The organism is Amycolatopsis sp., assembly GCF_025464955.1.
Lineage (GTDB): Bacteria > Actinomycetota > Actinomycetes > Mycobacteriales > Pseudonocardiaceae > Amycolatopsis.
In genome coordinates, this window is sequence record NZ_JAODNM010000015.1 from 1 (window position 1) to 57671 (window position 57671).

The window sequence follows — 57671 nt, forward strand, 5'->3', positions numbered from 1 at the left end:
GTGAGTGACACCCGCGATATGCAGTTGGACGTGAAGGCCACCTTCAGGACGTAATGCGCCGTGAAGGTGGCCTTCACGTCCAATCCGTGATCACGTACAGCGATAATGCGGATCACCTGAAAGGGTATCGAATAGTAGTTCGAATAGCGGTAGAATAAAGGGGTGTCCAGCTCGGTGATCCGGTTTCCCTCGCTTGCCGAGATTCGGCGTGCGAATCCGGTGGAAGCTGCGGTGATCGCCCGTCAACTGGCGCGGATTTACAATGAGTGTGACGCGCTGTTTGGTGTGCTGGCGGCGAAGGTGGAGACCGAGGGTGTGAAGGTTGTCTACCAGTATCTGAACACGGCACTGTGGTTGGATGATGTCACTCAGATCGGCTCGGCGGCGGCGAAGCGGATCGTGATCCGGGGTAAGGCCGTGAACTCCTCCAGTAACCTGGATGGCACGGAGATCCCCGCGATCGCGCCACTGGCTGGTGCTGCGGCACGCGTAGGTGAGATCACTCCGGCGCATGTGGATGAGATCGTGAACGCCATGATCAAGATGCCCGCGACTGTGTCTGATTGGGATCGGGCGGGTGCGGAGAAGATCCTGGTCGACCTTGCCCGGCAGGCGACACCGCTCGAGGTCCGCAAGGCGGGTGACCGGTTGTTGAACACGTTCGATCCGGATGGGCCGGAGCCGAAGGATCCGCCGGAGAGACCGAAGCGGGAGCTGGCGTTCCAAGAGCACCGCGACGGCACCGCCAGCTTCAAAGGCAAGCTGGACAATCTGGCCTACGCCCAACTCCGCGCAGCCCTCGATCCGCTGGCGAAGCCGCACTCCACCGAGGAAGGCCGCGACACCCGCAGCCAATGGGAACGCCACGCCGACGCGCTGGTCGACCTGGTCCGCCTCGCGATGACCGTCGACGAGATCCCGACTCATGGTGGTGATCGGGTCCATGTGGCGGTCACCGTGGACTACGAAACGCTGAAGTCCGGGATCGGGACCGCGATGCTCGACTATGGCGGCGTGATCACGGCGGCGGAAGCGCGGATGTTGGCGTGTGACTGCAAGCTCATTCCCGCTGTTCTCGGCATGGATAGTGAGCCGATGGACTTGGGTCGATCGAAGCGCATCATCACCACCGGTCAACGCTGCCGACTCGTCATGCGAGACCGCGGATGCGCCTTCCCCGGTTGCAATAAACACGCTAAACACACCGAGGGTCACCATATTGTTTTTTGGGCGGATGGTGGCCAAACGAATTTTGAAAATCTCACCCTACTGTGCTGGCGTCACCATAGATTGGTGCATTGTGGTGGTTGGGAAGTTCGGATGGGCGGTGACGGGAGACCGGACTTCATCCCGCCCGATTATCTCGATCCGCTTCGAAAACCCAGGCGCAACACCCTACACGCCACATAGAATATCCCGTACCAGGGCTCGTGAGTGCCGCGACCGGATCATCCGGCCGTGACACTGACGAGCCCTGACTGCATTCCCGGCACAACCGCCGCAACTCGCCGTCGACTTGCGAACGCCGCAGCGGTACTGAATCGGCCGACCCCTGTACGAATGGGACCGGGCGCAGCGAGCCTCGGCAGTCACCGCGTGACGGGAGTGGCGCTCGGATCCGCACCGTAGTCCCTCGCAGCCCCGGTCCTTGCTTCAGTCGACGGGAGCGCACGCACGACGGTGACGGTGCTTCCCGAATCGCAACTCGCCGTCGACTTGCGAACGCCCGTCTGCCGCAGTCCTGCTGCAGCAAGGCCAACGAATCCATCAAGATCACCAATCTCCACCATCGGAGGATCCAGGTTCAACGCACTAAGGTGGCCCTGAGGGGACCTGCACGCACCCCGGTGACGGAGACATCGGACTCAGCTGTCTCCCGGCTTCTGTAGACCGGAGCCGGATCACACCAACGCCACTACCCATCCGCTTCAAGTTCCAGGCATGTGCGTTGAACGCACCGCGAGGGTCGCCATGTCGTCATCGCGGCGAGCGTCCGGGGACATCGGCGGCTCCAGAGGATCGTCGACCCCTCCCGTCAGCGGGTAGAGACCGTCTGGGGTGTGAGCGTCACGGAAACCTCGGTAGCAGTCACGGTGGCGATCCTGGCCACGACTTCGACCAGTGATCACGACTGGGGTTGGACTCACCGCATCTCGATGTACTTGGTCGATCTGCCGAGTCCGCTTGGCGGCCGATCGCTCATTGATCCGTCGCGTTAGGGCGGAGCTGAACCGGCGGCGTCTTCAGCTGCGTGAAGTACGCGGACGGCGTCCGCCACGGTGTTGTCGGCCAGGTTGCCGTAGCCGAGGACGAGCGCCGGTTCTCCGGTCGCGAAGCGGTAGGTATCGAGATCGGCGACGTGCAGGCCGTTCGCGGCCGCGCGCCGGACGACGGCCGCGGCGTCGGTGCCGTCGGCCAGGTGCAGCAACAGATGCAGACCGGCGGCGGCACCCGAGACGCGGGTCGGCCCGAGCGTGGTGACGAGGATGTCCCGCCGGGACCGATACCTGAGGCGGGCCGCTCGCAAGTGCCGGTCGTAGGCGCCGTCCTCGACGAAAATGGCAAAGGTGAGTTGGTCCAGCACGGGCGGCGCCGACGCGGCCGGGTTGGCGTCCCGCACTCGTTGTGTCCATTGTGGAGGTATCACGGCCCAGCCGATACCGAGCGCGGGGCTCAGGGTCTTGCCCACCGAACCGAGTAGCACCACCCGAGCCGGGTCCATGCCCTGCACGGTGCTCACCGGACGCCGGTCGTACCGGAACTCGGCGTCGTAGTCGTCTTCGAGGACCAACCCGTCGACGTCGCGTGCCCAGGCGAGCAGGCCGGCGCGGCGTGGCGCCGAAAGCACCGTGCCGGAAGGAAATTGATGCGCCGGCGTCACGATCACGGCCCGGACCCCGACCGGAATCCGTTCGACGCACAACCCGTCGTTGTCCACGGCGACCCCGACAACGGTCAAGCCGGCGCTTTCGGCTGCTCGCCGCAGGCGCGGCCAGCCGGGATCCTCGACCGCTATCCGGGTGATGCCTGCTGCTCGCAGCGCGCGGCACACCCGGGTGACGCCGTCGGTGACACCGGTGCAGATCAGCACGTCCTCGGCGGCAGCGGCCCGGCAACGCCGGAGGTAGGCGGCCAGTACGGTCCGCAGCCGGGGATGACCGCCGGGAACGGGCAGCCCGAGATCGCTGTGCGGGACCACGGACAGCACGCCGCGCAGCGCGTCCAGCCAGCGCTGCCGGGGGAACGCCCGCAGGTCCGGCAACCCCGGGGCGAGGTCGTAGCGCGGTAGCGCCGGCGCGGACGCGGGCGGCCCGGCGGGTGACTCGGGTTCGGCCGACCACCGCACCCGGGTCGCCGATCCGGTGCGCGCGCCCAGGTATCCCTCGGCCACCAGCTGCGCATAAGCCTGGGTGACGACCCAGCGCGAGCAGTCGAGGTCCTCGGCCAGCTGGCGGCTGGGCGGCAGGGCGGCGCCGTCGCTCAGCACGCCGTCCCGGATTGCCGTACGCAGCGCTCTGGCCAGCCGCTCGTGTCGTGGACCGGCACCGGAGAGGTCCAGCAACACCTCCCAGGCCAAATTGGTCTGTGATCTACCCATATGAATGGACTGTAGTACCGGTCCGATCCACTTCTAGGCTCGACGGCATGAAGAGAAACTCTGCTGGGACGGCTGCTCGAGGGCAAGCGGGACAAGGTCTTCCTGGCTACGAAGGTGTCCGCGGCCATCACCGACCTGCCCGCGGCACGGGCCGCCCAGCGTCCGGACGGCACGATGGACTGGGACGCCGTCGAACGGTCTTTCGAGGGAGCGGGCGCCGAGGTGATCCACCGCGGCCTCGACGACAGCCTCCGCCGGCTGCGCACCGACCACGTGGACCTGCTCTACGTGCACGTGGACGACCGCTCGACGCCGCTGGAGGAAACGCTGCAGGCGCTGGACGAGGTCGTCCGCGCCGGAAAGGTTCGCCATATCGGCTGGAGCAACGTCCGCACCTGGCGCCTCGAGCGCATCCGCGCGGTGGCCGCGTACAACGGCTGGACGTCTCCGGTCGCGGTCCAGTTGCAGCACTCGTACCTTCGCCCCGCCGCGGGCACGGACAGCGCGTCGGTGGTGAGCGGCGAACTGCTGAACTTCCTGCGCGAGCACGAAGACCTCACGCTGGCCGCGTATTCGTCGATCCTGCGGGGAATCTACGACGACCCGGTCCGGCGCGCCGCCCACCCGGTCTGGCGGATGTATGCGGGGCCGGACGCCGACGCCCGCTTGGCCGCCGTCGCGAAAGTGGCCGCCGAGATGCCTGCCACGGGGAACCAGATCGCGCTCGCCTGGCTCCTGCGACAGAGCTCACCCCCGGTGATCCCGTTGATCGGGCCGCGCACCTGGGAGCACTACGAAGCGATCGCACCGGCGTTCGACCTGGAACTCACGGCCGAACACCTGTCACTGCTGGACAACGCCGGCGTATAGCGCGACACCCAGCAGGCGCCGCCCGGATCAGGCTGCGGGGGCGGGGCGGCGGATCGCCTGGCGGCGGAGCCGGTTGAACAGCTTGGCGTTGTTCATCGCGAACACGGCCACGGTTTCGCCGTCGCGCTGGAACGTCGCGACGAACGTGCGTGCCTCCGTGCTGCCCTCGACGAACACCACCTCGTCGCTCGGCGCGGGGTGTCCGGCGATCTGGATGGTGACCGAGTACTGATCGGACCAGACATACCCACTCGGGACGTAGTGGCGGACGGTGTGCCCGGCGAGCAGGTTCGCGACGGCGACCCCGGCCTGTTCCGAGGCGTTCGTCCAGTGCTCGTGACGTACGTGCCGGCCGGTCGACACCGACGCGTACCGGGCGACGTCGCCCACCGCGACCACTGTGGACGGGCCCGCGACCAGGCCGCTGTCGGTGTGGACACCGTTGCCCACAGTCAGGCCTGACCCGGCCAGCCACTCGGTGGCCGGGATCATGCCGATGCCGATGAGCACGACGTCCGCGGGGATCTCGTCGCCGTTGGCCAGCCGGACGCCGGTCACCCGAACTCCATGCGGGCCGTCGGCGACGGTGTTGAGTCCGTCCACAGTGGCTCCGCAGAGCAGCCGCGTGCCGTGGTCGCCGTGCAGACGGGCGCAGGCCGCGCCGAGTTCGGCGCCCAGTATCGGGGCGAGCGGGGTTTCGAGGGCTTCGAGCACGGTGACGTCGAGCCCGAGTGTTCGGCACGTCGACGCGACTTCCGCGCCGATGAACCCGGCACCGACGATGACGACGCGGGGCGACCCGGAGGTGAGTTCGTCCCGCAGCCGGAGCGCGTCGTCGACCGTGCGCAGGGTGTGGACCCCGGCGACACCTTCGGTGCCCGGCAGCGGCCTGGCCCTGCCGCCCGTCGCGATCACGACGCCGTCGGCGAGCAGTTCCGAGCCGTCCGAGAGCAGGACGCGGCCATTCGCCGGGTCGAGGTGCTCGGCGCGTACGCCCAACCGGTAGTCGACGTCGAGTTCGCGGTCGTCGTCGGGTTCGAGCAGGTCCAGCGCTTCGCGGTCGGCTGTTCCGGCGAGGAACGCTTTCGACAGCGGCGGCCGGTCGTAGGGCCGGTGGGCTTCCTCGCCCACCAGCACCACTCGGCCGTCGTAGCCCTGCGACCGCAGCTCCTGGGCGGTGCGCAAACCGCCCAGTGACGCGCCGACGATCGCGACGGTTCTCACGCGGCGTCCTCGTTGGCGTTGCGCTCTTCGGTGGCGGTCTGGACGTAGATGACACCGTCGTCGACGAGCACGGTGTACGTGCGTACCGGCTTCTTCGCGGGCAGGCACGAAGGCAGGCCGGTGCGCAGGTCGAACAGCGCGGCGTGCAGGGGGCATTCGACGAAGCAGCCTTCGAGGAAACCGTCCGCGAGGGAGGCGTCCTGGTGGCTGCACGTGTCGTCGATCGCGTAGAGCTCACCGTCGGCGTTGAAGACCGCGATGGCGTCTACGCCGGAGCCTTCGGCGATTCGGACGGATTCTCCCGGGGGCAGTTCGTCCACCGTGCACGCGCGCAACATGATTGTTCATCCTCCGGGAAAGGCGTCTGGAGTGTGCTACCGAGCGGTACTAGGTTGTTGCGTATTGAGGAACGCTCTGTACTATGCGCAACAAGTCTGATATCCATGGCCCCACTCGTCAAGGCCCTTTTCAGGCGCAATTTTGTGGTGGGATATGGGAAAACGCACAGTAGTCACCTGTACCCCGATCAGGAACAGGGCTACAGGTGACTACCGACTCTGGGTGGTTACTCGGCGACGTGCTTGTGTTGGTGCTCGTGCCTGTAAAAAGGTAGATCGATCGGGGCGAGCGGGGTGTTACCGAGGATGAGGTCGGCGGCCTTCTCCGCGGTCATCATCACCGGGGCGTAGATGTTGCCGTTGGTGATGTACGGCATCACCGAGGCGTCCACGACGCGCAGGCCCTCGAGCCCGTGGACACGCATGGTCGCCGGATCGACGACCGACATCTCGTCGGTGCCCATCTTCGCGGTGCAGGACGGATGCAGCGCGGTCTCGGCATCGCGGGCGACCCAGTCGAGGATCTCCTGGTCGGTCTCGATACCGGGCCCCGGCGAAAGTTCGCCGCCGTTGAACTCGGCCAGCGCGGGCTGGTTGAGGATGTGCCGGGCCGTCCGGATCGCCTCGACCCACTCCTTCTTGTCCTGTTTGGTGGAGAGGTAGTTGAACCGGAGTGCCGGATGCTTCTTCGGATCGGTCGAGGTGATCTTGACGCTGCCCCGGGTGTCGGCGTACATCGGTCCGATGTGGACCTGGTAGCCGTGGCCCGCGGTGGGAGCGGACCCGTCGTAGCGGATCGCGACCGGCAGGAAGTGGAACATCAGGTTGGGGTAGTCGACCTCTTCGTTGCTGCGGACGAACCCGCCGCCCTCGAAATGGTTGGTCGCGGCCGGCCCGGACCGCAGGAACAGCCACTGCGCGCCGATGAACGGCCGCTTCCACTTCTTCAGCGACGGCGCCATGGACACCGGTTTGAGGCACTTGTACTGGATGTAGACCTCGAGGTGGTCCTGCAGGTTCTCGCCGACGCCCGGCAGGTCCTTGACGACGTCGATCCCGAGTGCTTTGAGCTCGCCGGCGTTCCCGACCCCGGACAGCTGCAGCAGTTGCGGAGTGTTGATCGCCCCGCCGCAGAGGATGATCTCCTTGCCGTACACCTCGCCCGGCGCCTTGCGGCCTTGCGCGTACTCGACGCCGATGGCGCGGTTGCCGTCGAACAACACCTGGGAGACGAACGCGCGCGTCTGGACGGTCAGGTTCGGCCGGTCCATCACCGGGTGCAGATACGCGCCCGCCGCCGAGAGGCGCCGCCCCTTGCGCACGTTGCGGTCGAAGGGGGCGAACCCTTCTTGCCGGAACCCGTTGACGTCGTCGGTGCGCGGGTAGCCGGCCTGCACGGTCGCGTCGAAGAACGCGGAGAACAGCGGGTTGGTCGCCGGGCCCCGTTCCAGTTCGAGCGGCCCGTCGTGCCCGCGGTACTGCCCGTCCTTGGCGTCGGCGAGGCAGTCCTCCATGCGCTTGAAGTAGGGCAGGCAGTGCGCGTAGTCCCAGTTCGCCATCCCGGGGTCGGCGCCCCACCGCTGGTAGTCCATCGGGTTGCCCCGCTGGAAGATCATCCCGTTGATGCTGCTCGACCCACCCAGCACCTTGCCGCGGGCGTGGTAGACGCGGCGGCGGTTCATGAACGGCTCGGGCTCGCTGCGGTAGAGCCAGTCGTAGAACTTGCTGCCGATCGGGAAGGTCAGCGCCGCGGGCATGTGGATGAACACGTCCCACGGATAGTCCGGGCGCCCGGCTTCGAGCACCAGCACCTTGTTGGCGGGGTCGGCCGAGAGCCGGTTCGCCAGCGCACAGCCCGCGGAACCGCCGCCGACGATGATGAAGTCGTACTGGGGGGAATTCACTGGACCTCCTCCTGGCTCGCCAGTTCGGGGGCGTCTGTGGTGTCCGGGATGTCTCCGGCAGGCGCGCTGTGCGCGGCGGCCCACTTGTGGCGGCGCACCGTCAGCATCACCCCGCCGACCACGACGATGAGCGCGGTGACGAGCACGCCGCCCCATTGGAAGTACCAGTGGTCGCTGCCGTAGACCTCGGCCCGCGGCCAGGCCAGGTTGACCGTCATCGCGGCGCCGTAGACCACGGCGATCACGTTGACGATGGTGCCCCAGCGGCCGAGCTTGAAGTACTGGCCGTGCTCCGGACGCGGCCACTGCCCGCGCAGGCGGCGTAGCAGCAGTGGCCCGGTGACCATCAGGTACGGGATGTAGAACAGGATGATCGCGGTCGAGGTCAGTACGAAGAACGCGCGCTGGTTTCCGAGGTTGACCAGCAGCACGCCGATCGTCAGCGCGCCGGTGACCAGCGCGGGCACTACCGGGGTCTTCGACCGCGGCGACACCTTGGACATCGCCTTCGTGAACGGCAGCCTGCCGTCGCGGGCCATCGAGAACGCCATCCGGATCGCGGCGGTCTGCACGGCCAAGCAGCACACGGTGATCGAGATCGCGGAGCAGACCAGGAACGCGTCTCCGAGTCCGTTGCCCAGCGTGCTCTTGATCAGGTACGGCATGCCCGACGTGCTGAGCTCGTCGGCGTTGATGTTGCCGACGGCCATCATGCCGACCAGCATCAGCGCCCCGCCGACGAGGAACGACACCGTCAGCGCCCGCAGGATCGCGCGCGGCGCGTGCTTGCGGGGGTTGGTGGTCTCCTCGGCGAGCGAGCCCGCGGTGTCGAAGCCGTAGAAGACGTACGCGCTCATCAGGGACGCGACCATGAACGCGCCGAGGTAGCCGATCGAGTGGCCGGCGCCGGTGCCGTGGGTCTGGAACACCACCCCCGGTCCGCGTTTGATGTGGATGGCCAGCGCGATGATGAGCAGCACGACCGCACCGAGCTCCACCGCGACGCCGAAGTTGTTGATCTTGGCCATCAGCTTGACGCCGATGACGTTGATGATCGTGGCGAACACGACCAGCACGATCGCCAGGATGATCGCGTTCTGCGCGCCGCCCGGAGTGGAGGTGAGACCCGCGTCGGATGGGCTGCCGACGAGCTGGAACGCGGTCGAGACCTGCGGCAGGATGATCTGGTAAGCCACCGCGACCGCGCCCGCGGTGACGATCGCGCCGATGATCATGATCCAGCCGGCCATCCACGAGGTGGCGGGTTTCGCGATTTGCTTCGCCCATTGGTAAACCGAGCCGGCCAGCGGGAACTGCCCGGCGAGTTCGGCGAAGCACAGGGCGACGGCGAGCTGACCGAGGAAGACGATCGGCCAGGTCCAGATGAAGGCGGGGCCGCCGGAGCCGAAGCCGAAGAAGAACAGCTGGAACACCCCGGTCAGGATCGAGATGTAGCTGAAGCCGGCGGCGAAGCTGGAGAACGATCCGAGTGACCGTTCGAGTTCCTGGTGGTAGCCGAACTTCGCGAGTTCGGAACTGTCGGCTGCGTTGTCTGCGGTGTCTGTCGTGCCCGATTGAACTGTCATCACTGGTCCTCGGATGGGGGCGTCCGGGTGGGGTTGGGGATCGTGGTGCGCCTGGTCGGCGGGTGAGTCGACCAGGCCCGCTCAGCTGTCGGAACAGCTCAGCCCTTGAACCAGCGCTGTGGCGCCGGGTCGATGTTCTGGTAGATGTGCTTGGTCTCCCGGTATTCGGCCAGTCCCGACGGACCGAGTTCGCGGCCGTTCCCGGACTTGCCGTAACCGCCCCATTCCGCCTGCGGGAGGTAGGGGTGGTAGTCGTTGATCCACACGGTCCCGTGGCGCAGCGCCCCCGCGACCCGCTGCGCCTTCGAGGCGTCGGACGTCCACACCGCGCCGGCAAGCCCGTAGTCGGTGTCGTTGGCCAGCCGGATGGCGTCGGCCTCATCGGTGAACCGTTCAACGGTGACGACCGGGCCGAACACCTCCTCCTGGACGATCGACATCTCGCGCGTGCAGTCGCTGAACACCGTCGGTCGCAGGAAGTACCCGTCCTGCAGGTCCGGATCGGTGGGCCGCGAACCGCCCGCGCGCAGCACCGCGCCCTCGGCGAGCGCGGCGGCGATATGGCGTTCGACCTTCGCCCGGTGTGCCTCGGACACCAGCGGCCCGGTCTCCGATTCGGGGTCGAGCCCGTTGCCGACGCGGATGCGGTCGGCGCGGGCGGCGAGCTCGGCGACGAACCGGTCGTGGATGCCGTCCTGGACGATCAGCCTCGAACCGGCCGAGCAGACTTGCCCGGAGTGGACGAACGCCGCGGCGAGCGCGTAGTCGACGGCGGTGTCGAAGTCGACGTCGTCGAACACGACGTTGGGGTTCTTGCCGCCGAGTTCCAGCGCGATCCGCTTCACCCCGGGCGCGGCGGCGGCCATGATCTTCTCGCCGGTCGCGAGCCCGCCGGTGAAGGAAACGAGGTCGACATCCGGGTGGGCGACCATGGCCGCGCCGACCTGGCCGGTGCCGAGCAGCAGGTTGACCACCCCGGCCGGGATCGCGGCCTCTTCGATCAGCGCGACCAGCTTGATGGTGGTCAGCGGGGTGACCTCGCTGGGCTTGAGCAGCATGGTGTTGCCCGCGGCCAGTGCGGGAGCGACCTTCCAGCTCATCTGGAGCAGCGGGTAGTTCCACGGCGCGATCAGCGCGCAGACCCCGACCGGCTCGTGCACGATCCGGCTCACGACGTCCGCCCGGCCCGCGTCGACGAGACGTCCCGCGTCGGAATCGGCGATGCCGGCGTAGTAACGGAAGACGGCCGTGACGTCGTCGATGTCGATGCGTCCTTCGCCGAGCGTCTTGCCGGTGTCGAGGCTTTCGGTGCGCGCCAGGTCCTCTCGGTCGCGGACGAGCAGGTCGGCGATGCGGTGCAATGCTCTGCCGCGGTCGGCGGCGGACGTACGCCGCCACGGGCCGTGGTCGAATGCTTCGCGGGCGGCGGCCACCGCGGCGTCGACTTCGGCCTGGCCGGCGACGGAGACCGCGACCAGCACTTCGGCGTTGTACGGGTTGAGTACCTCCGAGGTCGCCCGATCGGACGCCGCCGACCAGATTCCGCCGAGATAAAGATCCTTCATGCTGCCTTCCCGAGTAGATCGCGGAGCCGGACTACCGGATTCGTGTGACAACCGGCACAGCAAGTGCGTACATTTGTACGCGAAGCATGTACACATGTCCATAAGAGATTCACCGGGAGTTGGGCCAGGTTCAGCTTGTTAACACCACTGTGACCTGCGAGTTTCACCAGCGACGCGTGAATCTCCAACACGGGCACCACTGCGGGGAGGGGCGACGATGACCTCGAAAAGCGCGACGGCGGGGCCGAAACGGCTGCGCGGACCGAACGATCCCGATCGCCGGGCGAAGATCGCGAAGGCGGCGATCGAGGTGGTCGCGGAGCGGGGTGTCGGCGGGCTGACGCACCGGGCGGTGGCTGCCGCTGCGGACGTCCCACTCGGCTCGACGACCTACCATTTCGCGACCCTGGACGACCTGCTGGAGGTCGCGCTGCACGAGGCGGCCGAGGCCAACGTCCGGCAGCTGACCGAGTGGGAACGCGGGCTCGGCGAGGGTGTCGACTTCAGCGCCGCGCTCGCCGACCTGGTGATGGGCTACCTCGACGACCAGAATCCCCGCACGATCGTCGAGTACGACCTCTACGTCGCCGCGCTGCACCGCCCCCGGCTGCGGGCGGCCAGCGCGGCCTGGGACAACGCGCTGACGCAGCTGTTCGGGTCGCGGACCGACGCGCTCACCGGCCGGGTGCTCGCCGCGTTGTTCTGCGGGCTGGTCATGCAGGTGGTGCTGGCCGACCCGCCGCCGAAACGCCACGAGATCGACGCCCTGTTCCGCCGGGCGATCGAGGGTCCGCCGGGCTGAGCACCGCCCGTTCTCGGCCGTTCGTGTCGACTGAAAATCGATGTCTTGACAGGCACTCGACGTCCAGTCATTGTGTTCCTGATAGAGCAACATGGCGCGTAATGCGCAACAAAACTCCCCTCTTCACAAACCGAGCTCACCAGATCCGTATCCGCGGAGAGGAGCAAGCCTGTGCCCCAGCAGGTTCGCGGTGTGGTCGCCCTCAAACAGGGCGCGCCCGTCGAAGTCGTCGACATCGTGGTGCCGGACCCCGGTCCCGGCGAGGCGGTGGTCCGGGTGCAGGCCTGCGGCGTCTGCCATACCGACCTGCACTACCGCGAGGGTGGGATCAACGACGAGTTCCCGTTCCTGCTCGGGCACGAGGCCGCCGGCGTGGTGGAGTCCGTCGGTGAAGGCGTCACCGGCCTGGCCGAGGGTGATTTCGTGATCCTCAACTGGCGTGCGGTGTGTGGCGAGTGCCGGGCCTGCCGACGCGGCCGTCCGCAGTACTGCTTCGACGCCCACAACGCCACGCGGCCGATGACACTGCTCGACGGCACCCCGCTCTCACCCGCTTTGGGCATCGGCGCGTTCGCCGAGAAGACGCTCGTTGCTGCAGGCCAGTGCACGAAGGTCGACCCGAGCGTGCCGCCGGAGGTGGCCGGGCTGCTCGGCTGCGGGGTGATGGCCGGTATCGGCGCGGCGATCAACACCGGTCAGGTAGGGCGCGGGGACTCCGTCGCGGTGTTCGGCTGCGGCGGAGTCGGCAGCGCAGCGGTGGCCGGGGCGAAACTGGCCGGCGCGCGCGAGGTCATCGCCGTCGATCTCGACGACGCCAAGCTGGCCAAGGCGCGGGAGCTCGGGGCCACCCATGTCGTCAACGCCCGGGAGACCGACCCGGTCGAGGCGATCCGCGCGCTCACCGGCGGAAACGGGGCAGACGTCGTCATTGACGCGGTTGGCCGGCCGGAGACCTTCGAGCAGGCGTTCTACGCGCGGGACCTGGCCGGCACAGTGGTGCTCGTCGGCGTGCCCACCCCGGAGATGCGCCTCGAACTGCCGCTGGTCGACGTGTTTTCGCGCGGGGGCGCGGTCAAGTCTTCGTGGTACGGCGACTGCCTGCCCACCCGCGACTTCCCGATGCTGGTGGATCTCTACCTGCAGGGCAGGTTGCCGCTTGGCGAGTTCGTCACCGAGACGATCGGTGTCGGCGACGTCGAGGCCGCGTTCGAGAAGATGCACCACGGTGACATCCTGCGCTCGGTAGTCCTCTTCTAACTGCTCGAAAGCCCACCACAGAAGGGAAACGCCGGTGACCGCCACCGACCTGCCGCCGAGCCTGATGGCCACCCTGCCCGGCCACTTCTACACCGACCCGGCGATTTTCGCCCTCGAGCAGTCGCAGATCTTCGAAGCCGGCTGGTTCTGCGCGGTGCGCGCCGCCGACCTGCCGAACCCCGGTTCGTTCGAGACCGTGCAGGTCGGCCGGGAGAGTGTCCTGATCGCGCGCGGCCGCGACGGCGCACTCAACGCGTTCCTCAACGTCTGCCGCCACCGCGGCGCGCGAGTGTGCACCGAGGACAGCGGCTCGGTCAAGCGGTCCTTCCAATGTCCTTACCACGCCTGGACATACGGCCTCGATGGCAAGCTTATCGCCGCGCCGAACCTGACCGGGATGCCGGATATCGACCGCGTCGAGTACGGCCTGACCAAGGTGGCACTCAAGGAGTACCTCGGTTATGCCTGGGTCTGCCTCGAGGACGAGCCACCGTCCTTTGAGGACACCGTCGTCGCGGACGTGACGAACAGGCTCGGCGGCTCGACCGAGATCGACGCCTACCGGGTCGACGAGCTGGCGCTGGGCAGGCGCATCGAGTACGACGTGAAGGCGAACTGGAAACAGATCATCGAGAACTTCATGGAGTGCTACCACTGCGCGACCATCCACCCCGAGCTGACCGAGGTGCTGCCGGAGTTCGCCAACGGGTTCGCCGCCCAGTACTACGTCGGCCACGGCGCCGAATTCGGCGAGGGCGTCCAGGGGTTCACGGTGGACGGCAGCGCCGGGGTGGACCGGCTGCCGGGCGTGGGGGAGCACCAGGATCGCCGCTACTACGCGATCACCATCCGCCCGCAGGTGTTCGTCAACCTGGTGCCCGACCACGTGATCGTGCACCGCATGTTCCCGCTCGCGCCCGATCGCACGATTGTGCGCTGCGACTGGCTCTACCTGCCCGAGGTGATCGAGTCGGGCAAGGACCTGACGCGGTCGATCGAGCTGTTCCACCGGGTAAACCTGCAGGATTTCGAGGCGTGCGAGCGCTGTCAGCTGGCGATGGACTCGCGGGCGTACGCGCGTGGTGGCGTACTCGTCCCCAGCGAGCACCACATCGGCGAGTTCCACGACTGGGTCCGGGGCAAGATCGCCACCCCGGGAGGGACTCTTTAGTGGTCGGCCGCGTGGTTCCCTCAAGGCCACGACATGGCGACCCTCGCGGTGCGGGCGTGGCGACGGCGCCGCTCAGTAGTGCGACGTCAGCGTCCACTGCGCGCTGTCGAGCGAGACGTGGAACGTGGTCGCCACCCTGGTGATCGCGGCGTCGCGAGGCTGGCGACCGCCGCGACGACCAGGGCGATGAACATCAGGGCGGGGACCAGCAGCCGCACCTCGGAGCGCTCTAGGGTGTGCTCCGTCACCGCTTCGGCCCTTCTCGGTCCTGGCTTTCGAGCTCTGCCAGGTGCGCCAGCGCCGGAAGCGCCGCCACCAGGGCCTCGACCTCGTCGTCGGCGAGTTCGTCGATCAGCCGCGCGAACGCATCGACGCCCGCCTGGCGCCGTGTCTGAACGTACGACGCGCCGGCCTCGGTCAGCCACACCAGCGTGACCCGCTTGTCGGACGCGTCGCCCCTCCGCTCGACCAGTCCGGACTCCTCCATCACCCGGACCAGGACGGTCATCGCGGGCTGGGTAACACCCTCGATCACGGCCAGATCGGTGATGCGTCGCGGGCCGGACCTGTGCAGGGTGGCCAGGGTGGCGGCGGACGTGATGCTCATACCGCGCGGAAGGCGTCTCACAGCCATGGTGGCCAGCCCGTAGAGGGCCGACCCGATCGCAGCGGAAGTGCTACGAGTGGCGTCTTGACGGCTCATAGGTGAAGCATACAATATTTATATGAATGCTTTATGTATCTCTCGCCCCGAACACCGCGCCCCAGCCCCGCACTCGGCGCGGGAGGCGATCCGTCGCCGGGATCGAGCGATCTGAGCGTGAATTCGAAGTCGGACGTGTCCGGCCGAACACAGGAGGTTTCCATGGCCAAGGGCTACTGGGTCAGTGTCTACCCCGCCATTTCCGACCCTGAGCGGCTGACTGCCTACAACAAGCTGGCCGGTCCGGCCGTCCGAGCTGCGGGCGGGCGGACCCTGGCCCGCGGCGGCGGCCGAGTCGTCGCCCACGAAGCCGGAATCACGCAACGCGTCGTTCTGATCGAGTTCGGCAGCTTCGAACAGGCCGTCTCGGCATACGAGAGCGAGGCTTACCAGAAGGCGCTGGTGGCCCTCCCTGACGGCGTCGAGCGCGACTTCCGCATCATCGAAGGCATCGACTGACCGACGGGCTCAGCCATCGCTGAGCGTCTGTCACCTGATACGCACACGGTGCTGAACGACTCACGAGACGAGTTCGGAAGGCAGTTTCGGTAGGGCAGTGAGGTTGTGAAGGCCTAGTTGAGTGCGCCTTACGCCGTGAAGGTGGCCTTCACGTCAGGACACCCTCAAGTTCCAGGCTGTGGCGTTCAACGCCATCAGGGTGGCCCCGAGGGAACGCCGCGGGCCGTCAGATAAGCGCGCGGATGGCGCGTTCGAAGCCGAGCACGTGCGCCAAGGTGAGTTCGGCGGCTTTCTCGGCGTCGCCTTCGATGATCGCGGTGAGCAGGGGCACGTGTTCGTTCACGTGCCCCGCCATCCCTGGCAGCCGAGGCACGAACACACACCAGATCCGGGTGGCGAGGTTGTCGTACCGGATCAGGGTGTCGACCAGGAACGGGTTGTGCACGCAGTCGTAGATCGCGCGGTGGACGCTGAGGTCGGTCTTGAGGAGTTCGGCGTTGTCCGCGAGTCCTTCGGCGGCGTCGAGCTGTGCGCGCAGCGCTTCGAGGGCGACACGGTCGGCGAGGGTCGCTCGTTCCGCGGCTGCGGCCGTGGCCATCGGCTCAAGAATGCGACGGACTTCGGAGATGTGTGCAAGGTCGGAGATGTTGACGTCGGTGGCGAACGTGCCGCGCCGGGGGAACGCGACGACCAGGTGTTCGGCTTCGAGCCGTTTGAGCGCCTCGCGGACCGGAGTGCGGCCGGCGCCCAACGTCGCGCAGAGCCAGTCCTCGTTGATCGGGTCGCCGGGTTTGATGTCCAGCATGACCAGGCGGTCGCGGATGAAGAGGTAGGCGCGCTCGGCCAGTGACGGGCTGGTGCCGGGCATCTGCGTGTTGACCTGTGTGCTCACCGAAACTACTCTACAACGACGACTGATATACCAATAGTCGACCAGCGCGGAAAGCAGGCCTTCCGATGACCAGTACCCCGCCCGGGGCCCACCTGCCGGAGCATCCCGACTTCCTGTGGGACAACCCCGACCCGAAGTCCGCCTACGACGTCGTGATCGTCGGCGGCGGCGGGCATGGGCTCGCCACGGCGTACTACCTCGCGAAAGTCCACGGCATCACCAACGTCGCGGTGCTCGAGAAGGGGTGGCTGGCCGGCGGCAACATGGCTCGCAACACCACGATCATCCGCTCCAACTACCTCTGGGACGAAAGCTCGGGCATCTACGAGCACTCCCTGAAACTGTGGGAGGGCCTTGAGGAAGACCTCGGCTACCCGATCCTGTTCGACCAGCGTGGCGTGCTGAACCTCGCGCACAGCCTGCAGGACGTCCGCGACAGCGTCCGCCGCGTCAACGCCAACCGCCTCAACGGGATCGACGCCGAATGGGTCGACGCCGAGCAGGTCAAGGAGATCTGCCCGATCGTCAACATCTCGCCGGACGTCCGCTACCCGGTGCTCGGCGCGACCTTTCAGCCGCGCGCGGGGATCGCCAAGCACGACTACGTCGCCTGGGGCTACGCGCGCCGGGCTGCCGAACTCGGCGTCGACCTGATCCAGAACTGCCAGGTCACCGGGATCGAGACCGCGCACGGCCGGGTCACCGGGGTCCAGACGACCCGCGGTCACATCGCCGCGGGAAAGGTGGCGCTGTGTGCGGCCGGGCATTCCTCGGTGCTGGCCGCCATGGTGGGCCTCGAGCTGCCGGTCGTGTCACATCCCTTGCAGGCGCTGGTGTCCGAGCTGCTCGAACCGATCCACCCGACCGTCGTCATGTCCAACGCGGTGCACGTCTACGTGTCCCAGGCGCATAAGGGCGAGCTTGTGATGGGCGCCGGGATCGACGCCTACAACGGCTATGGCCAGCGCGGTTCGTTCCACATCATCGAGCAGCAGATGTCCGCCGCACTGGAGTTGTTTCCCGTCTTCGCCAGGGCGCATTTGCTGCGCACGTGGGCAGGCATCGTCGACGTCAGCCCGGACGCGTCGCCGATCGTCGGGCTCACCCCCGTTGACGGGCTGTACCTCAACTGCGGATGGGGCACCGGCGGGTTTAAGGCGACCCCAGGCGTCGGAGACTGCTTCGCGCACACCGTCGCGAAGAACAAGCCGCACCCGTTCACCGAGCCGTTCACGCTGGAACGCTTCACCACCGGCGCCCTCGTCGACGAGCACGGCGCCGCCGCCGTCGCGCACTAGGAGCTCGTGAGCGTTCCGGCCGGTCTAACCGGCCGGAACGCTCACGAGTCCGATGCCCAAGCCTGCCTAGGAGTTCCCGATGCAACTGATTCCCTGCCCGTGGTGCGGGCCCCGCGAAGAAGCCGAGTTCCACTACGGCGGCCAGGCGCACGTCGCCTATCCGGACGACCCGGCCGCGATGTCCGACGCGGCGTGGGCGAAGTTCGTCTTCTTCCGCGACAACCCGAGCGGGCCGTTCGCTGAGCGCTGGACCCACTCGGCGGGATGCCGCCGCTGGTTCAACGCCGTGCGCGACACCAGTACCCATGACCTCCTCGCGGTCTACCGCGTCGACGAGCCAAAGCCGGTGATCTCGTGAACGCGCCTTTCCGACTGGCCCAGGGCGGCCGTCTTGATCGGGATACTCCGCTGCGATTCACCTTCGACGGGCGTGAGCTGACCGGGTTCGCCGGTGACACGCTCGCGTCCGCGTTGCTGGCCAACGGCGTGCACCAAGTCGCTACCAGCATCAAGTTCGGCCGTCCGCGCGGCATCATGGCGGCGGGCGTCGAGGACGCGAACGCGCTGGTCCAGATCGAGGAACCGTTCCCAGAGCCGATGATGAGCGCGACGACCGTCGAACTTTACGACGACTTGGTCGCGCGTGGCCTGCCCGGGCAGGGGCGGCTCGCCGACCGGCCGGACACCGCGCGTTACGACGCGAAGCACGTCCACTGCGACGTGCTGGTCGTCGGCGCGGGACCGGCGGGGCTCACCGCCGCGCTCGCCGCCGCCCGGAGCGGTGCCCGCGTCGTCCTCGTCGACGACCAGCCAGAGGCTGGCGGTTCGCTGCTGGGGTCGAACGAGTACCTGGACCTCGGGCCTTCGCTCGACCTGGCCCGCGACGTCGTCCGTGAGCTGCGGGAACTGCCGGACGTGCTCGTGCTCCACCGCACCACCGCGTTTGGTGCCTACGACGACGGGTTCGTGCTCGCACTGGAACGCCGCACCGACCATCTCGGCGCGATGGCCCAGGAAGGGCTTGCGCGGCAACGAGTCTGGCGGATCCGGGCGAAGCAGACCGTCGTCGCTACCGGTGCGCACGAACGTCCGGTGGTGTTCGCCGACAACGACCGGCCGGGCATCATGCTTGCCGGCAGCGCGCGGACTTACCTGCACCGCTACGGCGTGCTGCCCGGTCGCCGGGCGGTTGTGTTCACCACCAACGACAGCGCGTACGTCGCCGCGATCGACCTGGCCGACGCTGGGGTCGACGTCGCCGCGATCATCGACGCCCGGCCGCGGGTGCCTCACGATCGCGCGGCCGAGTGTGCCGCGCGCGGCATCGAGATCCGGCCCGGGCACGTGGTCAGCGGGACCGACGGCGAGGCGCGGGTGTCCGCCGTCCACGTCGCCCCGGTCGGGGAGTCCACAACGGACACGATCGAGTGCGACGTGCTGCTGGTGTCGGGTGGCTGGAACCCGGTGGTGCACCTGTTCAGCCAAGCCCGCGGCAAACTGCGGTACTCCTCGGAGCTCGGAGCGTTCGTTCCGGCGGAGGCGCTGCCGACGTTGCGGGTCGCCGGTTCCGCCGCTGGCGAGCTTGATTTTTCCGACTGCGTGCGGCAAGGACGCGACGCAGGCCATGCTGCGGCAGCAGCGGTCGGGTTCACCCCGACGTCCGGATGTGTGCTGCCGCTGTCCGACGCCCGTCCGCAGGAGGTCCCGGCAGCCACTTTGTGGACGGTGCCGACGGCGGCTCCTACAGGGTCCCCAGAATTGTCTACTGAGGACACCCGGTTCGTCGATCTGCAGCGGGACGCGACCGTGTCCGACATCCTGCGAGCCACGGGTTCGGGCCTGCGGTCGCTGGAGCATGTCAAGCGGTACACCACGATCGGGACCGCGCACGACCAGGGTAAGACGTCCGGCATGATCGCGGCCGGGATCGTGGCCGACGCGCTCGGTGTGGACATCGGCGAGCAGAAGCCGACGACGTTCCGACCGCCTTACACGTCGGTGTCGTTCGCGGCGCTCGCCGGGCGTGACCGCGGTGACCTCCACGATCCGGTCCGCGTGACCGCGATCCATCCCTGGCACGTCGAGCACGGAGCGAAGTTCGAGGATGTCGGCCAGTGGAAGCGCCCGTTGTTCTATCCGCAGGCAGGTGAGGACATGCACTCCGCGGTGCTACGCGAATGCCGAGCCGCACGCGAGGGTGTCGGCCTGATGGACGGTTCGACGCTCGGCAAGATCGACGTCCAGGGCCCGGATTCCGGGGAATTCCTCGACATGCTTTACACGAACATGATGAGCAACCTCAAGGTCGGCCGGATCCGGTACGGCGTCATGTGCGGGGTCGACGGCATGGTCATCGACGACGGCACGGTCATCCGCGTCGCCGAGGACCGGTTCCTGCTGACCACGACCACCGGCAACGCGGCGAAGATCCTCGAGTGGATGGAGGAGTGGCTGCAGACGGAATGGCCGCACCTCAAGGTTTTCGCCACGTCCGTCACCGAACACTGGGTCACTGTCCCGCTTGTCGGCCCGCGTTCGCGCGACGTGCTCGGCGCGCTGGCGCCCGGGCTGGACGTGAGCAACGAGGCGTTCGGCTTCATGACCTGGTTCGACGCCGAAGTCGCGGGCATTCCCGCGCGGGTTTGCCGGATCAGCTTTTCCGGTGAGCTGGCGTACGAGATCAACGTCAACGCGTGTTATGGGATCGCGCTCTGGGAAGCGCTGATCGCGGCCGGCGAGCCTTACGGCATCACTCCGTACGGCACCGAAACCATGCACGTGCTGCGTGCCGAGAAGGGGTACCCGATCATCGGTCAGGAAACCGATGCGACGGTCACCCCGCAGGACCTCGGGATGTCGTGGGCGGTGTCGAAGAAGAAGGCCGACTTCCTCGGCAAGCGGTCGTTCGCCAGGGCCGAGAACAACCGGCCGGACCGCAAGCAGCTGGTCGGGCTGCTGCCGGTGGATCCCTCGGTGCTGCTGCCGGAAGGGTCGCAGCTCATCGAGTCCGATCAGGTGCCGGAGCCGCCGGTGCGGATGCTCGGGCACGTGACGTCGAGCTACACCAGCGCCGCGCTGGAACGCACCTTCGCGCTGGCGCTCGTCCGTTCTGGGCACGAGCGGATCGGCGAGACGCTGTACGCCCCGGTGGGGGACCAGCTCGTCGCCGTTACCGTGACCGAGTCCGTGCTGTTCGACAAGGAGGGAACCCGCCGTGACGGTTGAGGCGATCCGACGCAGTCCTTTGGGTGACAACGACTTCACGGCGTTGGCACCGGCTTTGCTGGTAGTCGAACGGCCGTTCCTGACGCACCTCACTGTGCGTGGCGCCGACGCTGGGCTCGGCGCGGCACTGGGTGTCGAGCTGCCGTCCGCGGCGTGCACGTTCACCAGCGGCGCGAGTCCGTTCGGGCCGGTCCAGGTGGCGTGGATGGGGCCCGACGAGCTGCTCGTGCTGGCACCTGCCGACGTCCAGGTCGAGCTGGAAGCGTTGGTGCGTCAGTATGCGGGCGCTGTCGTCGATGTGTCGGCGCAGCGGACGACGGTCGAGCTGTCCGGTCCGCACGTGCGGGACGTGCTCGCGCACGGCTGCTCGATCGACCTGCACCCGACGTCGGCCCGGACCGGTACCTGCGTACAGACGCTGCTCGCCCGCACCGGGATCGTCCTGCTCGTCCGCGACGCCGGGCGGGGCGAGTTCACCGTGCTCGTCCGGTCTTCCTTCGCCGCCTACTTCGCCGCCTGGCTCACCGACGCAGCCCTCGAATACCAACTACCGCAACTCGCCGTCGAGTTGCGGTAGTTAGCGTCCGCAAGTACCGCAACTCGACGGCGAGTTGCTGTGGGTGGGGTTAGGCGACGGGGGTGTAGTGCGAGGCGTCGCCTTGGAGGGAAGTGCTGGGCGTGCCGTCGATGCCGGCCGGGATGTCACCGGCGACGGTGACGCGGTTGAGGCGGCGGGGGAGGTCGTCGTAGTTGTCGATCGCGTAGTGCTGGGTGATCCGGTTGTCGAACAGGACCAGCTGACGGGGCTCCCAGCCGACGCGCACGATGTTCTCCGGACGTTCCACATAGGACGCGAACAGCCGCAGAAGGTCCCGTGACTCGGTTGTCGAGAGGCCTGCGATCCGCTGCGCGAACCCGCCAAGGAACAGCCCGCGCTCGCCGGTGGCCGGGTGTACGCGGACGACCGGGTGCTCGGTACGGAACTTCTGCGACACGAACTGCGCGCGCCGTGCCTTCTCCTTGTCGTTCAGCGACTCCGGCGGCTGGACGTAGTCGTAGTCGTTGGTGTGCACCGCGCGCAGGGTGTCCGCGAACGCGCGCAGCGGCTCGGGCAGGGCGCGGTACGCCGCGGCCGTGTTGGCGATCAACGTCTCGCCGCCGTAGGGCGGGACGACGAGGCTGCGCAGCGTGCTGGCCTTTGGCGGGTTGAGCACAAACGTGACGTCGGTGTGCCAGTGGTTGGCGCGGCCCTGCTCGCTGTCGACGGGCAGCACGGTCGGCGCGCCTTCGACGGCGGGGACGGTCGGATGCGCCCTGGTCAACGCGCCGAAGTGGCTCGCGAACCGCTGCTGGCCGGCGTCGTCGAGATCGACGCCGCGGAACACCAGCGCCTTGTGCTCGTGCAACGCGTCGGTCAGGAACGAGACCGTCGCCTCGTCCAGTTCGCCACTCACGTCGAGTCCGACGATCTCGGCGCCTATCCTCGCGCTGATCTTGCGGAGGTCGACCTGGGTGCTGATCGCGGTCATGCTGCTGGCTCCTTCACTCGGTTGCGGTTGGCGGGGCGCGCGAGGCCGTAGTGCCCGCGCAGGGTCGTGCTGGTGTACTCGCGGCGGAACAGGCCGCGGCGCTGCAGCTCGGGGACGACGAGATCGACGAAGTCGGTGAGCCCGGCCGGCAGCGTCGGCGGCATGATGTTGAACCCGTCCGCCGCGCCCTCGGTGAACCAGTGCTCGAGCTGGTCGGCGACCTGGACCGCGGTGCCGGCGAACACACGATGCCCGCGCCCGCCCGCCAGCCGTTCGATGAGCTGCCGGATGGTCAGGTTCTCGCGTTTGGCGAGCCCGGTCACCAGGTCGAACCGGCTCTGCGCGCCCTCGGTGTACGTGCCGACGTCCGGTAGCGGACCGTCGAGCGGATACGTCGAGAGATCGTGGTCAAGCAGGGTGGAGAGCTGCCGGACGCCGTATTCCGGGGTGATCAACGCGTTGAGCTCGGCTTCGCGGTCGCGCGCTTCGGCCTCGGTCCGGCCGAGGATCGGGCTGATGCCCGGTAGGATCTTGATCTCGTCCGGTGACCGGCTGTACTTCGCGAGCCGCCCCTTGACGTCGTCGTAGAAGGTTTTGCCCTCCTTGAAAGTCTGCTGAGCGGTGAAGACCGCCTCGGCGTACCGAGCGGCGTACTCCTTGCCCGTTTCGGATGACCCCGCCTGCACGAGCAGCGGATACCCCTGGACGGGCCGGGGGATGTTCAGCGGCCCGCGGACCTGGAAATGGCGGCCCACATGGTCGATCGGGTGGATCAGCTCGGTGTCCGCGTACACCCCGCCGGCCTTGTCGATCACCGGGGCGTCGTCTTCCCAGCTGTCCCACAGGCCTTTGGCGACCTCGATGAACTCCGTCGCGCGCTCGTAACGGCGTTCGTGGTCGGGCCGCTTGTCGAGGTTGAAGTTCCGGGCTTCCTCCTGACCGGCGGACGTCACGATGTTCCAGCCCGCGCGACCGCCGCTGAGGTGGTCGAGCGAGGCGAACTTCCGCGCCAGGTGGTACGGCTCGTTGTACGTCGTCGACGCGGTCGCGATCAGTCCGATGTGCTCGGTCGCGCCGGCCAGCGCGGACAGCAGTGTCAGCGGCTCGAACAGGTTGTGCGAGTTGTAGCGGACGTTCTTCTGCAGCGCGACTCCGTCGGCGAGGAACAGTGAATCGAGCTTGCCGCGTTCCGCCGTCCGCGCGAGATCGACGTAGTGCTGCAGCGTGCCCGCGCGCCGGGGATCGGTCCCGGGGTGGCGCCAGGCAGCCTCGTGGTGTCCGTTCTGCATCAGGAACGCGTTGAGGTGCAACTGTTTCCTACTCAAGACCTCTCCTTGGGACGCCAGGTCGAGAAACGCCGTTCGATGGCGACGAAGACCTGGTTGACGACCAGTCCGAGCACCGAGACCGCGATGATCCCGGCGTACATCTGGGGGATTTGGAAATTGACCTGGGCGTTGTTGATGAGGTACCCGAGCCCGGCTTTCGCGCCGACCATCTCCGCGGCGATGAGTACGAGGATCGAGTACGACGCAGCCATCCGGAGCCCGGTGAAGATCGTCGGGACCGCCGACGGCAGGATCACCTTCCGGAACAGCCGTCCGCTCGACAGCCCCAGTGAGCGGGCCGACTTGATCAGCAGCGGATCGACCGTGTTCACCCCGGCGATCGTGTTGAGCAGCACCGGCCAGATGCAGGCGTAGACGACCAGGGTGATCTTGGACAGTTCGCCGATGCCGAGGATGAGCGTGAACACCGGCAGCAACGCGAGCGCGGCGGTGTTGCGGACCAGTTCCAGCAGCGGGTTGAGGAACGCGGCGAGCGGGCGGTACCACCCGATGAGCAGGCCCAGCGGGACGGCGATGACCACCGCGATCGCGAACCCGGCCGCGGACCGGGTGATACTCGCTTCGAGATGAGCCGCGAGCTGGCCGTCCAACGTCAGGGCCCACAGCGCCTGGACGTCCTCGTGGAACGGGGGCAGGAAGACCCGTGTGCTTTCGTCGAGGGCATAGCGGGGAACGATTTCCCAGAGCGCGAGGAAGACGACGATGGCCGCCGAGCCGCGAGCGCCTCGGCCCAGCGAGCGCCAGACTTTCCTGACGCGCCCTGGTTTCGGTGCCTCCGTCGGTACCGCGTGGACAGCGGGAGCTTCCAGCGTGGTGGTCATCAAGCCGCCTTCCGTTCGGTGTCGGCGGCCTTGCGGACCTCGTCGTGCATCAGGTCCCAGAGCTGGTGGCGGTGCCGGACGAACGCGGGATCGGACCGCAGGTCGGCGTCACCGACCCGGTTCCCGAGGTCGATGTCCACGACGTCTTTGAGCCTGCCTGGCCGCGAGGTCAGGATGGCGACCCGCTGTCCGAGGTACACAGCCTCGTCGATGCCGTGCGTAATGAAGACAATGGTCTTCTTGGTGCGCTGCCAGATTCGCAGCAGCTCGTCCTGCAATTGTTCCCGTGTCTGCGCGTCCAGCGCGGCGAACGGCTCGTCCATCAGGAGGACGTCCGGGTCATAGGCCAGGCTTCTGGCGATGGCGACCCGTTGTTTCATCCCGCCGGAAAGCTCGTGCGGGTAACGGTCTTCGAATCCGTCGAGCCCCACCAGATCGAGGAACTCACGAGCGCGATCCGCACGCTGCTTTTTGCGTAGTGAACCGCCTTCGAGACCGAACTCGACGTTGGCACGCGCGGTGCGCCACGGGAACAAGGCGTACTGCTGGAACACGATCCCGCGATCCAGCCCGGGACCGGTGATCGGCTTGCCGTCGATCAGCACCTGGCCGGACGTGGGCTTGCCGAGTCCGGCCAGCAGGTCGAGCAGGGTGGACTTGCCGGAGCCGCTCGGCCCGACCAGCGAGAGGAACGTGCCGTCGGCGATGTCGAGCGAGACATCGTCCAACGCGGTCAGGGCACCGAAGGTCTTGGTGACATGGCTGAGGCTGATTTTGGCGGTCATCGCGGCTCACCCGGCCTTCGTGGCGGGAGTGGCCGGCGCGGCGGCGCCGTCGCGGTAGGGGTTGAACTCGTTGGTGTAGATCTTGGCGGAGTCGATCGTGTCGCTGGTGAGCACGCCGGTCTGCTTCAGCCAGCCCGCCCACAGAGTGTAGTCCCGGTCGCTGATCAACCCGCCCTTGGTGATGCCGACGCTCTTCCAGTACTTCAGCGTGTCGGTGTTCTCGTTGCGCTGCCGGTTCTGGATGATCTTGGTGAACCGGGCGATGACCTCCTCTCGCGGGGTGTCGCGCTCCCATTCGATCGCCTTGGCCACCGCGGTCACGAACACCCGCGTGGTTTCCGGGTACTTCTTGATGAAGTCGGTGCGCAGTACGTACGGGCCGCCGTTGTACGGGCCGAACGCGCCGACGTCGTTGAACAGCGGACGCAGCCCGCCGGCGGAAACCGCGTGGTCCTGCAGGACGCCGCTCAGCGAGCCGACGTCGATCTGGCCGTTGCGGATGGCCTGCTCGGTGTTGATCGGTGGGACGACGACGAGCTGGACCTGCTTGATCTCGTCGGCGGACAGGCCGTTCTCGGCGAGCCAGGTGTCGAGGACGGCTTCGTAGTTCGCGCCCGCGGTGTTGACGCCGACCTTCTTGCCGATCAGATCGCGGGCTGTCCGGATAGGACTGTCCGCCTTGACGTAGAACCCGAGGAACGTCTTGTCGTCGGAGCCGTAGTAGTTGATCACGGCTTTGACCGGCGCGCCCGCTTCGACGAGTTTGACCACCGCACCGGTGAAGGCCCCGCCGAAGTCGGTCTGGTTGGTCGCCACGGATTGGATGTCCTGTGGCCCGCTGATGGTGTTGCCGACCCAGTCGAGCTTGATCGGGCCGAGGTAGCCGAGGTCCTCGGCCAGTTCGGGCAGGGACACGGCGTTCGCCGAGCCCTGGTAGCGCAGCTGGAGTAGTTCGGGTTGGCCGGGCGCACTGGCCGCGGTGGCAGGCGAGCCGCAACCGGACAACGCCAACCCGGCCAGGAGGGCGGCGGCCGCGGCGAGCAGGGGCAGGGGTCTTTTCACGGTTCGACTCTTTCGCTTTTCCGGACATGAATGAACAGAACGGCTGACGATGGGGCTCTGGTTATTTACCGATTGGGACAATTCTTATCGGCGCCGAGGTGGGTCGTCAATATTGCGCGATCCTGAATTAACTCAGTGGCGAAAGGGGATCTTGGAAAAGGCGGTCGAGGAGCACGGCTCCGCCCGACGTGGCCAATTCGGACCCGGGAAAGCTGGTCGACACAACGGTTCGTGGCGCATCTTCGCAGATCCTGGACCTGAGTTGAACCTCGTCCCGAAGGGCGGGAAGACACGCCGGAACTTGGCTTACGCTTTGATCGACGACGACCAGGATTTCCGGATTCAGAACGTCGAGCAACAATGCGGAGGCCTGTCCGATAAGTCGCACCCGATCGACTAAAAGCTGAATGGCGCGCGGATTTCCGGTTTTGGCCTCGGTCAGCAATTCGGGAAACGACCCGGTGGTGGTGATGCCCTGTTCCCCGGCCCGCCGGGCGACCGTCTGCTCGGAGACCATCGCCTGGAGGCAACCCGTCCGGCCGCAGGGGCAGGGCTCGTCGCCGCCTTCGATCGGCAGATGCGCGACGGCGCCGGCGGCCGAGCGGGGTCCGTGGTGCACGGTGTCGCCGGTCGCGAACGCGGCGTCGACGACGTTGCCGGTGAACAGCTGGACGACGCTGGCCCTCGCCCTGGCGTGGCCGAGCAGTCGTTCGGCATTGACGAGCGCGCGGGAATGGCTGTCCACCGCGACGGTCAACCCGGTGTGTCCGGCGAGCAGTTCACGTGCCGGCACGTCGTGCCAGCCCAGTAGTGGGTGCTCGACGACGACCCCGGACGCCCGGTCCACCCAGCCGCCGGTCGCCATGCCGAGCCCGAGCGGCTCCCGGTCCGGCGCGTGCCGGTCGAGCAGCTCCAGCAGGATTCCGGCCGCGCGGGAGAGAATCCTTTGTGGATCAAGGCTTTGGTGTGGCTCTTCGTGGCTGGCCAGGATGTGGCCGCGGACGTCGAGCAGTGCGACAGTGGCGTGGTGCACCGCGATGTGGAGGCTGCCGAGGACGTGGCGTCCGGTGTCCAGGTCCACCGGGACGTGTGGGCGACCCACCACTTTCGGCCCCGCGACCTCGGGGAGCTCGCGCAGGAATCCGAGCTTGGTCAGTTCGGCGCTGTGGCCGGTGACCAAGGCGGGGGAGAGCCCGGTTCGCCGGGCGATCGTGCTGCGCGCTATCGGCCCGTGGTCGAGCACCGCTCGCAACACGGCCGCCGCACTGGCGCCGCGTCGCGCGCCGCGGGTTTCGATCCTTTGTGGATCTTCGCGCGGCGCGGGACGGGAACCGGTGCGGTGCATGTCTTTCCCTCCCGGGCGGCACCGGCTCGCTGAGCGCGGCGTGATCGGCGGGCCGGGATTCCGGCCCGCCCTACGCGGGGGAAGGACACAGGGCTGTCGCCTGCCGACGGAGGTCGACGTGGCGACGCGACGTCAGATCCGCCGCCTGCGAAGTCGCTGCCACCGAAGTCATGGCACCGATCGTCGCAGAGCGGGCGGGCCTTTCCTAGGAAGGCCGCAGCGTGCTCACCATGTGGGAGTTGACCGAAAGGAACCCGGGTACCTCGACCTGCTCGCCGGTGAGGCGCTTGGTCAGGCCGCGCTGCTTGGCCCAGATGAGCGAGGCGTGGTGCGTCCCATGGAAGGACCCGTCGCTGGACGACGTCCAGATTCTCACCTGGCTCGACGCGTCGGTGCCGTTCACCGTGATCGAAATGGTCGGGGGATGGGCCATCCGGGTGGGCCGGTAGTTGTACGTCCCGGGGCCGCTGACGGCCCGCCAGCCGGGCTCGAAGTAGTTCTGGACGATCTCGCCGGCTTGCCGCCGCCCGGTCGGGGCGTGGACCGAGATCATCCGGCGTGCCTTGATCTGGATGTTGACCAGCGCGGCGAGGATGGCGAACGCGCTGAGTATGAGTAGTGCCTGCAAGAGTGGACTCCTTGTCCCTCTCCTCGGCCGATGGGGTGGTCGGCGAGGAGAGGAAAGAGTAACTCTCACGCTGTGTGCCTCATCACACGGGCATCCGGGTGATCGCCGAACGGAAGTCTTCTCGCGACGAGCGGCCCCGGTGGCACCTCCACGGCTGGGACCCGGCCGGATCTCCCGTTCGTCGACCGTTGACCCGGCGCTCGGCAGATGCCTATAGTGCAACTGGTATATCAATCATCGACCAGATTTCCGGCCGTCACAGCCGAGGAGAACTCCCGTGGTGCTGCCCTTCACCCTGACGCTCAACTGCCCCGAACGGTCCGGCATCGTCCACGCGGTGACGTCGTTCCTGGTCGGCCGCGGCTGCGACATCGTCGAGCACCAGCAGTTCGACGACGCCGTCCGCGGCTCACTGTTCCTGCGGACGTCGTTCTCCTGCGATGGCGGTGACGTCGGCGAACGGGGCGAGACGACCGCCGACGACCTGTCGAGGGAGTTCGCCGCGGTGGCGCGGGACTTCGGGATGGAGTTCCAGTTCTCCGACGGCCGCCCGGACCGGCTGCTGGTGATGGTGTCGAAGTTCGGGCACTGCCTCAACGACCTGCTGTTCCGCTGGCGCGCGGGCAGCCTCGGCGCGGACATCGCGCTGGTCGTGTCCAACCACGAGGACCTGCGTCCGATGGCCGAGGCCGCCGGGCTGCCGTTCGTCCACGTGCCGGTGACCGCCGAAACCAAGCAGGACGCGGAGCAGCGGCTGCTGGAACTCGTCGACGAGCACCACATCGACCTCGTCGTGCTGGCGCGGTACATGCAGGTGCTGTCCAACGCCCTGTGCGTCAAGCTCGAGGGCCGCGCGATCAACATCCACCACTCGTTCCTGCCCGGGTTCAAGGGCGCCAAGCCGTACCACCAGGCCTACGACCGCGGGGTCAAGTACGTCGGCGCCACCGCCCACTACGTCACCCCGGACCTCGACGAAGGCCCGATCATCGAGCAGGAGGTGCTGCGGGTCGACCACACCTACGGACCCCGCGGCCTGGTGACCGTCGGTCGCGACGCGGAGGCGCTGGCGCTGTCCCGCGCGGTGCGCTGGCACTGCGAACGCCGTGTCCTGCTCAACGGCAACAGCACCGTCGTCTTCCGCTGAACCCCTGACCCCTTACCCCGCAACGATCCTGGAGGAAACTCATGGCCGCTTCGCCCCGTGTCGTGATCATCGGCGCCGGCATCGTGGGAGCGAACCTCGCGGACGAGCTGACGGTCCGGGGGTGGGCGGATGTGACCGTCCTCGACCAGGGCCCGCTGCCGCTCACCGGCGGTTCGACCTCGCACGCTCCTGGACTGGTCTTCCAGACCAACGCCTCGAAGACGATGGCCGAGTTCGCGCGGTACACCGTCGAGAAGTTCTCCGAGCTCGAGGTCGACGGGCTTTCGTGCTTCAACCAGGTCGGCGGGCTGGAGGTCGCGACCACGCCCGGACGCTGGGAGGACCTCAAGCGCAAGCAGGGCTGGGCGACGTCGTGGGGTATCGACGGCAGCCTCATCGACGCTGAGGAGTGCCTGCGCCGGTACCCGCTGCTCGACATCGACCAGGTGCTCGGCGGGTGGTACGTCCCGACCGACGGGTTGGCGAAGGCGTCGCGCGCCGTCGTCGCGCTGATGCGGCGGGCGGAGTCGCGCGGGGCGCGGTTCGTCGGGTCGACGCGGGTGACCGGGATCCAGCAGTCCGGCGGCCGCGTGACCGGGGTCGAGACGCGCTGGGGGGTGGCGCCGGCCGACATCGTCGTGTCGTGCGCGGGGTTCTGGGGCGTGCGGATCGGCGCGATGGTCGGCATGGACGTCCCGCTGCTACCGCTGGCGCACCAGTACGCCAAGACCGGCCAGGTCGCGGAGCTGGTCGGCCGCAACACGGAGATGTCCGAGGCGAGCCTGCCGATCCTGCGGCACCAGGACCAGGACCTCTACTACCGCGAGCACAACGACCGGCTCGGGATCGGGTCGTACGCGCACCGGCCGATGCCGGTCGCGTTGTCCGAGCTGGACGAAGACACCGCCGTAACCAAGGTCAGCGACGACGCGATGCCGTCGATGCTGCCGTTCACCGATGAGGATTTCGCGCCGTCGTGGGAGGCGAGCAAGCTGCTGCTGCCGGCGTTGCGGCAGACGAAGGTCGAGGAGGGCTTCAACGGCGTCTTCTCCTTCACTCCCGATGGGCACTCGCTGGTGGGGGAGTCGGCGGAAGTGCGCGGCTTCTGGGTCGCGGAGGCCGTATGGGTCACGCATTCGGCCGGGATCGCGAAAGCCGTCGCCGAGCAGCTGGTGGACGGGCGTTCGAAGACCGACCTGCACGAGGTCGACATCAGCCGCTTCGAGGAGGTTCAGCTCGCGCGGGAGTACGTCGAGGAGACGTCGAAGCAGAACTTCGTCGAGATCTACGACGTGCTGCATCCCTTGCAGCCCAAGCTTTCGCCGCGTGACTTGCGGGTTACTCCGTTCCACGAGCGGCAGCGTGAACTCGGCGCGTTCTTCCTGGAGTCGGCGGGCTGGGAGCGTCCGCACTGGTACGAGGCCAACGCGCAACTGGTCAAGAAGCTGCCGCACGACTGGTTGCCGCCCGCCCGCGATCCATGGTCGGCGCAGTTCCACTCGCCGATCGCGGCGGCGGAGGCCTGGCAGACCAGGAGCGCGGTCGCACTGTACGACATGACCCCGTTGAAGCGACTGGAAGTCAGCGGTCCTGGTGCGCTCGAGTTGTTGCAGCGGTTGACAAGCAACCAGCTCGACAAGTCGGTCGGCGCGGTGACGTACACCCTCGCGCTGGACGAGGCCGGCGGCGTTCGCAGCGACCTGACCGTCGCGCGGCTCGGGACGGACGTGTTCCAGGTCGGCGCGAATGGGAATATCGACCTCGACCATTTCACCAAGCACCTGCCCGAGAACGGGAGCGTGCGGGTCCGCGACATCACCGGCGCGACGTGCTGCCTCGGGGTGTGGGGTCCGGCGGCGCGTGACCTCGTGCAGCCGCTGAGCCAGGAGGACTTCTCGCGCCAGGGGCTGAAGTACTTCCGTGCGCAGCGGGCGCGGATCGGCGGGGTGCCGGTGACCGCGATGCGACTGTCCTATGTGGGCGAGCTCGGCTGGGAGATCTATACCAGTGCCGAAAACGGGCTGCGACTGTGGGACGTGCTGTGGGCCGCTGGGCGCGACCTCGGCGTTATCGCGGCCGGGCGCGCGGCGTTCAACAGCCTGCGGCTGGAGAAGGGCTACCGTCTGTGGGGCACGGACATGACGACCGAGCACGACCCGTACGAGGCCGGGATCGGCTTCGCGGTGCGGCCGGCCAAGGGCGAGTTCGTCGGCCGCGCGGCGATTGACGGGCGGAGTGAGGACACGGCGAGTCGACGTCTGCGGTGCCTGGTCATCGATGACGGGCGGACGGTCGTGCTGGGCAAGGAGCCCGTGTTCGTCGCCGGGCAGCCGGCCGGATACGTGACGAGCGCTGCCTACGGCTACACGATCGGACGTCCCATCGCCTACGCATGGCTTCCCGCGTCTGCCGACGTCGGGACGTCCGTGGAGATCGAGTACTTCGGCCGCCGCGTCGCCGCCACCGTCACCGCCGAACCCCTCTTCGACCCCGACATGACCCGCATCCGCCGCTGACCCCGCGAGTCCACAACAGCACTGCCCACGCGCGCTCGTCAGGTAGTTAGTCGACGTTGTGGGGGACGGTCGGCTTGGCAGGCTCGTCGGGGTCGGCGGTGAGGCGGTCGGCGAGGTGTTCCAGGGCGAGGGTGATCTTCTGTTCGGGCAGGTTCGGGAAGGTTTCCCGGATCTTCGACTGGACGTCGAAGGGGATGATCGTCGCGGCCGCGTTCGGGGCCCGGTTGATGACGCGCGCGAGCTGGTCGGCAGTGCGGTCGTGGAGCAGTCGCCCGAGCAGCGGCGCGTAGCTCCGGCGCGGCAGGAGCACGGTCACGCCGGTGCGGGGTTCGGCCGACGCCTCGAGCACGAGCTCTTGCGCCGCGCGGGCGATCCGGCGGTCGGGGCAGTCGATAACCTTCAGCGGCGTCTCGAAACCGAGCCTCTCCCACCGTTCCTGGAGGCGTTCGGCGTGGGCGGCGTCGATCATGAAGTGCACGGCCTTCATCTCCGACCCGCGCAGGTTGCGTCCGTACCGCAATGCCTCGACGACGGCGAGATCGGCGCTGTTGACGAAGACGAACACCTTGTGCCGCGCGTAGTTCGTCGCGGACGGGGTCTTATCGGTGACATGGTCGAGGATCGCCGACTCGGCCCGGTACTCGCGGTTGAGTCGCATCAGCATGAACACCAGCAACGGGAACACGACCACGACCAGCCACGCGCCCTCGGTGAACTTCGCCACCGCGAAGATGCCGACGACGATGGTCGCCAGGATCCCCGCGGACAGGTTGATCGCCATCTTCCGGCGCCAACCGGACTGCTTGTGGTGCAGGTGGTACTTCGTCATGCCGTACCCGGCCATCGCGAACCCGGTGAACACACCGATCGCGTAGAACGGAACGAGACTGTTGACCGAACCCCCGGTCACGAGCAGCAGCGCGACGGACAAAACCGTGAGGACGAGGATGCCGTTGGAGAACACGAGCCGGTGGCCGCGCTTGGTCAGCTGCCGGGGCAGGAACCGGTCTTCGGCGACGAAGTTCGCGAGGAACGGGAACCCGTTGAAGCTGGTGTTCGCCCCGGTGAACAGGATCAGCGCCGAAGCCAGCTGCACCATTCCGAACAGGATGTCGCCGACGGGTCCGCCACCGAACACCGCGCGGGCTTCCTGGGAGAGTACCGACGGGAAGCCGGCCGTGTATGGAGTCGCGTGCGTGACATACGCGAGGTAGGAGACCCCGGCGACGAGGAAACCCAGCGTGACCGCCATGACGGTCAACACCTTGCGCGCGTTGAGGCCCTGCGGAGCGCGGAAGGCGCTGACGGTGTTGGAAATCGCCTCGACGCCGGTCAGCGAGGAACCGCCGTTGGCGAACGAGCGCAGCACGACCAGCACGGTCGCACCCATGATCAGCCCGCTGGACTGGTGCACCTGCACGGCGCCGACCAGGTTTGCGGCGTCGTACTTGGGGAGACCTCCGGCGAAGTGGCGGATCACGCCGACCACGATCATCGAACCGACCATGAGCACGAAGAAGTACGTGGGCGCCGCGAACGGGCGTCCGGCCTCACGCAGGCCACGGAGGTTCGCGTAAGCCAGCACCAGGACCACGCCGACGGTGATCTCGATGCTGTACGGCCCCAGCGCGGGGATGGCCGACACGACCGCCACTGTCCCCGCGGCCGCCTGGACGGCCACGGTGACGACGTAGTCGATCAGCAGCGCCGCGGCCGCGATCTGGGCGACTCGGGGGCCGAAGTTCTCCCGGGCCACCACGTAGGAACCACCCGCGCGGGTGTAGACGCTGACGACCTGCCGGTAGGACGCGGCGACCAGAATGAGGATCACCAGGATGACCCCGGTGATCGGCAGCACCAAGCTGAACGCCGCAAGCCCGGCGTAGGGCAGGAGTTCAACCAGGATCTCTTCGGTGCCATACGCCGACGACGAGATCGCGTCCGGCGAGAGCACCCCCAGTGCCACCGGATTGGACAGCCGTTCGTTCGCGAGCTGCTCGTTGATCAGCGGACGTCCTAGGAGGACCCGCTTGAACACGTATCGCGCCGATTCCGGGATCCCGCCCGACCGCACCGGACCCGGTTCTGCTGCCACCATCTGCGCCCGCCACCTCCACCTGCTCGGACGCGCGCGGCACCGCATCACCGGATGCAGTGCCTTGGTTGTCTCTTGTCGTTGATCACCTGACTACCGTCGGCTCATCGTGCGGGCGCGTCTTCCCAGGCCGCTGACCGGCGCGAGAATTTTTACGCGATCCTGATAGACAGCCGGTCGCCGGTGTGAGCCCGTCGCACTTCAACGGCGTGTGCGTAGAGATCTCGTAAAAATCCTGCGGTTCCGCATTTCGACCGCGTCAAGAAACCCCGACCCGCTCGGCTGTCCTGCTTACCCTCCGGTGCCGTTCCGCCGGAAGAGTGAGGTGCCCATGGCTGGGATCGACCCCGAGCTGTTGTTCCTGGCCGCGTCCAGACGTGCCGTCGGGGTCCTCGACGCCCTCAGCGACGGGCCGCGCCAGGGTGTCGAACTGCGGAAGTGCGCGGGCTGCGGCAAGCATGCATTCGCGGGAACATTGCGTACTTTGGCCGCATTTGGCGTAATTCGCCGGATCGGTGGTCACGGTAGCTGGGACGAACCGGAGTCAGGCGTCTACGCGCTGACCACGACCGGCTGCGAGCTGGCCGATGGACTCGGTGACCTCGAGACCTGGACCGCGATCTACGAGGCCTACCTCCACGGTTGCTAGTTTGCCCGGTTGCTAGTTCTCCCATTACCCCCTCTGTCTTCGATTCGGTGACATCTGACGGCCATCACGCGATGGTGGAGTTACCGGTCTGGGTGGCGGTCTCTCAAGGGGGTGGGCGGCATGCGAAAGATGTCCCTAGTGGTCGCGATTGTCCTGGTAACGGCCGCAACAGCCACAACGTCGACCGTGAGCGCGGCTGCTGCGCCGGCCCCGAAGTCCTGGCTACCGCCGACGCCCGCGAACTGGAGTTTGGTGGTGGACCAGACAACTACGCCGGCGAAGACGGTGACCCGGGGCGTCGACGAGTACTCCGAAACCTATGACACCGTCGGCGGACGTCAGCACACCCAGGTGCTGGACGTGAACCTGACCGATCCCAACGTCCGGCTCGGGGTCGTCGAGGCAGGCGACGTCGTCACGAACCCCGCCGACGAGACCGTGACGTCCATGGCCACCCGTACGCACGCCGTCGCCGGCGTCAACGGGGACTTCTTCGAGATCCACGCCAGCGGCCGGCCGCTGGGTGGCGTGATCAGCGACGGCCGGCTGTTGAAGAGCCCGCGGCCCGGTTTCAACGCACAGCTCGGCGTGCGCGCGGACGGCTCGATGGTGCTGGGACCGCAGGGCTTCACCGGCACGATCGCCGACGGCACGAGCACGCACGCACTCGCCTCGGTCAACGTCGTCAACGACATCGTGGCCGGCGGGATCACGGAAGTCACCCCCGATCTCGGCGGTGCCACCGGGCTGGCCGCGTCGACCCTGGTCTCCGGGCACCGGGGGAGCGGAAGCACACTGCTCGTCGACGCCGTGCAGCCCGGTGTGACGTCGGTTCCGACGCTGGATGCCGACGGGCTGGCGCTGCTCGGGGGCGGCGAAGGCGGCCAGTGGCTGGCGTCCTCCGTGCACGTCGGTGACACCCTGTCCGTCAGCGGGAAGGTCGGGCCTGACAACGACCTGGAACAGCTGATCAGCGGCTCGACCATGCTGGTGAAAGACGGTCAGGCGTACGCCGACCCGACCGGGAACCCGCCCGGCGGGGTCAACCCGGAGACGGTGATCGGCCTGACCAAGGACGGCGGCCACGCCATCATCGCGACGCTGGACGGGCGCGCCGGCGAGTCGGTCGCCGTCGGTGTCAGTCCCGCACAGGCGGCCGGGTACATGGTCGCGCACGGCGCGTACACCGCGGTGCTCTTCGACGGCGGCGGCTCGACGGAGATGGTCGCCCGGACGCCGGGAGCCACGTCGACGTCGGTGGCGAACACCCCGTCGGACGGGGTCGAGCGTCCCGTGGCCAACGGACTTTTCTTCTACACCAACGAAACCACCGCCGGACCGGCGAAGAGCGTGGTCGTCAACGACGGCAAGCCGGTCACCACCGTGCCCGGCGCGGCCGTCCCTGTGCCGGTGTACGGCATCGACGCGGCGGCGAACCCGGCGCGGGGAACGCCGAGCGTCCGGGTCGTGCCGAGCTGGCTGGGTACGTGGTCCGGCGGCCGGTTCACCGCCGCGAAGGCTGGCATCGGGACCATCCTCGCTTGGGACGGCGCAGCGTTTACGGCTCAGCCGTTGCGCGTTGTCGACAAGCTGTCCACGTTGACCGTGTCGCCCGCTGCGCCGGATCTTGCCAACGGCGGCAAGCAGACCTTCACACTGTCCGGCACCGCCGGCGGAAGCACCGCGGACATTCCGGCCTCGGCGGCGTCTTGGTCGGTCGGCACGCCGTCCCTCGGTTCGGTCGACGCGGGTGTGTTCACTGCCGCGGCCTCGGGCGACGGACTTGTGACGGTGACGGCGAAAGTGGGCGGGACAACGGCTTCGGCGACGGTCGCGATCGGCAGCCGGTCGCGGCTGATCGACCAGATCGACGACCCGGCGGGCTGGAACCTGCGCAACACCACCGGCGTCCCGGCGATCCTCAGTGCGGATCCGGGCGTTGTGCCGCCGGGGTCCGCAGCGGCGGCGTCGCTGAAACTGGCGTACACCATGCCGGCCGGCGGCGGGTTCAAGCAGCTGGTGCTCTCACCGAAGGTGACGCTGCAGGCCGGAGCCGACTCCGATGGCCGGAACCCGACCGGAATCGGGTTGTGGGTCAAGGGAAACGGCACCGGGATCGAGCTGGCCGAGTCGTACATCTCGGTCGGCGGGACGACGACCACCCTGTACCCGACGACCGTGACCTGGCAGGGCTGGCAGCTCGTGATCGCGCAGCTGCCACCCGGCTTGAATTTCCCGCTGAAGATCAGTTTTGTCGACTTCCTCGCGATCAGCCCGAGCCAGACAACGTCGGGGACGCTCGACGTCAGCGGGTTGCAGGCGCTGTACTCACCCCGACCGGTCGTCGCGCCGCCGTACCAGGCGATCCCGGCGAACCCTTCATGGCTGAGGTTCGACGAGAACGCGGCCGACTTCCCGCACACCGGGTCGACGCTGCTGACGGGGGACGACGCGCACCTCGTCGCGGCGGATCCGGGGTCGGCGAGCAGCCACGTCCTCGACACGATCAAGGACCGGCTCCCGACGCTGCCCGCGCAGGCGCGGCCGAGCCAGGTGCAGATGCTGGGGGACATGGCCGACGACGGGCAGCAGGCGGACCTTGCGTTCGCTCAGTCGAAGATGGCCGCGTTGGGCGTCCCGTACCGCGACCTCGTCGGCAACCACGAGATCAGCCAAGGCGCGCTGCCCGAGAACGGCGACTTCACGCGGGCCTTCGGCGACACGCACTACGCCTACAGCGCCGGGCCGGCGCAGGTGATCGTCACGGACAACGCGCACGGCAGCCTGCTGTCGTCGGACGCCTTCCAGGTGCCGGCCGAGGCGCAGTACCCGTGGCTGGTCAAGCAGCTGACGGACACGGCGTCGCGTGCGGTGGTCGTCGCGACGCACATGCCGGCGTACGACCCACACCCGGTGGCGGACAGCCAGTTCAGCGACCGGTGGGAGGCGCGGATGTACGTCCGGCTGGTCCAGCGGTACCAGCAGACGCACCCGGACAAGCACGTGATCATGGTCTACGGGCACGCTCGCGGGTTCTCCGAACAGATCCTCGATCCCGAGGGCAAGGCGGCTTCCCCGGCCGCGGGCGGGATTCCGCAGCTCACCATCGCCGATCTCGGCATGCCCGCGTACGCGCCTTCGGACCAGGGCGGTTTCTACCACTTCGGGCTGATCCACACGACGCCGTCGGGAGGTATCGACTTCAGCGTCGAGCCGGTGTTGACCTCGATCACGGTGACGTTGCCGTCGGCGGTGGTGAAGGTGGGGACCGCGCAGACGGCGATCGCGACCGGGGCGGAGGTCGGCGGTGACAACCTGCCCGCCGTCACCATGCCGATCGCCGATCCCGCGTCCCACGTCTGGACGTCGAGTGACCCGCGCGTGGCCGCGGTGGACGCCGTGACGGGACGGATCGCCGGGAGACGGCCCGGCACCGCCACGATTTCCGTCACCAGCGGCGGGGTCTCCGGCTCGATCCCGGTGACGGTGACGCCCTGAACGTGGGACTCGCCCGTCTGAACGTGGGACTCGCGGGTCAGGCGTCTTCGGGTTCGACGAGCAGGCGGGCGTAGTTGGCCATCGAGCGCTGGTAGCGCGGCAGGTGCTTGGCCAGTGCTCCGACGGCGATGGAGACGGCCTCCCGCTCCCGGCCGACGTCGGTGAGCGCGAGCGCGAGGGTCGCGCGGACGGCGTCATCGAGGTCGTCGGAGGTGGCTGCCAGCTCGGCGGTCAGAAGCTCGACGCTCTCCTGCGCCCGACCGACGTTGCGCAGCGAGCTGGACATCTGGATCACCGAGCGGCGCCTCCGTAGACCGGTGACCCCGGCTTCGAGCGCTTGGCGGTGCAGCGGCACGGCGACGTCCGAATGGCCGGTCGAGTCGAACGAACACGCCCGTTCGAACGCGGCGATGCCGCTGCCTTCGGGCAACTCGGCGGCGAGTTGCTCGATCCGGTCGCGGAAGTCGGTCTCGTCGAGGTCGTCGATGGTCGTCCACACGCGCGCGACCCGCTCTTCCCAGTCCGTCTCGATCATCGGCGCAGCCTCTCATACACTGCCGAGACGTGGTTGCGGTTTTCGAACTCGGGCGGAGGTGCAGGTGGACGAAGCCCTGCTCCGGCGTCTGGCGCCCGAGGTGCTCAGCGCCCTCATCCGCCGCTACGGCGGCTTCGACACGTGCGAAGACGCCGTGCAGGAGGCGCTGCTGGCCGCGGCCGTCCAGTGGCCCGCCGAGGGGCGGCCGGACAATCCGAAGGCCTGGTTGATCACCGTCGCGTCCCGCCGGCTGATCGAGCTGTGGCGCCAGGACTCGGCCCGGCAACGTCGTGAGGAGACTGTCGCGGCGCGCGAACCGGCCGAGCCCGACGCCGTCCCGGCTGTCGACGACACGCTCACCCTGCTGCTGCTCTGCTGCCACCCGGCGCTGACCCCGGCGTCCCAGGTGGCGCTGACCCTGCGCGCGGTCGGCGGGCTCAGCACCGGCGAGATCGCGCGGGCGTTCCTGGTCCCGGAGACGACCGTCGCCCAGCGCATCAGCCGGGCGAAGCAGAAGATCAAGGCCAGCGGGGCCGAGTTCCGCATGCCACCGGAAGCGGAGCGGTCGGAGCGGATGGACGCCGTTCTGCATGTGCTGTACCTGATCTTCAACGAGGGCTACACCGCGAGCTCGGGGTCGGCTCTGCATCGCGCGGAGCTCACCAGCGAGGCCATGCGCCTGACTCGCCAGCTGCGCGAACGCGTGCCTGAAGACGGCGAAGTCGCCGGACTGCTCGCGCTCATCCTGCTCACCGAAGCGCGCCGCCCCGCGCGGACCCGGCCGGACGGCGCCCTGGTCCCGCTCGCGGAGCAGGACCGGAGCCAGTGGGACGCCGACGCGATCGCCGAGGGCGTCGAGCTGCTGACCGAGACCCTGGCCGCCGCGCCGATCGGCCCGTATCAGCTGCAGGCCGCGATCGCGGCCGTGCACGACGAAGCCGCGCGCTCCGAGGACACCGACTGGCCGCAGATCCTGGGGCTGTACGGCCTGCTGGGCACGCTGATGCCCGGGCCGATGGTGACGCTCAACCGCATCGTCGCCTCCGCCATGGTCAACGGCCCCGAAGCCGGACTGCGGGAGCTCGACGAGGCTCAGGCCGACCCGGCGCTGGCCGGGCACCACCGTGTCCATGCCGTGCGGGCACACCTGCTGGACACCGCCGGCGAGCACGCGGCCGCCCGCGCCGAGTACGAGATCGCCGCCCGGCTCACCCTCAGCGTGCCCGAACAGCGCTACCTGAAATCCCGGGCCGCCCTGCTTTCCTGATTCCCAGGACAGCCCGTCGCCCCGGAGTGGTACAGACCACTCGCAGATTGCTCCGTACTTATTTTAAGCCTTGTATTGACGCTTATCTGTGACCGCCATAACATTCGACGACGGCGGCGCGCGCAGCTGATTCCCCCCTCCCCAGCGACGTTGGAGTGCACTGTGACCCGTGCCAGAACCGCGATGTTCGCGGTGGCGGTCTTAGCCATGTCCGGACTCAGTCTTGCCACGGCGTCGGCGGCGAGCGCCGCTGTCGCGCCCGGCACCTACACCGTGACCGACAGCGGAAGCGGAAAGTGTGTGGACGCCAAAGGCGCCGCGTCCGCGAACGCCACGGCCATCCAGCAGTACACCTGCAACGGCAGCGCCGCCCAGCAGTGGGTCTTCACCGCCACCGACAGCGGCTACTTCCAGGTCGGCACCTCGAGCGCGTCCGCCCAGGTGTGGGACGTCTCGGGAGTTTCGGCCGCGGACGGGGCACTCGTCCAGCTGTGGGCGTACGGCGGTGGCGGCAACCAGCAGTGGCTGCCCGTCGACGAGGGCAACGGTCTGTACCACTTCGTCAACCGCAACAGCGGCAAGTGCCTCGACGTGCCGAGCGCGTCCACCGCGGACAGCGTCCAGCTGCAGCAGTACGCCTGCAACGGTTCCGCGGCGCAGTCGTACTCGCTCAGCGGCGGCGGAACCACCCCGCCGCCCCCGCCGGGAACCCCGGACTTCGGCCCGAACGTGACGGTGTTCGACCCGTCGATGTCGGCCTCCACGATCCAGAGCAAGCTGACCTCGGTCTTCAACGCCCAGCAGTCCGCACAGTTCGGCAACGCGCGCACCGCGCTGCTGTTCAAGCCGGGCACCTACAACGTGGACGCCAACCTCGGCTTCTACGAGCAGGTCGCGGGCCTCGGGCTCACCCCGGGCCAGGTCACCATCAACGGCCAGGTGCACGTCGAAGCCGACTGGCAGAGCGGCAACGCCACGCTGAACTTCTGGCGCGACGCCGAGGGCCTCACCATCAACCCGCCCGGCGGCACCGACACCTGGGCGGTCTCGCAGGCCGACCCGCTGCGGCGTGTGCAGGTCAACGGCAACCTGAAGCTGGACGACGGCGGCTGGTCCAGCGGCGGTTTCCTCGCCGACTCCCGCGTCACCGGCCAGGTCCAATCCGGTTCGCAGCAGCAGTGGCTGTCCCGCAACGACCAGATCGGCAGCTGGTCCGGCCAGAACTGGAACATGGTCTTCTCCGGCGTGCAGGGTGCTCCGGCAGCGACCTCGTTCCCGAACCCGCCGTACACCGCGCTCGCCCAGTCACCGGTGGTGGCCGAGAAGCCGTACCTGTACGTCGACGGTGCCGGTGCGTACAACGTGTTCGTTCCCGCCTTGCGTACCAACAGCTCCGGCACGTCGTGGGCGAACGGCAACCCGGCGGGCACTTCGCTGCCGATCAGCCAGTTCTACATCGTCAAGCCCGGTGACACCGCGTCGACCATCAACGCGCAGCTCGCGGCCGGCAAGAACCTGCTCGTCACCCCGGGTATCTACCACCTGAACCAGACGCTCAACGTGACGCGTCCGGACACCGTGGTGCTGGGCATGGGCCTCGCGACCTTCATCCCGGACAACGGCGTCACGGCGGTCTCGGTCGCCGATGTCAGCGGCGTGAAGCTCGCCGGTCTGCTGATCGACGCCGGTCCGACGAACTCGCCGGTGCTGATGCAGGTCGGTCCGAGCGGATCGACGGCGGACCACTCGGCCGACCCGGCCGTGCTGTCCGACGTCCACTTCCGCATCGGCGGTGCCGGGGTCGGTAAGGCCAACCAGTCGCTGGTGATCAACAGCAACAACGTGATCACCGACGACACCTGGCTGTGGCGGGCTGATCACGGTGACGGGGTCGGCTGGGGTACCAACACGGCGAACAACGGCCTGATCGTCAACGGCAACAACGTGACGGCGTACGGCCTGTTCGCCGAGCACTACCAGCAGTACCAGACCCAGTGGAACGGCAACGGCGGCAAAACGATCTTCTACCAGAGCGAGATGCCGTACGACCCGCCGAACCAGGGCTCGTACATGAACGGTTCCACCAACGGCTGGGCCTCCTACAAGGTCGGGAACTCGGTGACCAGCCATGAGGCGTGGGGTGTGGGCGTCTACTGCCTGTTCGTCAACGACGCCAGTATTTCCAACGCACACGCCATCGAGGTACCGACCAACGCCAACGTCAAGTTCCACAACATGGTGTCGGTGATGCTCGGCAGTAATGCGGGAACGATCACCCACGTGATCAACAACACCGGCGCCGCGGCCGGACCGGGGCACACGGTGACCGACCTGGTCAGCTACCCGTGACCCAAAGATAGGTACCACCCGCTTCACCTTTAACCGCGGCGTTTCCCGGCCGGACCCGGCCGGGAAACGCCGCTTGGCAAAGGAGAACGCATGTCGATCAGAGACGGGCGACTCGCCCGCGGACTGGTAGCACTGGGTGTCGTCGCGGCGGCCGCGCTCGCCTGGGTACCGTCCGTCTCCGCACAACCGGCGGCCGCTCCCGCGATCACCCCGGCCGCGGTAAAACCGGCCGCCGCACAACCAGCCGCCGTGCCCGCGCCGCCGTCCGGGTTCACCACCACCTGGAGCGACGACTTCAGTGGCGCCGCCAACTCCGCGCTGGACACCGGAACCTGGCGTTACGACGCCGGGCCGGGCAGCAGCTTCGGCACCGGCGAGATCGAGACGACGACCACGAGTACGTCGAACGTCTACGAAGACGGCAACGGCCACCTCGTCCTCAAGGCCCTGCACTCGGGAACCGACCCGAACGCCGGCTGGACCTCCGGCCGGGTCGAAACCCAGGCCGACGGCTTCGGTGCCCAGCCCGGCGGCGTCGTGCGGATCCAGGCGTCCATCCAGCAGCCGAACCTCAGCACCGCCAACGGCGCCGGGTACTGGCCGGCGTTCTGGATGCTGGGCGCGCCGCTGCGTGTCGGCATTCCGTGGCCGGGCTCCGGCGAGGTGGACGCGATGGAGGACATCAACGGGCGCAGCTCGGTCTTCGGCACGCTGCACTGCGGCGTCAGCCCTGGCGGCGCGTGCAACGAGAGCACCGGCGTCGGCAGTGGTGAGCGCGCGTGCGGAGGTTGCCAGACCGGGTACCACACCTACGCGGTGGAGATCGACAGGTCGACCTCGCCCGAGCAGATCCGCTGGTATCTCGACGGCGCCAGCTACTTCACCCTGAACTCCAATCAGATGGACGCGACCAGCTGGGCCAACGCGGTCGATCACAGCTTCTTCATCATCTTCGACCTGGCCATCGGCGGCGCGTTCCCGGCCGCGTACGGCGGCGGTCCCAACGCCGCCACGGCGTCCGGCGGGCAGCTGAACGTCGACTACCTGGCCGTGTACAACAAGCTGCCGGCGGGTCTGGGCACGAACGTCGCGCAAGGCAAGCCGACCACGGCGTCCTCGGCGGAAAGCGCCCAGTTCCCGGCGTCGAACGCCACTGACGGCAACGTGACCACCCGCTGGTCGAGCGGGTTCAGCGACCCGCAGTGGGTGCAGGTCGACCTCGGTCAGAACTACAACCTCACCCATGCGACGGTGACCTGGGAGGCCGCCGCGGCGTCGTCGTATCAGCTCCAGAGGTCGACCGACGGTACGACGTGGACGACCATCACCACGAACAACAACAGTCCCGCCGACATCCAGGATCTGTCGATGTCGGGCACCGGGCGGTACGTCCGCATCTACGCGACCAGCAGAGCGTCGCAGTACGGCGACTCGCTCTACGAACTGGCGGTGTACGGCACGCTGTCGTCGGGCGGCAACGGCGGCAACACCGTGCTGTCGCAAGGGAAAACGGCCACGGCGTCGTCGGCGGAGAACACGAGCTTCACCGCGACGAACGCCGTCGATGGCAACACCGGCACGCGCTGGTCGAGCGCGTTCACCGATCCGCAGTGGCTGGAGGTCGACCTGGGCGCGAGCCACTCGATCAGCCAGGTCGTGCTCAACTGGGAGGCCGCCTACGCGACCGCGTTCCAGATTCAGACCTCGGCGGACGGCTCGAACTGGACCACGGTCTACACCACGACCACGGGAACCGGTGGGACGCAGACACTGCCCGTGTCCGGTACCGGTCGGTACGTGCGGATGAACGGGACGGCCCGGGCTACGCAGTACGGCTACTCGCTGTGGGAGTTCCAGGTCCTCGGCACCTGACCTCCGCAACGCGCCGTCGACTTGCGCTCGCAAGTCGACGGCGAGTTGCTGTCGCCGACGCTCTCCGCGTGATTGGTCTATGATCGTCGAACAAGCGAGAAAACGCCGGAGAGAGAAGAACCATGTCGGAAAAGCCTGTGCTGATCCCCGGTCCCGACCATCCCATCACGGTCGAGGCGAACCCGGGTCGCGTGGTCGTGAAGCTCGGCGGACACGTCGTGGCCGACAGCCTCGACGCGTTGGCCCTGCGTGAGGCTTCCTACCCGGCCGCGCAGTATATCCCGCGTAAGGACGTCGATTTCTCGGTCCTGGAGCGCACCGAGCACACGACGTACTGCCCGTACAAGGGCGAGTCGGCCTACTACAGCATCCGCGTCGGCGACAAGGTCGCGGAAAACGCCGTCTGGACCTACGAAGCGCCGTACGACTCCGTCGCCGAGATCAAGGACCACGTCGCGTTCTACCCCGACCGTGTGGACTCGATCGAAGAACTCTGAGCCGTTTCTTGTCCGATTCGAGCCAGGATCACGCCTGAACCTTCTGCCGGTGGCCTGATTTTCTTTACACTGCCCTGACTTCTTCGGTGGTCAGGGAAGGTCGCCATGCGGCGGTTTCTGGTTGTGGTCCTGCTCGTCGCGGCTGCGCTTCCGTTTCCCCCAGCGGTGGCTTTGGCTGCCACCCGAGTTTGCGCGCTCTCGTGCGACACCCTCGATCCCTCTCGGGCCGCTCAGGAGACTTTCCCGTTGCCGGACCTCGTCATCAACGGCAGGACCGTGCGCCTGCACGCGTCGGACCCGGACGGGATGGCCTGGGGCAGCATCGACGGGGGAGTCGCCGGGGACTCGGTGTGGCTCGACCGGTCCTTGGACGGCGGCGCTACCTGGGAAGGGTTGCTGGGCAAGGCTTTCATTCCATCGACGTGGACCGGTACGCGCACCCTGATGTACAACCTGACCGACCCGGTGAACCACCGGCGCGGTCTGGTGCGGGCCTGCGGGGATGCCCAGGGTGTCGCTTGCACTGGTTGGATCTATCCGAAGGTGTGCGACGCCGGCTGCGACGGCACGGACGCGAGCCAAGCGACAGGCGACATGCAGGCGGTCGGGCCGGTGACGCTCTTCGGTCGCACCATCGTGCTGCACACCGACGCCAACTCCATGGCGTGGGCGAGTATCGCCACCGGCGGGCCGGGCGACGAGATCTGGCTGGACCGCTCCTGGGACGGGGGCGTTACCTGGCCCGACGGCTCTTCTCTCGGCCGGACAAGCGTTACCGCCGGCGGTGTCGGCGCGCGGACAGCGATGTTCGCCACCCGCGACCCGCGCGGCAAACTGTACGGCGGCGCTGTCCGCGCGTGTGGGCGCGAGGCGAGTCATCAGCAAGGCGCTTGCACCCCGTGGGTCCGGCCCGCTCCCGCGCGGGCGAAGGCCGCGGCGGACACGCTGATGTGGTCCTACGACCCGAACAACGCCTGGTGGCCGAGCAGTTGGTGGAACTCGGCGGCCACCCTCACCGCACTGACGGATTTCGAAGTGCGGACCGGTACCCACGACTACGACTGGGTCATCGGGCGGACTTTCGACGTCAACCGCGGTGCCTTCCCGGCCGGCGCGCGCAGCAGCGACCCGATCGACGGCGACTTCACCAGCCGGGCGATTGACGACTCCGCGTGGTGGGGCCTCGCCTGGGTCGCGGCCTACGACGAGACGCACGACGCCCGGTACCTCGCCGAGGCAACCATCATCGCCAACTACGTCAGCGGTTTCTGGGACACGAGCACCTGCGGCGGCGGGGTCTGGTGGGACCGCGAACGGACGTACAAGAACGCCGTCACGAGCGGCCTCTACCTCCGGTTGTCGGCCGCGCTGCATCTGCGCGTCACGGGTGACGTCGTGTGGGGCCAGCGGGCGAAGGCCGCGGGGGACTGGTACCTGGCCAGCGGGTTGGTCAACTCCGCAGGCTTGATCAACGACGGGCTGACCAGCGACTGCCGGAACAACGGCGGCACGGTGTGGAGCTACAACCAGGGCCTGGGCATCGGCGGCCTCACCGAGGCCTGGCGTGCTACCGGGGATACGCGCTACCTGGACGCGGCACGCCGCCTCGCCGACGCCGCGCTGTCCTCTCCCGTGCTCACGACCGGCGGTGTGCTGACTGAGTCGTGCGACACGGGCACGAAATCCTGCGACGACAACCAGAAACAGTTCAAAGGTGTCTTCGAGCGCTACCTCTCAGACCTGGCGCAAGCGACCGGGAACGCTACCTACACGCAGTTCACCCAGCGGCAGGCCGATTCGCTGTGGACGACCGACCGCGACACCCTGAACCGCATCGGGGAACGCTGGGCCGGGACAAGCCCGAACCAGGTCGACTGGCGCACACAGGCTTCGGCTTTAGGCGCGCTTACTGCCGCGGCTCCTTGACGACGTCGGCGTCACCGGTGTGAGCTGATGGCGCAGGGTCGGTTCCGCTGTCCGGTTCGGTCTACTACAGCCCAGGACCGGGGCGGACTGTTCTTGTAGCGGCGGATCCGGGGGCCTGTCTCTTTGTGTTGGTGGTGCTTTTGCTCACGAGTGGCCGAAAGGGACTTTTCTTGTGGTGAACGCACGGATAATGCCGTTCGCGATTCGCCGCTCACGTTAAGCAACCAGCCTTGGGGGATTGGGGTATCTGTGAGTGACACCCGCGATGTGCAGTTGGACGTGAAGGCCACCTTCACGCCGTAATTTGCCGTGAAGGTGGCCTTCACGTCCAATCCATGATCACGTGCAGCGATAAAGCGTATCAGTCTTTCGTGTATCGAAGAGGCGTTCGATCTGCGGTAGGATAAAGGGGTGTCCAGCTCACTGATCCGGTTTCCCTCGCTTGCCGATATTCGGCGTGCGAATCCGGTGGAAGCTGCTGTGATCGCTCGCCGACTGGCGCGGATTTACAACGAGTGTGACGCGCTGTTTGGTGTGTTGGCGGCGAAGGTGGAGACCGAGGGTGTGAAGGTCGTCTACCAGTACCTCGCCACAGCACTCTGGCTCGACGACATCACTCAGATCGGCCCGGCGGCGGCGAAGCGGATCGTGATCCGGGGTAAGGCCGTGAACTCCTCCCGCAACCTGGACGGGACGGAAATCCCAGCGATCGCACCACTGGCCGGTCTCGCAGCACGCACAGGGGACATCACCCCCGCGCACGTGGATGAGATCGTGGCGACGATGATCAACATGCCCGCGACCGTGTCCGATAAGGACCGGGCGGGTGCGGAGAAGATCCTCGTCGACCTCGCCCGCCAGGCGACACCCCTCGAAGTCCGCAAAGCCGGCGACCGGCTCCTGAACACCTTCGACCCGGACGGACCCGAGCCGAAGGATCCGCCGGAGAGACCGCAGCGGGAGCTGGCGTTCCAGGAACACCGCGACGGCACTGCCACCCTCAAAGGCAAGCTCGACAACCTGGCCTACGCCCAACTCCGCGCAGCCCTCGACCCACTGGCGAAACCACACTCGACGAAAGAGGAAGGCCGCGACACCCGCAGCCAATGGGAACGCCACGCCGACGCCCTCGTCGACCTGGTCCGCCTCGCGATGACCGTCGACAAGATGCCCACCCATGGTGGTGACCGTGTCCATGTGGCGGTCATCGTGGACTACGAGACACTGAAGTCCGGGATCGGGACGGCGATGCTCGACTATGGCGGTGTGATCACGGCCGCGGAGGCGCGGATGTTGGCGTGTGACTGCAAGGTGATCCCCGCTGTTCTCGGGACCGAGAGCGAGCAGATGGATCTGGGTCGGTCCAAGAGAATCATCACCACCGGGCAACGGCGACGACTCGTCATGCGAGACCGCGGATGCGCGTTTCCCGGTTGTAAAAGCCACGCCAAACACTGCGACGGGCATCATATCGTGTATTGGATCCTCGGCGGGCCAACAAATCTGGACAACTTGACCCTTCTTTGTGAACGCCACCATAGGTTGGTTCATTGTGGTGGTTGGGAAGTGCGGATGGGTGGTGACGGGAGACCCGACTTCATCCCGCCTGCCCATCTTGATCCGCTTCGAAGACCCAGGCGTAACACCATGCACGTGTAACAGAATACCGACTCCATACCAGGGCTCGTGAGTGCCGCGACCGGATCATCCGGCCGCGACACTGGCGAGCCCTGGCTGCATTCCCGGTACAACAGCAACTCGCCGTCGAGTTGCGGTAGTTGATCTCCGCAACGATCGCAACTCGCCGTCGACTTGCGAACGCCGACAGCAGTACTGAATCGGGGGACCCCTGGTCCGAATGATCCGTACCAGGGGGCCCCGATACGAATCGGAGCGGGCGCAGCGAGCCTCGGCAGCCATCGCGTCACGGATGCGGCGCTCGGATCCGCACCGCAGTCCCTCGCAGCCCCTGTCGTTGCTTCAGTAGACGGGAGCGCCAGCGCGACGGTGACCGCGCTTGCCGAATCGCAACGTGGACTCGAAAATCACCCAGGTCACCGAGTCAACGGGTGCTGACGGCTTTCGCTGCGTGGTCTCGAAAATAGTGTGGTCAACCGAATGCGGTCAGGCGATCCAGACGGTCTTGAGGTTGCAGAACTCGCGGATGCCCGCCGCCCCGAGTTCGCGTCCGTAGCCCGAGTTGCGGACCCCGCCGAACGGTAGTTCGGGGTATGAGACCGACATGCCGTTGATGAACACGGCGCCGGCGTCGAGCGCATCGACGATCCGCTGGGCCTGGTCCTCGTCCGTCGTCCACACCGCGGAGCTGAGTCCGAACGGTGTGCCGTTGGCCAGCGTGACGGCCTCCTGCTCGTCGGCCGCCCGGTAGAGGACGGCGACGGGCCCGAACGCTTCCTCTTGGAAGAGCCGCGAATCGGGGCCGACGTTGTCGAGCAGGGTGGGTGGGTAGTACCAGCCAGCGCTGCCCGTGGGCGTCGCGGCCGTGGCGAGTACCCGCGCGCCGTGGGCGATGGCGTCCTCGACCTGGGCGGCAAGTTCGTCGCGGCCGTCGAGTGTTGCGATAGGACCGATATCGGTGGTCTCCTCGAGCGGGTCGCCGACCGAGAGCGCGGCGATCTTCGCGGCGAACAGCGCGGCGAACTCGTCGTATACGTCGGTGTGGACGATGAAGCGTTTCCCTGCGATGCAGGACTGGCCGTTGTTGTTCATCCTGGCCGCGACGGCCGTGGTCGCGGCCTGTTCGACGTCGGCGCTGGGCAGGACGAGAAACGGATCCGAGCCGCCGAGCTCCAGCACGGTCTTCTTGATCGCGCGACCGGCGAGCGCACCCACGCTGCGCCCGGCGCCGTCGGATCCGGTCAGGGTGACCGCCGCGGTCCTGGGGTCGGCGATGATCGACCCGACGCTGTCCGAGCCGATCAGCAGCGCGCTGAACGAACCAGGTGGGAAGCCGCCACGGATGAACAACGAATCGAGGTACAGCGCGGACTGTGGCACGTTCGAGGCGTGCTTGAGCACGCCCGCGTTGCCCGCCATGAGCGCGGGGGCGGCGAACCGCATCGCTTGCCAGATCGGATAGTTCCACGGCATGACTGCCAGCACGACGCCGAGTGGCTGGTATTTCGTAAGTGCCCGGCGGGCGCCGACCTGCTCCGGTGCGGGCAACGGCTGTTCGGCGAGAAACTCTTCGGCGTGGTCGGCGTAGTAGCGCATGGTGCGCGCGCTCTTGGTGACCTCGGCGCGAGCCTGCCGGATCGGCTTGCCCATCTCGACGACGATGGCGTGGGCGACTTCTTCGCAGTCGGCTTCCAGCAGGTCGGCCGCTTGCCTCAGCCACGACGCACGGGTGCGAAAGTCCGTGGCACGAAGCAGGCGTACCGCGTCGTGTGCCGCCTGGACACATGCTTCGATCGCCGCCGGACCTTGCGTGGCGAACTGCGTGACCACCTCTCCGGTGGCCGGGTTCGTCACGGCGATCGAGCGCTTGACCGGGGCTTCGGCGGCTGTCGTCATCTGCGGCCTTTCTGCTGGGAATTCAGGGTGAGCGGTGAACGGTGAACAGCTCGGGATGGCGTGCGAGTTGCAGCCGGGTCCGCCGGATGTGCGCCCTGGCGACCAGTTCCGCTTGGTCCGTATCGCCTTCGCGCAACGCGCGGACCAGCATGCGGTGTTCGTCGTGGACGATGGTGTCGCCCTGGTCCAGGAAGACCCGGGTGAACATCAGGCGGTAGTGGTGCGTCATGTTCCACATCCGCTGCACGATCTCGTCGAGGACGACGGTCTTCGCGCCGGAGTACGAGAGGTCGTGGAATTCGCGGTCCAGTCGCAGGAACTCGTCGGCACTGCTCGTGTTCGCCATCTGCTCGGCGAGCGCGTCCATCCGGTCGCAGACGTCGGGTGCCAGCCCGGGCATGCTCGCGGCCAGCAGCAGCGGTTCGACCTGTTCGCGGATCCGGTAGAACTCCTCGCATTCGCCGAGGTCGAACTGGGACACCCAGGCACCGGAGTTCGCGACGAGCTTTACCAGGCCGTCGGCTTCCAGGATGCTGAGCGCGCTTCGGACCGGGATGCGGCTGACGCCGTATTTCGCGGCGATTTCCTCCTGCCGGATCCGGCTGCCGGGTGCCAGCTCACCCGAGAGGATGGCGTCGCGTACCCCGTCGGCGATGCGGCGGCTGTTGTTGCCGACGCCGGTTTTCTCGCTGCTGGGTGACACTGGGGCGCCGGGTTCATGCTCGTCGGTCATGATGGACATCATGCCTAACGCGCCGGATGCGCGGGATGCCACAGGGTCAGTGTCGCGTCCGTTTCGTAGGCTTTGCCGCGCGGGAAGCTCACCAGTTCGAACTGCATTCCCCACGGGGCGAGGAAATAGACCCAGCGCTGCCCGGCGCTGGCGTTCTTGCTCTCGACGGGTTTGCCGAGGACCTGGACACCGCGCGTGCGCAGATAGGCGACCGCGGTATCGAGATCGTCGACGTAGAACGCGATGTGGTGGCCCCCGATATCGCTGTTGCGCGGCTGCGGCCGCTGCTCGTCGGCGGGCTCCCACCCGAAAACCTCGAAGTTGGGGCCGAATCCGCAGCGGTAGAAGCGCAGTTTGCGCATGACCGACCGGGGATGCACGTTGAGCTGCTCGTGCATCCAGTCGTCCTCGTACACGAACGGGCCGAGCTCGTACACGCGCTCACAGCCGAGCACTCCGACCAGGAAGTCATCCGCTTCGTCAAGATCGGGCACGGTGAAACCGACGTGTTCCGCGCCGCGCAGGCCTGGCACTGGCATCCATCCTCCTTGTAGCTCGATTGGATACAGTACCGCCCCAAATGCCGATGTCAACACGGGAAGAGCGGCGATCGGGCTTGCGATTGGATACGATGTCTGGGTATCTTGGTGAAGTTCGGCGCGGCGCGACGCGTCTTCCGGGGATCGAAAGCGGCGAGGAAAGCTGATGCCACGACAACGACGTTTGGAACCGATCCGGCCCTGGGTGCAGCTCAGTACGACCAGGGCGGACTGGCAGGACGCCGACCCGGCCCTGCTGGGCGCGATGCTCGGGCAACTGCAGCTGATCCGCGCGTTCGAGGAGACCGTGCTCGAACTGGCGTCCGAGGGGTTGGTGCACGGGCCGGCGCATTCGAGTATCGGGCAGGAAGGCGGGGCCGTCGGCTCGGCCATCGGGCTGCGCACCGCGGACGCGATGAACGGCTCCCACCGGAGCCACCACCAGTTCCTGGCCAAGGCCATCACCCACCTCACCGGTGGAAAACTCGACCTGAGCGCGCTCGTCGACGACGACGTCCTCGCGTTGCTCCGCCGTACGTTGGACGAGATTCTGGGGCTATCACAGGGATTCAGTCGGGGGCGCGGCGGTTCCATCCATCTGCAGTGGCTCGAAGCGGGTGCGCTCGGCAGCAACGCGATCGTCGGTGGCGGGGTTCCGCTGGCCGCTGGGAACGCGTGGGCGCAGCGGCGCGCCGGCACTGACGACGTGACCGTCGCCTACTTCGGCGACGGCGCCGTGAACATCGGCTCCGTGCTCGAGACGATGAACCTCGCCGCCGCCTGGGATCTGCCGCTGTGTTTCTTCATCGAGAACAACCTCTACGCGGTCTCGACAAAGGTCGCCGAGGTGACGCGCGAGGACAGGCTGTCCGGGCGCGGGCTCGGTTTCGGCCTTCCCTCGTGGAAGGTCGACGGGATGGATCCGCTTGCCGTGCATCTGGCGATGGCGCAGGCCGAAGAGGTCATGCGCGCCGGTGACGGCCCGACCGTCGTCGAGGTGGAGGTCTACCGCTACTACCACCAGAACGGGGCGTACCCCGGCAGTGCCTTCGGCTATCGCACGAAGGAGGAGGAAGCCGCTTGGCGCGAGCGCGACCCCATCATCAAGGTGGCGGGCGAAATGCGGCGGCTGGACCTGCTCGACGAGCCGGCCGCGGACGGCGTACGCGACCAGGCGCGCGAGGCGATGCGCCGGGTCACCGGTGAGCTGCTCGAGCCTGATCCGGCCGCGGACGGCAAACGGCGGATCCGGCCCGAGCTGTGGCCGGACCCCGCGACCGTCGACGACGGGCTTCGCGGCGACGCCGGCGAGCTCGACAGCGCCCGCGTCCTCGATCCGGCCGGGTACCGCGGCCCCACCACGTCGGCCCGGTTCGTCGACGTCGCGTCGAACGTGCTCGGCCGCCGGATGGAGACCGACCCGCGGGTGGTCGTCCTCGGCGAAGACGTCCACCGGCTCGGTGGCGGGACCAATGGTGTCACCAAGCACGCCCTGCAGGTCGCGGCGGATCGGGTGCTGGGCACCCCGATCAGCGAGAACGCGTTCGCCGGCCTGGGCGGCGGGATGGCGCTGGACGGCCGGTTTCGCCCGGTGGTCGAGTTCATGTACCCGGACTTCCTCTGGGTCGCCGCGGACCAGCTGTTCAACCAGATCGGCAAGGCGCGGCACATGTTCGGCGGGCACAACACCGTTCCGTTCGTGCTGCGGACCAAGGTCGCGATGGGCACCGGCTACGGTTCGCAGCACCTGATGGATCCGGCCGGGATCTTCGTCACCAGCCCGGGCTGGCGCATCGTCGCCCCCTCGACGGCGTCCGACTACATCGGACTGTTCAACGCCGCGATGGCACTGGAGGACCCGGTTCTGGTCATCGAGCACGTGGATCTCTACCCGGAGCGGCAGGAAGTTCCGCTGGACGACCTCGACTACGTGCTGCCACCGGGAACAGCCGCGGTGCGCCGCGCCGGATCCGAGCTCACGGTCATCAGCTACCTGTCGATGGTCGGCAAGTGCGCGGCGGCGATCGATCGGTCCGAAGTGGACGGCGAGCTGATCGACCTGCGCTGGCTCGACCGCGCCTCGCTCGACTGGGACACGATCGGCATCAGCATCCGCAAGACCAACGCGGTGCTCATCGTCGAGCAGGGCGCACGCGGTACGTCCTACGGCGGCTGGCTCGCGGACGAGATCCAACGCCGCTACTTCGACTGGCTCGACATGCCGGTCCGTCGTGTCACCGGCACCGACGCGAGCCCGAGCATCTCCCGCGTCCTCGAGGCGGCGGCTATCGCCGGGGTCGACGACATCGCCACCGCGCTGCGCGCCTGCAAGGCCGAACTGGGCGGGGGTGCCTGATGCCCGCTGTCATCCGCATGCCGGAACTGCTCGCCGGTGCCGCCGAGGCGGTCCTGCTCTCCTGGTACGTCTCACCCGGCGAGGAAGTCTCCCCGGGGCAGGTCGTGGCGGAGATCGAAACCGACAAGGCAACCGTCGAGCTCGCGGCCGATCACGGTGGTGTCGCCGCGGGGCTGCTGGTGGAAGGCGGCGCGTCGGTCGCGGTCGGCACTCCCATCCTCGTCCTGGCCGGGAGCGGCGAATCGGCGGACGAGGCGATGGCCGGTTTCGCGGCACCGGCGACGCCGTCGGTCGCATCGGACAACGGCTCGGCCGGTGACCCGGCTGAGCGAGCCGCGGCACAGCCGGCCGCGGCGGTGGCGTTGTCGGCGTTGTCGGAGCGGCGATTCGCCACCCCGCTGGTTCGAAAGCTCGCGCGTGAACGCGGTATCGACCTCGCCGTGGTTACGGGTACTGGGCCTGCCGGGCGCGTCGTGCGCCGGGACCTGGAACACCACCGCCCGGAAGAGAACGAGACTGTCGCTACCGCTGCGCGGCCGGCATCGCCGTCGTCCGGCGCCACCGAGCCGGGGGAGCAGGGCTACGTCGAGATCCCGCACACCCCAATGCGCCGTGCCATCGCGCGGCGGCTCACCGAGAGCAAGAGCACGGTCCCGCACTTCTACCTCGAGGCCGACTGCCGCGTCGACGCACTCCTGGAGCTGCGGCGGGCGATCAAGGCCGACGAGTCGATACCGGTCACGCCCTCGCTCAACGACTTCGTCCTCAAGGCGGTGGCAGCGGCGTTCACCGAAGTCCCCGACGCGAACGTGGTCTGGACTGCCGACGCGGTGCGCAGGTACGACTCGGTCTCCATCGCGGTGGCGGTGGCTGTCGACAATGGACTGGTCACGCCGGTCGTTCGGAACGTGGACCGGCGTTCGCTCGGCGATGTCAGCCGCACGACCGCGAGCCTTGCGGTACGCGCCCGCGAGGGAAAGCTCAAACAAGCCGATCTCGAAGGTGGTTCGTTCGCCGTGTCGAACCTGGGCATGTACGGGATCGAGCGATTTGCCGCCATCATCTCGCCGCCGCATTCGGGCATCCTCGCCGTCGGTGCCGCCACTCGACGCCCTGTCGTGGACGAGCACGGTGCGCTCGGTGTCGCGACGATGATGACTGTCACGCTCTCCGGCGATCACCGCGCGCTCGACGGCGTCCTGGGCGCCCAGTGGTTGACGGCGTTCCGGAAAACTCTCGAGAACCCGATGAAGATCCTGGTGTAGCCGCCCTCGCTTCGCGCGTGGACCGTCTACAAGGGACATCTGCTGGCGTCAGGCGAAGATGCGTACCCAGTCGACGTGGACGGTGACGTTGTCGGGGGTGGACGCGTCCGGCGCCGGAATCCAGCCGGGCGCGCCATATGGGCCGGGCTCCTGCTGCACGACCAGGTGCATCGGCGTGTTCGGGATGCCGGGGTGGTTGGCGCTGAAACGCGTGTCGTACACGGTCTGGCCGTCGATGGAGTACTTGACGTAGCCGGGTTGCCAGTCGACCGCGTACACGTGCCACTGGGTGTAGTCGCCGGTGAGCTTGCCGCTGTCGTGCTGGCCGCCGGGCGGGGAGCCCCAGTGGATCGATGACAGCGCGGTGTTCTTCTGCGGGCGGGCGCTTTCGACGAGGTCGAGCTCGCCGTCCTGCGGCCAGCGGTTCGACTGCGGCCACAGGAGCATCGCGACGCCGTACCCCTTTCCGGGGTCGAACTTCGCCCGGACCATCCACAGCCCGTAGGTCCGGTCGCCGTCGCCGCGGCACCAGCACAGCGCGCCCGAGGTGTTGGCTTTGCCGCTGGGATCCTTACCGTGCCCGTTGATCCGCAGCTCTCCGTCGCCGACACTGATCTCGTCGGGTTTCCAGTGCGAGATGCGGTTCGACGACTTCGAGTCGTAGGGCGACCACTTGGTCGTGTCCAGCGCCGCGCCGTTGAACTCCTCCGACGCGACCAGCGGCCGTCCCTGCGCGATGCCCTCCACGACGTCCGAGCCCTGCGCCGAGACGACGCCGACCTGGAATCCGAGCAGCAGGCAGATCCCCACCGCCACCACGGCCTTTGTGCGCGTCTTCCACTTGGTCATGAGCACCCGTTCGTTCTCGTCGCGAAATCGGTCTTGTCTACAGCTGGGCCGCTACTCTCGCCACGAGCGTCGCCACCAGCACGATGACTGCCGCGCCCGTCGCGAGGTCGAAGCGCCGCAGCACCGGCCGCTCGGCGGTGCCCAGCTCGGCGACCGTCGTGCGGGCGAGCACCAACACCAGCAGCAGCCCGAACACTGCGGCCGCGGCCCAGTCCAGTTCGTGGATCATCGGACGCGCGCCCGCACACTCGGGCGGACCAGCCGGGCGGGCACACCGGCGTAGACGCCGGGTTCCGTGCAGTCGGCGGTCACCACCGCGCCCGCCGCTACGACGACGTCGTCGGCGATCGTGACGCCCGGCAGGATCGTCACCCTCGCCCCGGTCCAGACCCGGTCACCGATCCGCACCGGCCGCCCGACCGGGCTGCGTGAAATGCCGGTCGCGGTGGTTTCGTGGTGCGAGGTGACCACCATCGCCTGCATGCCGAGCTGGCAGTCGCGGCCGATCGACACTTCGCCGACCATCTCGAAGAAGCAGCCGGTGTTCACGAACGTTCCGGCGCCCACCGTGAGGTTCCGTGGCCGGCCCGCGATTTCGAGGCCGGGGAAGATGTTCGGCGTGCGGACGTCCATGCCGCAGGCGCGATAGATCAGCCACCGCAGGGGGCGGGGCACGAGGTTGCTGCCGGCGATGACGTTGAGCAGCGTCCGCCTGGTCAGCAGCGCGAACTCGATCCGCAGCTCGCGCACGATCCGTTTGCCCAGATCGCTCATCGGAGGCTCCCCGCGACTTCGGCGCCGGAGCGGATCCGCGCCAGCTCCCCGCGCAACCGGGCGCGGAGCACGTCCACCTCGCCCAGCAGCCGCACCGACTCGGCCGGACGTCGCCCGGCCAGCTCGTCGACGTGCTCGCGCAGGATGCCCGCCGTGACGTGGTCGGTGCGGACGGACCGCTCCGCCGTCCCGACGGAGGCGAGGAAGTCGGCGCACTTCGGTTGGTACTCCAGCCCGACCATCGGTACCGCGGCGGCGGCGGCCAGCACCAGCGCGTGCAGCCGTTCGGCCACGAGCACGGTGCAGTCGCCGACCGCGGCGAAGTAGTCGGGCACGGTGTAGGCGGGGCGGATCTCGGCCCGCTCGTCGGCCACGTCAGCGCGGCGAAGCGCCTCCTCCGCGAACCACTGGTCCTTCGGGTTGATCACCAGGAACCGGACGGACCAGCCGTCGGCCACGACACCGCGAGCCAGCTCGGCGACGGCGTCGATCACCCGCTCGTGGTCGTGGCCCCACAGGTCGTCGCCGAAGCCCAAGTTGACGCCGAGGAGCTTCTCCCGGGGTGTTGTCGCCTCGGCCGGCTCGTGCAGCAGCGCCGGATCGCCCACCACTTCCGCGTGGACGCCCACGGAGTCCAGAAGGGCAGCCGAACGCGGGCCGCGCACGGTGACCCGGTCGAACCGGCCACACAGCCCGGGCCAGCGCGCCAGTTCGCCTCCGGCGGAGAAGGAGTTCTTACCCTGAAACGCGGGATCCTCGACCCCGATGCCGATCAGGTGCCACGGGCTGCGCCGGGCCAGCAGCACGCCGGTGGCTTCCAGCAGCAGCCGCCAGTTCCGCCGTCCGACGACCGTGCCGC

General features: G+C 67.9%; 47 protein-coding genes (1 of these 47 running past the window's edge). 22 read left to right on the plus strand and 25 right to left on the minus strand.

What is annotated here, in order from left to right; all coding sequences use genetic code 11:
- The first annotated feature begins 162 nt into the window (after positions 1–162).
- Positions 163–1410, plus strand: a complete 1248-nt coding sequence (locus JWQ81_RS01590; protein ID WP_297536931.1) for an HNH endonuclease signature motif containing protein — start codon at positions 163–165, stop codon at positions 1408–1410.
- Between the two features lie 805 nt (positions 1411–2215).
- On the opposite strand, the gene JWQ81_RS01595 is transcribed toward JWQ81_RS01590, so the two are convergent.
- On the minus strand, positions 2216–3598 hold the full coding sequence (locus JWQ81_RS01595; protein ID WP_297536932.1) for a PLP-dependent aminotransferase family protein: 1383 nt from the start codon (positions 3596–3598) through the stop codon (positions 2216–2218).
- Positions 3599–3661: 63 nt separating this feature from the next.
- On the opposite strand from JWQ81_RS01595, the gene JWQ81_RS01600 reads away from it, so the two are divergent.
- Entirely contained in the window at positions 3662–4468 is an 807-nt protein-coding gene (locus JWQ81_RS01600; RefSeq protein WP_297537019.1) for an aldo/keto reductase, read from the plus strand.
- A 27-nt stretch (positions 4469–4495) separates the two neighbouring features.
- Here JWQ81_RS01600 and JWQ81_RS01605 read toward each other — a convergent pair whose 3' ends face one another.
- The 5 genes from JWQ81_RS01605 to JWQ81_RS01625 form a co-directional block, all read right to left on the minus strand.
- The gene (locus tag JWQ81_RS01605) at positions 4496–5692 is read right to left on the minus strand and encodes an FAD/NAD(P)-binding oxidoreductase (protein ID WP_297536933.1); all 1197 of its coding nucleotides are present in this window, start codon (positions 5690–5692) and stop codon (positions 4496–4498) included.
- Positions 5689–6030 carry a bifunctional 3-phenylpropionate/cinnamic acid dioxygenase ferredoxin subunit gene (locus tag JWQ81_RS01610; RefSeq protein WP_297536934.1) on the minus strand — a complete coding sequence of 114 codons (342 nt, stop codon included), beginning with the start codon at positions 6028–6030 and terminating at the stop codon, positions 5689–5691. The genes JWQ81_RS01605 and JWQ81_RS01610 overlap by 4 nt, the downstream gene beginning before the upstream one ends.
- A gap of 227 nt (positions 6031–6257) precedes the next feature.
- Positions 6258–7934, minus strand: a complete 1677-nt coding sequence (gene betA / locus JWQ81_RS01615) for a choline dehydrogenase (RefSeq protein ID WP_297536935.1) — start codon at positions 7932–7934, stop codon at positions 6258–6260.
- On the minus strand, positions 7931–9520 hold the full coding sequence (locus tag JWQ81_RS01620) for an amino acid permease (protein WP_297536936.1): 1590 nt from the start codon (positions 9518–9520) through the stop codon (positions 7931–7933). Before JWQ81_RS01620 ends, betA begins: the two co-directional genes overlap by 4 nt.
- A 98-nt stretch (positions 9521–9618) precedes the next feature.
- Positions 9619–11085 (minus strand): aldehyde dehydrogenase family protein, encoded by a 1467-nt coding sequence (locus tag JWQ81_RS01625; RefSeq protein ID WP_297536937.1) that lies wholly within the window; start codon positions 11083–11085, stop codon positions 9619–9621.
- 217 nt (positions 11086–11302) lie between these two features.
- Here JWQ81_RS01625 and JWQ81_RS01630 point away from each other — a divergent pair, with 217 nt between their 5' ends.
- From JWQ81_RS01630 to JWQ81_RS01640, 3 genes are all read left to right on the plus strand, one after another.
- Positions 11303–11887, plus strand: coding sequence for a TetR family transcriptional regulator (locus tag JWQ81_RS01630; protein ID WP_297536938.1), 585 nt, complete (start codon positions 11303–11305; stop codon positions 11885–11887).
- A 171-nt stretch (positions 11888–12058) separates the two neighbouring features.
- Complete coding sequence (locus tag JWQ81_RS01635; protein ID WP_297536939.1) at positions 12059–13144, plus strand: S-(hydroxymethyl)mycothiol dehydrogenase; 1086 nt, start codon at positions 12059–12061, stop codon at positions 13142–13144.
- A 34-nt stretch (positions 13145–13178) separates the two neighbouring features.
- Positions 13179–14315, plus strand: coding sequence for an aromatic ring-hydroxylating dioxygenase subunit alpha (locus JWQ81_RS01640; protein ID WP_297536940.1), 1137 nt, complete (start codon positions 13179–13181; stop codon positions 14313–14315).
- Positions 14316–14559: 244 nt separating this feature from the next.
- Here JWQ81_RS01640 and JWQ81_RS01645 read toward each other — a convergent pair whose 3' ends face one another.
- Positions 14560–14922 (minus strand): MarR family transcriptional regulator, encoded by a 363-nt coding sequence (locus tag JWQ81_RS01645; protein WP_297536941.1) that lies wholly within the window; start codon positions 14920–14922, stop codon positions 14560–14562.
- A gap of 258 nt (positions 14923–15180) precedes the next feature.
- Between JWQ81_RS01645 and JWQ81_RS01650 the strand changes: the two genes are divergently transcribed.
- Positions 15181–15477 carry a DUF1330 domain-containing protein gene (locus JWQ81_RS01650; RefSeq protein ID WP_297536942.1) on the plus strand — a complete coding sequence of 99 codons (297 nt, stop codon included), beginning with the start codon at positions 15181–15183 and terminating at the stop codon, positions 15475–15477.
- A gap of 226 nt (positions 15478–15703) precedes the next feature.
- On the opposite strand, the gene JWQ81_RS01655 is transcribed toward JWQ81_RS01650, so the two are convergent.
- Complete coding sequence (locus JWQ81_RS01655) at positions 15704–16345, minus strand: GntR family transcriptional regulator (RefSeq protein WP_297537020.1); 642 nt, start codon at positions 16343–16345, stop codon at positions 15704–15706.
- Positions 16346–16434: 89 nt separating this feature from the next.
- Between JWQ81_RS01655 and JWQ81_RS01660 the strand changes: the two genes are divergently transcribed.
- The 4 genes from JWQ81_RS01660 to JWQ81_RS01675 all read left to right on the plus strand — a co-directional run bounded on the left by JWQ81_RS01660 (position 16435) and on the right by JWQ81_RS01675 (position 21469).
- Positions 16435–17667 (plus strand): sarcosine oxidase subunit beta family protein, encoded by a 1233-nt coding sequence (locus tag JWQ81_RS01660; RefSeq protein ID WP_297536943.1) that lies wholly within the window; start codon positions 16435–16437, stop codon positions 17665–17667.
- Between the two features lie 79 nt (positions 17668–17746).
- Complete coding sequence (locus JWQ81_RS01665; RefSeq protein ID WP_297536944.1) at positions 17747–18025, plus strand: sarcosine oxidase subunit delta; 279 nt, start codon at positions 17747–17749, stop codon at positions 18023–18025.
- Positions 18022–20892, plus strand: a complete 2871-nt coding sequence (locus JWQ81_RS01670) for an FAD-dependent oxidoreductase (RefSeq protein ID WP_297536945.1) — start codon at positions 18022–18024, stop codon at positions 20890–20892. Before JWQ81_RS01665 ends, JWQ81_RS01670 begins: the two co-directional genes overlap by 4 nt.
- Positions 20882–21469, plus strand: coding sequence for a sarcosine oxidase subunit gamma (locus JWQ81_RS01675; RefSeq protein ID WP_297536946.1), 588 nt, complete (start codon positions 20882–20884; stop codon positions 21467–21469). The genes JWQ81_RS01670 and JWQ81_RS01675 overlap by 11 nt, the downstream gene beginning before the upstream one ends.
- Before the next feature lie 49 nt (positions 21470–21518).
- On the opposite strand, the gene JWQ81_RS01680 is transcribed toward JWQ81_RS01675, so the two are convergent.
- From JWQ81_RS01680 to JWQ81_RS01710, 8 genes are all read right to left on the minus strand, one after another.
- The gene (locus tag JWQ81_RS01680; protein ID WP_297536947.1) at positions 21519–22421 is read right to left on the minus strand and encodes a TauD/TfdA family dioxygenase; all 903 of its coding nucleotides are present in this window, start codon (positions 22419–22421) and stop codon (positions 21519–21521) included.
- The gene (locus JWQ81_RS01685; RefSeq protein WP_297536948.1) at positions 22418–23746 is read right to left on the minus strand and encodes an LLM class flavin-dependent oxidoreductase; all 1329 of its coding nucleotides are present in this window, start codon (positions 23744–23746) and stop codon (positions 22418–22420) included. Before JWQ81_RS01685 ends, JWQ81_RS01680 begins: the two co-directional genes overlap by 4 nt.
- Complete coding sequence (locus tag JWQ81_RS01690) at positions 23743–24591, minus strand: ABC transporter permease (RefSeq protein ID WP_297536949.1); 849 nt, start codon at positions 24589–24591, stop codon at positions 23743–23745. Before JWQ81_RS01690 ends, JWQ81_RS01685 begins: the two co-directional genes overlap by 4 nt.
- A complete protein-coding gene (locus tag JWQ81_RS01695) occupies positions 24591–25376 on the minus strand; it encodes an ABC transporter ATP-binding protein (RefSeq protein ID WP_297536950.1) in 786 nt (261 codons plus the stop codon). The genes JWQ81_RS01690 and JWQ81_RS01695 overlap by 1 nt, the downstream gene beginning before the upstream one ends.
- Positions 25377–25382: 6 nt before the next feature.
- Positions 25383–26438, minus strand: coding sequence for an ABC transporter substrate-binding protein (locus JWQ81_RS01700; RefSeq protein ID WP_297536951.1), 1056 nt, complete (start codon positions 26436–26438; stop codon positions 25383–25385).
- A 127-nt stretch (positions 26439–26565) separates the two neighbouring features.
- The gene (locus tag JWQ81_RS01705) at positions 26566–27783 is read right to left on the minus strand and encodes an ROK family protein (protein ID WP_297536952.1); all 1218 of its coding nucleotides are present in this window, start codon (positions 27781–27783) and stop codon (positions 26566–26568) included.
- A gap of 70 nt (positions 27784–27853) precedes the next feature.
- Positions 27854–27955: a putative leader peptide gene (locus tag JWQ81_RS44750; RefSeq protein ID WP_366942241.1), complete on the minus strand. Its 102-nt coding sequence runs from the start codon at positions 27953–27955 to the stop codon at positions 27854–27856.
- A 33-nt stretch (positions 27956–27988) separates the two neighbouring features.
- The gene (locus JWQ81_RS01710) at positions 27989–28411 is read right to left on the minus strand and encodes a hypothetical protein (RefSeq protein ID WP_297536953.1); all 423 of its coding nucleotides are present in this window, start codon (positions 28409–28411) and stop codon (positions 27989–27991) included.
- A 283-nt stretch (positions 28412–28694) separates the two neighbouring features.
- Between JWQ81_RS01710 and purU the strand changes: the two genes are divergently transcribed.
- Together purU and JWQ81_RS01720 are read left to right on the plus strand one after the other, a co-directional pair.
- Positions 28695–29558, plus strand: coding sequence for a formyltetrahydrofolate deformylase (gene purU, locus JWQ81_RS01715; protein ID WP_297537021.1), 864 nt, complete (start codon positions 28695–28697; stop codon positions 29556–29558).
- 41 nt (positions 29559–29599) lie between these two features.
- Positions 29600–32074, plus strand: coding sequence for an FAD-dependent oxidoreductase (locus JWQ81_RS01720; protein WP_297536954.1), 2475 nt, complete (start codon positions 29600–29602; stop codon positions 32072–32074).
- 46 nt (positions 32075–32120) lie between these two features.
- On the opposite strand, the gene JWQ81_RS01725 is transcribed toward JWQ81_RS01720, so the two are convergent.
- On the minus strand, positions 32121–34172 hold the full coding sequence (locus JWQ81_RS01725) for an APC family permease (protein WP_297536955.1): 2052 nt from the start codon (positions 34170–34172) through the stop codon (positions 32121–32123).
- A gap of 328 nt (positions 34173–34500) precedes the next feature.
- Here JWQ81_RS01725 and JWQ81_RS01730 point away from each other — a divergent pair, with 328 nt between their 5' ends.
- Positions 34501–34818, plus strand: a complete 318-nt coding sequence (locus JWQ81_RS01730; protein ID WP_297536956.1) for a winged helix-turn-helix transcriptional regulator — start codon at positions 34501–34503, stop codon at positions 34816–34818.
- 186 nt (positions 34819–35004) lie between these two features.
- Positions 35005–38316 (plus strand): phosphodiester glycosidase family protein, encoded by a 3312-nt coding sequence (locus JWQ81_RS01735; protein WP_297536957.1) that lies wholly within the window; start codon positions 35005–35007, stop codon positions 38314–38316.
- A gap of 37 nt (positions 38317–38353) precedes the next feature.
- Here JWQ81_RS01735 and JWQ81_RS01740 read toward each other — a convergent pair whose 3' ends face one another.
- Positions 38354–38851, minus strand: a complete 498-nt coding sequence (locus JWQ81_RS01740) for a tetratricopeptide repeat protein (protein ID WP_297536958.1) — start codon at positions 38849–38851, stop codon at positions 38354–38356.
- Between the two features lie 64 nt (positions 38852–38915).
- On the opposite strand from JWQ81_RS01740, the gene JWQ81_RS01745 reads away from it, so the two are divergent.
- From JWQ81_RS01745 to JWQ81_RS01770, 6 genes are all read left to right on the plus strand, one after another.
- Positions 38916–40118 carry a sigma-70 family RNA polymerase sigma factor gene (locus tag JWQ81_RS01745; protein WP_297536959.1) on the plus strand — a complete coding sequence of 401 codons (1203 nt, stop codon included), beginning with the start codon at positions 38916–38918 and terminating at the stop codon, positions 40116–40118.
- 183 nt (positions 40119–40301) lie between these two features.
- Positions 40302–42467: an RICIN domain-containing protein gene (locus tag JWQ81_RS01750; protein WP_297537022.1), complete on the plus strand. Its 2166-nt coding sequence runs from the start codon at positions 40302–40304 to the stop codon at positions 42465–42467.
- 90 nt (positions 42468–42557) lie between these two features.
- A complete protein-coding gene (locus JWQ81_RS01755) occupies positions 42558–44339 on the plus strand; it encodes a discoidin domain-containing protein (protein WP_297536960.1) in 1782 nt (593 codons plus the stop codon).
- Positions 44340–44461: 122 nt separating this feature from the next.
- Entirely contained in the window at positions 44462–44836 is a 375-nt protein-coding gene (locus JWQ81_RS01760) for a DUF427 domain-containing protein (RefSeq protein ID WP_297536961.1), read from the plus strand.
- Positions 44837–44941: 105 nt separating this feature from the next.
- Positions 44942–46762, plus strand: coding sequence for a glycoside hydrolase family 76 protein (locus JWQ81_RS01765; RefSeq protein WP_297536962.1), 1821 nt, complete (start codon positions 44942–44944; stop codon positions 46760–46762).
- Between the two features lie 411 nt (positions 46763–47173).
- Positions 47174–48421 carry an HNH endonuclease signature motif containing protein gene (locus JWQ81_RS01770; protein WP_297536963.1) on the plus strand — a complete coding sequence of 416 codons (1248 nt, stop codon included), beginning with the start codon at positions 47174–47176 and terminating at the stop codon, positions 48419–48421.
- A gap of 465 nt (positions 48422–48886) precedes the next feature.
- Here the strand turns inward: JWQ81_RS01770 and JWQ81_RS01775 are convergent, their stop codons facing one another.
- The 3 genes from JWQ81_RS01775 to JWQ81_RS01785 are packed head-to-tail and all read right to left on the minus strand — an operon-like array spanning position 48887 to position 51568.
- Positions 48887–50296 (minus strand): aldehyde dehydrogenase family protein, encoded by a 1410-nt coding sequence (locus JWQ81_RS01775; RefSeq protein ID WP_297536964.1) that lies wholly within the window; start codon positions 50294–50296, stop codon positions 48887–48889.
- A gap of 22 nt (positions 50297–50318) precedes the next feature.
- The gene (locus JWQ81_RS01780; RefSeq protein WP_297536965.1) at positions 50319–51029 is read right to left on the minus strand and encodes a GntR family transcriptional regulator; all 711 of its coding nucleotides are present in this window, start codon (positions 51027–51029) and stop codon (positions 50319–50321) included.
- A 14-nt stretch (positions 51030–51043) separates the two neighbouring features.
- Positions 51044–51568: a VOC family protein gene (locus JWQ81_RS01785; RefSeq protein WP_297536966.1), complete on the minus strand. Its 525-nt coding sequence runs from the start codon at positions 51566–51568 to the stop codon at positions 51044–51046.
- A 166-nt stretch (positions 51569–51734) separates the two neighbouring features.
- Between JWQ81_RS01785 and JWQ81_RS01790 the strand changes: the two genes are divergently transcribed.
- Complete coding sequence (locus JWQ81_RS01790; RefSeq protein ID WP_297536967.1) at positions 51735–53924, plus strand: thiamine pyrophosphate-dependent enzyme; 2190 nt, start codon at positions 51735–51737, stop codon at positions 53922–53924.
- Complete coding sequence (locus JWQ81_RS01795) at positions 53924–55189, plus strand: dihydrolipoamide acetyltransferase family protein (protein ID WP_297536968.1); 1266 nt, start codon at positions 53924–53926, stop codon at positions 55187–55189. Before JWQ81_RS01790 ends, JWQ81_RS01795 begins: the two co-directional genes overlap by 1 nt.
- Positions 55190–55237: 48 nt before the next feature.
- Here JWQ81_RS01795 and JWQ81_RS01800 read toward each other — a convergent pair whose 3' ends face one another.
- The 4 genes in view from JWQ81_RS01800 to JWQ81_RS01815 are tightly spaced (at most 37 nt apart) and all read right to left on the minus strand, a layout consistent with a single transcriptional unit that may run on beyond the window.
- Positions 55238–56038, minus strand: coding sequence for a glycoside hydrolase family 16 protein (locus JWQ81_RS01800; protein ID WP_297536969.1), 801 nt, complete (start codon positions 56036–56038; stop codon positions 55238–55240).
- A 37-nt stretch (positions 56039–56075) separates the two neighbouring features.
- Positions 56076–56267, minus strand: coding sequence for a hypothetical protein (locus JWQ81_RS01805; RefSeq protein ID WP_297536970.1), 192 nt, complete (start codon positions 56265–56267; stop codon positions 56076–56078).
- Complete coding sequence (locus JWQ81_RS01810; RefSeq protein WP_297536971.1) at positions 56264–56812, minus strand: DapH/DapD/GlmU-related protein; 549 nt, start codon at positions 56810–56812, stop codon at positions 56264–56266. The genes JWQ81_RS01805 and JWQ81_RS01810 overlap by 4 nt, the downstream gene beginning before the upstream one ends.
- Positions 56809–57671, minus strand: partial view of a polysaccharide pyruvyl transferase family protein gene (locus JWQ81_RS01815; protein ID WP_297536972.1) — the 3' portion only. 202 nt of this gene lie beyond the right edge of the window; only the last 863 of its 1065 coding nucleotides appear in the window; its start codon lies beyond the right edge, outside the window; its stop codon occupies positions 56809–56811. Before JWQ81_RS01815 ends, JWQ81_RS01810 begins: the two co-directional genes overlap by 4 nt.

Coding starts and splice junctions, on each gene's coding strand:
- JWQ81_RS01595 (WP_297536932.1), bottom strand. CDS start 3,598: ATGGGTAGATCACAGACCAATTTGGCCTGGGAGGTGTTGCTGGACCTC.
- JWQ81_RS01610 (WP_297536934.1), bottom strand. CDS start 6,030: ATGTTGCGCGCGTGCACGGTGGACGAACTGCCCCCGGGAGAATCCGTC.
- JWQ81_RS01620 (WP_297536936.1), bottom strand. CDS start 9,520: ATGACAGTTCAATCGGGCACGACAGACACCGCAGACAACGCAGCCGAC.
- JWQ81_RS01625 (WP_297536937.1), bottom strand. CDS start 11,085: ATGAAGGATCTTTATCTCGGCGGAATCTGGTCGGCGGCGTCCGATCGG.
- JWQ81_RS01630 (WP_297536938.1), top strand. CDS start 11,303: ATGACCTCGAAAAGCGCGACGGCGGGGCCGAAACGGCTGCGCGGACCG.
- JWQ81_RS01645 (WP_297536941.1), bottom strand. CDS start 14,922: ATGAGCATCACGTCCGCCGCCACCCTGGCCACCCTGCACAGGTCCGGC.
- JWQ81_RS01650 (WP_297536942.1), top strand. CDS start 15,181: ATGGCCAAGGGCTACTGGGTCAGTGTCTACCCCGCCATTTCCGACCCT.
- JWQ81_RS01655 (WP_297537020.1), bottom strand. CDS start 16,345: ATGCCCGGCACCAGCCCGTCACTGGCCGAGCGCGCCTACCTCTTCATC.
- JWQ81_RS01660 (WP_297536943.1), top strand. CDS start 16,435: ATGACCAGTACCCCGCCCGGGGCCCACCTGCCGGAGCATCCCGACTTC.
- JWQ81_RS01665 (WP_297536944.1), top strand. CDS start 17,747: ATGCAACTGATTCCCTGCCCGTGGTGCGGGCCCCGCGAAGAAGCCGAG.
- JWQ81_RS01680 (WP_297536947.1), bottom strand. CDS start 22,421: ATGACCGCGATCAGCACCCAGGTCGACCTCCGCAAGATCAGCGCGAGG.
- JWQ81_RS01690 (WP_297536949.1), bottom strand. CDS start 24,591: ATGACCACCACGCTGGAAGCTCCCGCTGTCCACGCGGTACCGACGGAG.
- JWQ81_RS01695 (WP_297536950.1), bottom strand. CDS start 25,376: ATGACCGCCAAAATCAGCCTCAGCCATGTCACCAAGACCTTCGGTGCC.
- JWQ81_RS01705 (WP_297536952.1), bottom strand. CDS start 27,783: ATGCACCGCACCGGTTCCCGTCCCGCGCCGCGCGAAGATCCACAAAGG.
- JWQ81_RS44750 (WP_366942241.1), bottom strand. CDS start 27,955: ATGACTTCGGTGGCAGCGACTTCGCAGGCGGCGGATCTGACGTCGCGT.
- JWQ81_RS01720 (WP_297536954.1), top strand. CDS start 29,600: ATGGCCGCTTCGCCCCGTGTCGTGATCATCGGCGCCGGCATCGTGGGA.
- JWQ81_RS01725 (WP_297536955.1), bottom strand. CDS start 34,172: ATGGTGGCAGCAGAACCGGGTCCGGTGCGGTCGGGCGGGATCCCGGAA.
- JWQ81_RS01730 (WP_297536956.1), top strand. CDS start 34,501: ATGGCTGGGATCGACCCCGAGCTGTTGTTCCTGGCCGCGTCCAGACGT.
- JWQ81_RS01740 (WP_297536958.1), bottom strand. CDS start 38,851: ATGATCGAGACGGACTGGGAAGAGCGGGTCGCGCGCGTGTGGACGACC.
- JWQ81_RS01750 (WP_297537022.1), top strand. CDS start 40,302: ATGTTCGCGGTGGCGGTCTTAGCCATGTCCGGACTCAGTCTTGCCACG.
- JWQ81_RS01755 (WP_297536960.1), top strand. CDS start 42,558: ATGTCGATCAGAGACGGGCGACTCGCCCGCGGACTGGTAGCACTGGGT.
- JWQ81_RS01760 (WP_297536961.1), top strand. CDS start 44,462: ATGTCGGAAAAGCCTGTGCTGATCCCCGGTCCCGACCATCCCATCACG.
- JWQ81_RS01765 (WP_297536962.1), top strand. CDS start 44,942: ATGCGGCGGTTTCTGGTTGTGGTCCTGCTCGTCGCGGCTGCGCTTCCG.
- JWQ81_RS01775 (WP_297536964.1), bottom strand. CDS start 50,296: ATGACGACAGCCGCCGAAGCCCCGGTCAAGCGCTCGATCGCCGTGACG.
- JWQ81_RS01780 (WP_297536965.1), bottom strand. CDS start 51,029: ATGACCGACGAGCATGAACCCGGCGCCCCAGTGTCACCCAGCAGCGAG.
- JWQ81_RS01785 (WP_297536966.1), bottom strand. CDS start 51,568: ATGCCAGTGCCAGGCCTGCGCGGCGCGGAACACGTCGGTTTCACCGTG.
- JWQ81_RS01790 (WP_297536967.1), top strand. CDS start 51,735: ATGCCACGACAACGACGTTTGGAACCGATCCGGCCCTGGGTGCAGCTC.
- JWQ81_RS01795 (WP_297536968.1), top strand. CDS start 53,924: ATGCCCGCTGTCATCCGCATGCCGGAACTGCTCGCCGGTGCCGCCGAG.
- JWQ81_RS01800 (WP_297536969.1), bottom strand. CDS start 56,038: ATGACCAAGTGGAAGACGCGCACAAAGGCCGTGGTGGCGGTGGGGATC.
- JWQ81_RS01805 (WP_297536970.1), bottom strand. CDS start 56,267: ATGATCCACGAACTGGACTGGGCCGCGGCCGCAGTGTTCGGGCTGCTG.
- JWQ81_RS01810 (WP_297536971.1), bottom strand. CDS start 56,812: ATGAGCGATCTGGGCAAACGGATCGTGCGCGAGCTGCGGATCGAGTTC.